Here is a 57,671-nt window from a genome sequence, read left to right on the forward strand (position 1 = left end):
GATTGGCGTCGTGGTGCTGATTTTCTCTCTTCAACATTCGCTGCTTCCGGCCTACGCATTGCTGATGCTTATCGGCGTGTCGGGTGGCTTCTTTGTGGTGCCGCTGAATGCGTTGCTGCAGGAACGGGGTAAGAAAAGCGTCGGCGCAGGTAATGCGATAGCGGTACAAAACCTGGGTGAAAACAGCGCGATGCTGTTGATGCTCGGTATTTACTCACTGGCGGTGCTGGTGGGGATCCCGGCTGTTGCGATTGGTATTGGATTTGGTGCGCTGTTTGCGCTGGCGATTGCGGCGCTGTGGATTTGGCAGCGCCGCCATTAGTCTGTTGTATGCTGTTGCCGTATCAGGCCTACAGGGAAGTTGTCTGTAGGCCTGATAAGCGTAGCGCCATCAGGCGCTAACTGTTACGGTGCAGGATAGGTATACACCTGATGCACCGCTTCAATCTCTGCCAGTACTTCTTCGCTCAACTCCAGATGCAGACTTTCAACGTTGGTTTTTAGCTGCTCCATCGTCGTGGCGCCCAGCAAAGTGCTGGCGACAAACGGCTGACGACGCACGAATGCCAGCGCCATTTGCGCTGGATCCAGATTATGGCGTTTCGCGATATCCACATAGGCCGCAACGGCTTTCTGCGTCTGCTCGCCGCTGTAGCGCGTAAAACGGCTAAACAACGTATTGCGTGCACCGGCAGGTTTCGCGCCGTTCAGGTATTTCCCGGTTAACGTACCGAAGCCCAGGCAAGAGTAAGCCAGCAGCTCAACGCCTTCATACTGGCTCACTTCAGCCAGTCCAACCTCAAAGCTGCGGTTCAGCAGGCTGTAGGGGTTCTGGATGGTGGCGATGCGTGGCAGATCGTGTTTGTCCGCTAGGTGCAGATAGCGCATCACGCCAAACGCGGTTTCATTAGAAACGCCGATGTAGCGAATTTTCCCGGCGCGCTGAAACTCGGCCAGCGCGTCCAGGGTATCGAGAAGGGAAACGACCGGCGCGGAGTCTGTCCAGCTGTAGCCTAACTTACCAAAACAGTTGGTCGGGCGCTGCGGCCAGTGAACCTGATATAGATCCAGATAATCGGTTTTCAGTCTTTTCAGGCTGTCGTGCAGCGCTTCACGGATATTTTTACGGTCCAGCGCCTGATTCGGTCGAATGCCGCTGTCGTTGTTACGTGATGGTCCGCTGACCTTAGAAGCAACGATCAGCTTTTCGCGGCTGCCGTGTTTGGCGAGCCAGTTACCTACGTAGGTTTCGGTGAGACCCTGGGTTTCAGGACGCGGCGGTACCGGATACATCTCGGCAACGTCGATCAAATTAATGCCCTGTGCTACGGCATAATCGAGCTGTGCATGTGCGTCGGCTTCGCTGTTTTGTTCACCAAACGTCATTGTGCCCAGCCCCAGTGTACTGACTTCCAGCGAGCTGTGGGGTATACGGTGATATTGCATAGCCGTTTCCTTTTTATAATCACGACATAAGGATTATAAAAATGGCTGAGGGAAGAGAAAAAGGGAAGTAAAATTGTTAAGGCCAGCGCGCTGCTGACCTCAACCATCAGCGTTCAATGATTTGAGACACATCATCGCGGTTAATCTGCATCGCATTGCCCTGCTGGTCGTGATAGCTCACCAGACCGGTATCATCGTCAATTTCTGGTTTTCCATCGGTCAGGATCATTCGACCATCTTTTGTCGCCATTACATAATCGCTGCTGCATCCGGAAACGGCAAAAGCCAGTCCTACGGCGGAAATCAAAACTGCCCATTTTTTCATCTGCTTATCCTCACATGGCCTGCGTCTGACAATAGTTTAGTAATAACGCGAAGTTGTGCAGGGTGAAAGCAGTAAAATCTTAAACTGTGAGAAGGGGTAGGTGTGGCTGGCATTCGCTCCCCTTGCGGGGAGCGATGGATTTCATCAGAGCGGATTTTTTTTATTACGCCACAGGTTCAGGGTCTCTACCGCGATAGAGAAGAACATGGCGAAATAGATATATCCTTTCGGAACGTGGACGTCGAAACTTTCCAGAATCAGCGTAAAACCGACCAGAATCAGAAACGAGAGCGCCAGCATTTTTACCGAAGGGTGGCGATCGACAAACTCACCAATCGGGCGAGCAGCAAACATCATGACGCCTACGGCAATCACCACCGCCGCCATCATGATAAACAGATGATCGGACAAGCCTACCGCAGTAATCACGGAATCCAGACTGAAGATAATGTCTAACAACATGATCTGTACAATCGCACCCAGAAAAGAGGATACGCGAGTTTTCAGACCTTCTTCCTCACCTTCAATGGATTCGTGGATCTCTTTACTGGCTTTCCAGATCAGGAACAATCCCCCCAGCAGAAGGATCAGGTCGCGTGCTGATATCGCCTCGCCAAACAGCTCGAATAACGGGTTTGTCAGCCGCGTTACCCAGGCGATAGAAGCCAGCAGTGCCAGACGCATGATCATCGCCGCCGCCAGCCCAATACGTCGGGCATGATTGCGTTGCGCTGTCGGGAGTTTGGCTACAACCAGAGAAAGGAAAATAATATTGTCGATCCCAAGAACGATCTCCAGCAGCGTCAGCGTACCGAGCGCAAGCCAGGCGTTAGGATCGGTTATCCATGCAAATAACATCGAACAAAGTCCTGCCAAAAAAAAGAAGCGGTAATTATAGGCCCGTAACGCGGCGGGTGAAAGGCCGGACGGTGCCTATTGCGCCTGGAACAAGAAATGTCGCTCAAGCAATGCGCGGGTGAAGTTCTTTTTCAGGTAAAAGCCGCGTGGCAGGGTCAGGATGGGTTCGCCGTTGGCGCCAATGGCCTCGGTAAGCGCGCGGGCGTTGGCGGCTTTAGGACGCAGTTGCAGTACTTCCCCATGGCGAGCGGTGATGCGTTCGACATGACCTAACACAATCATGTCCATTAACTCTTCCCAGTCCAGACGCAATTGCCGGTCTTCTTCTTCATTCGGGCTCCACAGCAGGGGAGAGCCGACGCGGCGCTCAGCCAGAGGAATGCTGCGTTCGCCTTCTACCGGGATCCACAGAACACGTTTGAGTTTGTGCCGTACATGGCTGGTTTCCCAGGTGACGCCGGTATTGCCGGTTAACGGCGCCACACACACAAAGGTGGTTTCCAGCGGTCTGCCAAGACTGTCCACAGGGATCGTTTTCAGCTCCACGCCCAGCGCCGCAAAATCCTGCTCTGGTTTACTGCCCGCGCTGGCACCGAGCCAGATTTCCAGCAGGACGCCAATCCAGCCTTTATCGCGCTTAAGATCCTTCGGCGTAATGATTCCCGCCATTGCCGCTAATTCTCCTAACGCGTAGCCCGAAAGCTGCCGTGCCTGGCTCAGCAACTGGGCTTCAGATTCAGGGGGAGAAAGCAACGGACGGAGTTCTGGCATCGGGTTAACCCTTAGGTGAAAAAATGAGCAGTGATTTTATACCGTATGGACAGAGTTTATCTTTTTCCACATGCTTTATTCAATTCTATGATTTATATTGGTTTTTAGATTCACGTTCGCAGAGTTGCGCAACAGCGAAGCGGGTTTTCCAATTCTGGTCACTGACAATGAACAGGATCTTACACCATGTTATCCACAGAAAGATGGGATAACTGTGAAAAACCCCCACTACTGTTTCAATTTACAGCCTTGACGTGCGACGAAAATCGAATTTTCACACAAATTGTGCCTAACTTATTGGCATAATCTGTGGATAAAACCAACGCTGGTCGATCTTTCATCAGCGTGAAGATCGTATGCGTGATGCACATCACATTTCTGTGTGTTTATCTGCGTGGATCGGTTTTAACTTTATGAATGTATAAGAGTATTTTTGATATGTGACGAATGTCTTATTCGGACTGTTCTGGGTTTTCCCATAGTAATTCCGTACTTCTTCACAACTATATCCACAGAAAAGGTGAATAAAATCGCCTTGCTTGCCCTTCTTCTGTTTATAACTCGGCCTTTAACTGTGAGTTATTCAATTGTTATTAGAATATCGCACCCTTAACAGAGTGGTTTACCGCCCCTCAGGAGTGTGAAACAATCGTTTGTATATAAGGTTTATGTTGAGGTAGTCCGGTGATTGATGACGATGGCTACCGCCCGAATGTAGGGATAGTAATTTGTAACCGCCAGGGGCAGGTCATGTGGGCCCGGCGATTTGGTCAGCACTCCTGGCAATTCCCACAAGGTGGGATCAATGCAGGAGAGACAGCAGAGCAGGCGATGTACCGGGAACTCTTTGAAGAAGTGGGTCTCAGTCGTAAAGATGTACGGATCCTTGCTTCTACTCGTAACTGGTTGCGTTACAAGTTACCGAAACGTTTGGTGCGTTGGGACACAAAGCCGGTTTGTATCGGCCAGAAACAAAAATGGTTTCTTCTGCAATTGGTCAGCAGCGATGCTGAAATCAATATGCAAACCAGCAGTACACCTGAGTTCGACGGCTGGCGCTGGGTGAGTTACTGGTATCCGGTTCGACAGGTGGTGTCATTTAAACGCGATGTCTATCGCAGGGTGATGAAAGAATTCGCAAGTGTTGTCATGGCGCTTCAGGAGAGCACTCCTAAACCGCAAAGCGCACCTGCGTACAGACGTAAAAGAGGTTAAGCTACGCAAATTATGCTCACCCGCCTGCGCGAAATAGTCGAAAAGGTGGCCAGTGCTCCGCGTCTGAACGAAGCGCTGAATATACTGGTTACCGACATCTGTCTTGCGATGGATACCGAGGTCTGCTCGGTCTATCTGGCCGATCACGATCGACGTTGTTATTACCTCATGGCGACCCGGGGACTAAAAAAACCACGTGGTCGCACTGTCGCACTCGCGTTTGATGAAGGTATCGTTGGCCTGGTTGGCAGGCTGGCGGAACCTATCAACCTCGCCGATGCGCAAAAACATCCCAGCTTTAAATACATTCCTTCGGTAAAAGAAGAGCGTTTTCGTGCATTCTTAGGCGTACCGATCATTCAGCGTCGCCAGCTTTTAGGTGTGCTGGTGGTGCAGCAGCGTGAGCTGCGTCAGTACGATGAAAGTGAAGAGTCTTTCCTCGTCACGCTCGCCACGCAAATGGCGGCCATACTTTCGCAGTCGCAGCTAAACGCGCTGTTCGGTCAATACCGTCAAACACGTATCCGTGCGCTGCCTGCCGCTCCCGGTGTGGCAATAGCCGAAGGTTGGCAGGATGCGACGCTGCCGTTGATGGAACAGGTCTACCAGGCTTCAACGCTGGATCCAGTGCTTGAACGCGAGCGACTGACTGGTGCGCTGGAAGAGGCGGCTAACGAATTCCGCCGCTACAGCAAGCGTTTTACCGCTGGGGCGCAGAAAGAAACGGCGGCGATCTTTGATCTTTACTCGCACTTGCTTTCCGATACCCGTCTGCGCCGCGAGCTGTTTGCGGAAGTGGATAACGGTTCGGTGGCCGAGTGGGCGGTTAAAACGATCATCGAAAAGTTTGCCGAACAGTTCGCCGCGCTGAGCGATAACTACCTCAAAGAGCGGGCCGGAGATTTACGCGCGCTGGGCCAGCGTCTGCTGTTCCACCTTGATGACTCTATCCAGGGGCCGAATGCCTGGCCGGAACGCTTTGTGCTGGTGGCGGATGAACTTTCAGCAACCACGCTGGCGGAGCTTCCTCAGGACCGGTTAGTTGGCGTGGTTGTCCGGGACGGCGCAGCCAACTCTCATGCGGCAATTATGGTGCGTGCGCTGGGTATCCCTACCGTTATGGGGGCCGATATCCAGCCGTCGGTGCTGCATCGCCGTACGCTGGTGGTGGACGGTTATCGCGGTGAACTGCTGGTCGATCCGGAACCGGTATTGATCCAGGAATACCAGCGTCTTATCAGTGAAGAAATTGAGCTGAGCCGCCTGGCGGAAGACGACGTCAACCAGCCAGCACAGCTGAAAAGCGGCGAGCGCGTGAAGGTGATGCTCAATGCGGGTCTCAGCCCGGAACATGAAGAAAAGCTGGGTAGCCGAATCGACGGCATTGGCCTCTATCGCACCGAAATCCCGTTCATGCTGCAAAGCGGATTTCCTTCGGAAGAAGAACAGGTTGCGCAGTATCAGGGGATGCTGCAAATGTTTAACGACAAGCCGGTGACCCTGCGTACGCTGGATGTCGGCGCCGATAAACAGCTGCCCTATATGCCGATCAGTGAAGAGAACCCGTGCCTTGGCTGGCGAGGGATCCGCATAACGCTCGATCAGCCGGAGATCTTTTTGATCCAGGTTCGCGCTATGCTGCGTGCGAATGCGGCAACCGGAAACCTGAGCATTTTGCTGCCGATGGTAACCAGCATCGATGAAGTGGACGAAGCGCGACGTTTGATTGAACGCGCCGGACGCGAAGTGGAGGAGATGATCGGTTACGAGATCCCGAAACCGCGCATTGGCATCATGTTGGAAGTTCCGTCGATGGTGTTCATGCTGCCGCATCTGACAAACCGGATAGACTTTATATCGGTCGGAACCAACGACCTTACCCAGTACATACTGGCCGTCGATCGTAACAACACACGGGTAGCCAGCATTTATGACAGTCTGCATCCGGGGATGTTGCGTGCGCTGGCGATGATTGCGCAGGAAGCCGAAAGAAGCGGTATCGATTTGCGCCTGTGTGGTGAAATGGCGGGCGACCCGATGTGCGTGGCTATTCTGATCGGTCTCGGTTTCCGTCATTTGTCGATGAACGGTCGTTCTGTCGCTCGCGTAAAATATCTGCTGCGTCATATCGATTTTGATGAGGCGCAAACGCTGGCGCAGCGCAGCCTGGAGGCACAGATGGCAACAGAAGTACGCCATCAGGTAGCGGCCTTCATGGAGCGTCGTGGCATGGGGGGCTTGATTCGCGGGGGATTGTAGGTCTGACAAGCGTAGCGCTATCAGGTATTACGGGGGATAGAGATTACCTATACAGATCTTTTACATCTTCCCGGCATCCGCTTCTAACCCCTTGTGCTATCATTCGCACCTTTGGAGCGCCTGCATCATGCAGGCGCGCTTATCAATTGCTGTCTGACTTCAGCGAAATAACAAGAACTTGTGGTGACAGATGACCAGTAGCTATCTGCATTTTCCGGATTTCGATCCGGTCATTTTCTCAATCGGACCCGTCGCACTTCACTGGTACGGCTTAATGTATTTGGTGGGGTTTATTTTCGCGATGTGGCTGGCGACGCGCCGCGCGAATCGTCCGGGTAGTGGCTGGACCAAAAATGAAGTAGAAAACTTACTGTATGCGGGTTTCCTCGGGGTTTTCCTCGGTGGGCGTATTGGTTACGTACTGTTCTATAACTTCCCATTATTCCTCGATAATCCCCTGTATCTGTTCCGCGTCTGGGACGGCGGTATGTCCTTCCACGGGGGACTTATCGGTGTGATCCTGGTGATGGTTATCTTCGCCAAACGCACCAAGCGTTCGTTCTTCCAGGTTTCTGATTTCATTGCCCCGCTGATTCCGTTTGGCCTGGGTGCAGGACGTCTGGGCAACTTTATCAACGGTGAGCTGTGGGGACGCGTTGACCCGAACTTCAAGTACGCCATGCTGTTCCCGGGCTCCCGTACCGAAGATATTTTACTGCTGCAAACTAACCCGCAATGGCAGTCTATTTTTGATACCTATGGCTCGCTGCCACGCCACGCCTCACAGCTTTATGAGATGGCGCTGGAAGGCGTTGTGCTGTTTATCATTCTGAACTTGTACATTCGCAAACCACGCCCGATGGGTTCGGTATCCGGTCTGTTCCTGATTGGTTATGGCGCGTTTCGTATTATTGTTGAATTCTTCCGCCAGCCGGATGCGCAGTTTACCGGCACCTGGGTACAGTACATCAGCATGGGGCAGATCCTCTCTATCCCGATGATTGTCGCAGGCATTATTATGATGGTTTGGGCGTACCGCCGTAGCCCACAGCAACACGTTTCCTGAGGAACCATGAAACAGTATTTAGAACTGATGCAAAAAGTGCTGGATGAAGGCACACAGAAAAACGACCGTACCGGAACCGGAACGCTTTCCATTTTTGGTCATCAGATGCGTTTTAATCTGCAGGAAGGGTTCCCGCTGGTTACGACTAAACGCTGCCATTTACGCTCGATCATTCATGAGTTGCTGTGGTTCTTGCAGGGCGATACTAACGTTGCCTACCTGCATGAAAACAACGTCTCAATCTGGGACGAATGGGCGGATGAAAATGGTAATTTAGGCCCGGTTTATGGCAAACAATGGCGCGCGTGGCCTACGCCAGATGGTCGCCATATCGACCAGATCACCACCGTGCTAAACCAGCTGAAAAATGATCCGGACTCTCGTCGCATCATCGTTTCCGCATGGAACGTCGGTGAGCTGGATAAAATGGCGCTGGCACCGTGCCATGCGTTCTTCCAGTTCTACGTGGCGGATGGCAAGCTCTCCTGCCAGCTGTATCAGCGTTCGTGCGATGTGTTCCTCGGCCTGCCGTTTAACATTGCCAGCTACGCTTTGCTGGTACACATGATGGCGCAGCAGTGCGATCTGGAAGTGGGTGATTTTGTCTGGACCGGCGGCGACACGCACCTGTACAGCAACCATATGGATCAAACGCATCTGCAGCTTAGCCGTGAACCTCGCGCGCTGCCGAAACTGGTTATCAAACGTAAGCCTGAATCAATCTTTGACTATCGCTTCGAAGACTTCGAAATTGAAGGCTACGATCCGCACCCGGGTATTAAAGCGCCGGTAGCTATCTAACCTGTTTCAGGCTGTCACAACCGACGCCCATGTGCGTCGGTTTTTTTTGTCTCAAATCGCGTTTTTCGGCGTGGATTCCTGAAATATTGCAACGGCCTGTAACGCGCTAAATATTCCCCATAGCTCGCCGTAGAAACCGAATTTCCCGCTCGTTATTCATTTTCCTCACGCCATACTGGCGACATGAAAAAACAACAAGGTTACACGCTTCTCGAAACTCTGATTGCGATGCTGATTGTCGCGGCGCTTGGTGCATCTGGGCTGTATGGTTGGCAGCGCTGGCAGCAACAGCAGCGGCTGTGGCAGACAGCCTGCCAGGTGCGGGACTACCTGCTGCAACTGCGTGAAGATGCTAACTGGCGTAACCGCGATCACGTGATAAGCGTGATTCGGGATGGCACATCATGGTGTTTTGTCAGCTCTGCGGCTTCGCAAACCACGTGTCGACCCGTTTCGTCTTTGGTTTTTACACCGCCCTGGGATGACGTCGAAATGGCAGAGATAACACCTTCACTGGCCTTTTTTGGACTGCGCAATACGGCATGGGCCGGACATATACGCCTGAAAAATGCGGCAGGGGAATGGCGCGTGGTGGTGTCTGGCTGGGGGCGAATCAGGCTTTGTGAGCGCGATGAGGCCAGCATATGTCAGTAAACGAACGGGGATTTTCACTGCTGGAGGTGCTCATTGCCATGGCGATTAGCAGCATTTTACTGCTTAGCTCAGCACGATTTTTACCGGCGCTACAACGAGAGATTCTGCGTAATACGCGCCAGTTAGTACTGGAAGATGAAATATGGCAGCGGGTCTACACCGTGGCGAAGCATCTTCAGCGAGCGGGGTATTGCCGGGGAAACTGTGTCGGAGAGGCTCTGGTGATATCGGCAAATGGGGGCTGTGTTATTGCCCGCTGGGATGCCAACAGCAACGGCGTTTGGGAAAGCAGTCCCGCGAAAGAGGCTGATACTATCGGGTTTCGTTCACAGGACAAGGTGTTGGAAACCCTGCGTGGAGCCACCGACTGCACTGGCAAAGGATGGGAGAAAATGACCGATCCGGCCACGATGAAGATTGAGGCATTCCAGGTTGAAAGGCTGAATTTCAGCGGATATTCCCCGCTTCTTACGCTGCGTTTGCGTGGAGTGAGCAATGACCAACCACAAAAAGTTGTTGAAGCGATCTACAGCGTTACGGGATTCAACCTATGAACCGTGAGAGAGGCGTATCCTCTCTGACAATGGTCCTGTTGCTGCTGGTGCTCGGTAGTCTGCTGCTGCAAGGCGTTAGCAGACAGGAGGCCAGTTTTGCTGCGCGTGTGGTCACACAAAGTCAGGCGCTGCAGCGTCAGGCGGTAGTGCAATCCGCGATGGAATGGGGGCGTACGCAGCCCTGGCGCTTACAACCCGCCGTACAGTGTCGGCGCGTTCCCACGCAGGATGCCGCGGTTTGCCTGCGTCTGCTTACCAATAATTTTGTGCTGCTTATTGCCCACTATGAAGAGATATCGTTATGGCGTCAGGGGGCGGTTATTGATGGCAACATAGAATTCTCGGCGCGTGGCTGGAGCGATTTTTGTCCGCTAAAGGAGCAGACGTTATGCCAGATCCCCTGAACAGACAGCGTGGCTTTAGTCTGCCGGAAGTGATGCTGGCAATGGTACTAATGGTAATGATTGTGACCGCGTTGTCAGGATATCAGCGGGTGCTAATGAACAGCTTTATCATCAGAAACCAGTATCAGCAACTCTGGCGCCACGCCTGGCAGCAAACCCAGCTGTACCCGTTTTCATCGCCTGTGAACTGGCAGGTTAACCGAATGCAGACAACGAGAGCGGGATGTGTCAGCATCAACGTTATAATTTCTTCACCCCTCGGCAGGCAGGGTCAGATGACGCGTCTGCATTGCCCGAATCGTCAGTAGTCAGGAGTCGCTATGTTAAGGGTCTACCACTCCAACCGTCTGGATGTGCTGGAAGCGTTAATGGAATTTATCGTTGAGCGCGAGCGGCTGGACGACCCCTTTGAACCTGAGATGATCCTGGTTCAAAGCACCGGTATGGCGCAGTGGCTACAAATGACTCTTGCACAGAAGTTTAGTATTGCCGCCAATATCGATTTTCCGCTGCCCGCGAGTTTTATCTGGGATATGTTTGTGCGCGTGCTGCCGGATATCCCGAAAGAGAGTGCGTTCAGCAAACAGAGCATGAGCTGGAAGTTGATGACGCTGTTGCCACAATTGCTGGATAGCGATGACTTCGCATTGCTACGCCACTATCTGACGGACGACACTGATAAACGTAAGCTTTTTCAGCTTTCCTCGCGCGCGGCTGACCTTTTCGACCAGTATTTAGTCTACCGCCCTGACTGGTTGACCCAGTGGGAAGCGGGGCGACAGGTTGAGGGACTTGGCGAGTCTCAGGCCTGGCAGGCACCGTTGTGGAAAGCGCTGGTGGAATACACCGCGGAATTGGGCCAGCCGCGCTGGCATCGTGCCAATTTATACCAACGATTTATTCAGACGTTGAAAAACGCGTCCGAGTGCCCGCAGGGACTGCCTTCTCGCGTCTTTATTTGCGGTATTTCGGCGCTGCCGCCGGTTTATTTGCAGGCATTGCAGGCACTGGGTAAGCACATTGATATTCATCTGCTGTTTACCAACCCTTGTCGCTACTACTGGGGGGATATTAAAGATCCTGCCTGGCTGGCGAAGCTGATGGCACGTCAGCGTCGGCACAGTTTTGAAGAACGCCATCTGCCTCTGTTTCGTGATAACCAGAAAGCCGAAGGATTATTTAACAGCGATGGCGAACAGGATGTGGGCAACCCGATGCTGGCCTCATGGGGCAAACTGGGGCGCGATTACATTTACCTGCTTTCAGAGCTAGAGAATAGTCAGGAGCTGGATGCGTTCGTCGATATTACGCCTGACAATCTTTTGCACAATATTCAATCGGATATTCTGGAGCTTGAAAGTCATGCTGTGGCGGGCGTTACGCTGGAAGAATATTCCCGGAGCGACAATAAACGCCGGCTTGAGCTGAACGATACCAGCGTGACTTTCCATGTCTGCCATAGCCCGCAGCGCGAGGTGGAAATTCTTCATGACCGCCTGTTGGCCATGCTGGAAGCGGACCCAACGCTGACGCCGCGCGATATTATCGTGATGGTGGCGGACATCGACAGCTACAGCCCATTCATTCAGTCGGTCTTTGGCAGTGCGCCAGCCGAGCGTTACTTACCTTATGCGATTTCCGACCGTCGTGCGCGCCAGTCTCATCCCGTCTTACAGGCTTTTATTAGTCTGCTGTCTCTACCGGATAGCCGTTTTGTCTCCGAGGATGTCCTGGCGTTACTGGATGTCCCCGTGCTGGCGGCGCGTTTCAACATTGATGAAGAAGGGCTGCGCTATCTTCGCTTATGGGTCAATGAATCCGGGATTCGTTGGGGAATTGACGACGATAACGTGCGTGAACTGGAACTTCCGCCGACAGGTCAGCATACCTGGCAATTTGGTTTAACGCGTATGCTGCTCGGCTACGCGATGGAAAGCGCGCAGGGCGAGTGGCAATCGGTGTTGCCTTACGATGAGTCCAGCGGTTTGATTGCCGAGCTGGTAGGGCATCTGGCCTCGTTGCTGATGCAGCTTAATCTTTGGCGTAGAGGGTTAGCGCAGGAACGTCCGCTGGAAGAGTGGCTACCCGTTTGTCGGGAAATGCTTAATGATTTCTTCTTGCCGGATGCGGACACCGAAGCGGCGATGACGCTGATTGAACAGCAGTGGCAGGCTATTATCACTGAAGGTTTAGGGGCTGAGTACGGCGATGCAATACCGCTCTCTCTGTTACGTGATGAGCTGGCACAGCGCCTTGATCAGGAACGCATCAGCCAGCGCTTCCTGGCGGGTCCTGTTAACATTTGTACGCTGATGCCGATGCGCTCCATTCCGTTCAAAGTGGTGTGCCTGCTGGGTATGAACGATGGGGTTTATCCGCGTCAGCTTGCGCCGTTGGGTTTTGATTTAATGAGCCAAAAACCGATGCGGGGCGATCGCAGCCGTCGCGATGATGACCGCTATCTGTTCCTCGAAGCATTGATTTCGGCACAGCAGACGCTCTACATCAGCTACATTGGCCGCTCCATTCAGGACAACAGCGAGCGCTTCCCGTCGGTTCTGGTGCAAGAACTGATGGACTACATTGGGCAAAGCCATTATCTGCCGGGTGACGAATTGTTGACCTGCGATCAAAGCGAGGCAAGGGTAAAAGCGCACATAACCCGTTTGCATACCCGTATGCCCTTTGATGCACAAAACTATTTGCCGGGCGAACAGCAAAGCTATGCCCGGGAATGGCTGCCTGCGGCGAGTCTGTCAGGAAAAGCGCACACGGATTTTGTGCAGCCTCTTCCCTTTGAAATGCCAGAAACGCTAACGCTGGAAACGCTGCAGCGGTTTTGGGCACATCCGGTACGCGCCTTTTTCCAGATGCGTTTAAGGGTCAACTTCCGCTCTGAAGAGAGTGAGATCCCGGATACGGAACCTTTCACTCTTGAAGGGTTGACCCGCTACCAGCTTAATCAGCAATTGCTTAATACGCTGGTTGAAGAGAACGATGCTGAACGACTGTTCCGCCGTTTTCGTGCGGCGGGCGCGCTACCCTATGGGCCGTTTGGCGAAATTCTGTGGGATACGCAGCGTCAGGAAATGCAGTCGCTGGCTGAACGCATTATCGCCTGTCGTCAGCCCTGTCAGAGCATGGAAATCGATCTTAACTGTCACGGCGTGCAAATCACCGGCTGGCTGCCGCAGGTGCAAGAGGATGGTTTGTTGCGCTGGCGCCCATCTTTGATAAGCATTGCGCAGGGTGTGCAACTTTGGCTGGAACATCTTGTCTATTGTGCCAGTGGCGGTAGGGGAGAGAGCCGATTGTTCCTGCGTAAAGACGGAGAATGGCGTTTTCCGCCGCTGGATGCAGAACAGGCGTTGCTGTACCTGTCGCAACTCATTGAGGGGTATCGGGAAGGCATGTCGTCACCGTTGCTGGTATTACCCGAAAGCGGTGGTGCATGGATAAAAACCTGTTATGACGCCGCAAATGATGCCATGTTAGATGACGATGCAACGTTGCAAAAAGCGCGCAGTAAGTTTCTGCAAGCCTATGAAGGCAACATGATGGTACGTGGCGAAGGTGATGATATCTGGTATCAGCGTCTTTGGCGTCAACTGGATGCTGATACTCAGGAGGCTATTGTTTTACAGTCTCAGCGCTACCTGTTACCGATTTTTCGCTTTAATCAGTCATGATGATTGTATAAAAATTGCGCAATTCGATGGCTTCCACTATGATGCGCATTCTGTCACGGACTGATTCTTACAAAGAGAAGATGCTGGCTCGTTCAGCACATAGTCTTGCCCTGTTCAGGTCATGTATTTATACGTGGTTTGTAGTGAACAGGTGAATTCGTTAATGATGAGGTTTGTGAATGCCCCGCAGCACCTGGTTCAGCGCATTACTGTTGTTCGTCGCCCTTTGGGTTCCCGTAAGTCAGGCAGATACCGGTTGGCAGCCTTTAGCTGAAACCATCCGTAAAAGCGATAAAGACACCCGTCAGTATCAGGCCGTGCGCCTTGATAACGGCATGGTTGTGCTGCTGGTATCCGATCCTCAGGCCGTGAAATCCCTTTCTGCACTGGTAGTCCCCGTGGGCTCGCTGGAAGATCCGGACGATCATCAGGGGCTGGCGCACTATCTCGAACACATGTGTCTGATGGGCTCGAAAAAATACCCACAGCCGGACAGCCTGGCTGAATTCCTGAAAATGCACGGCGGTAGCCACAATGCCAGTACTGCGCCTTATCGTACGGCCTTCTATCTTGAAGTCGAAAACGACGCGCTGGTGGGGGCGGTGGATCGCCTGGCGGATGCTATTGCCGATCCATTGCTGGATAAAAAATATGCCGACCGCGAGCGTAACGCGGTTAACTCCGAGCTGACGCTGGCGCGTACCCGAGACGGGATGCGTATGGCGCAGGTGAGCGCTGAGACGATCAACCCGGCGCACCCTGGCTCGCGTTTCTCTGGCGGGAATCTCGAGACATTAAGCGATAAACCGGGCAACCCGGTGCTGCAGGCATTACAAAAATTTCATGAAAAGTACTACTCTGCTAACCTGATGAAGGCGGTGATTTATAGCAATAAACCGCTGCCAGAGCTGGCGCGGATAGCGGCTGACACCTTTGGGCGCGTACCGAACACAAATATCGCAAAGCCTGAAATTACCGTACCGGTCGTCACTGATGCGCAAAAGGGCATCATCATCCACTATGTTCCGGCAATGCCGCGTAAAGTATTGCGCGTCGAGTTTCGTATCGATAACAACAGCGCGCAGTTCCGCAGTAAAACCGATGAACTGGTGACCTACCTGATTGGCAATCGTAGCCCGGGCACGTTGTCTGACTGGCTGCAAAAGCAGGGCCTGGTTGAGGGTATTCGCGCGGACTCCGATCCGGTGGTCAACGGGAACAGCGGCGTATTAGCCATTTCCGCGACGTTAACCGACAAGGGGCTGGCGAACCGCGATGAAGTTGTCGCGGCAATCTTTAGCTACCTCAATTTGTTACGCGAGAAAGGTGTCGATAAACGCTATTTTGACGAGCTGGCGCACGTGCTGGATCTCGATTTCCGTTATCCCTCCATCACCCGTGATATGGACTACGTGGAATGGCTGGCTGATACCATGATCCGCGTTCCCGTCGAGCATACGCTGGATGCGGTGAATATTGCTGACCAGTACGATGCGAAAGCCGTTGAGCAACGTCTGGCAATGATGACGCCGCAGAATGCGCGTATCTGGTATATCAGCGCGAAAGAGCCGCATAATAAAACCGCTTATTTTGTCGATGCGCCTTACCAGGTGGATAAAATCAGCGACAAAACCTTTGACGACTGGCAGCAAAAAGCGCAGGGCATTGCGCTGTCGTTACCGGAGTTGAACCCCTACATTCCGGATGATTTCACGCTGATTAAGACGGATAAAAAATACGCTCATCCTGAGCTGATCGTTGATGAGCCGGATTTACGTGTGGTGTATGCCCCGAGCCAGTATTTTGCCAGCGAGCCAAAGGCTGACGTCAGCGTGATCCTGCGTAACCCGAAAGCCATGGACAGCGCCCGCAACCAGGTCTTATTCGCACTTAACGATTACCTGGCAGGGATTGCGCTCGATCAGTTAAGTAACCAGGCATCGGTAGGTGGAATTGGTTTCTCTACCAACGCTAACAATGGGTTGATGCTTAACGCCAACGGCTACACCCAACGTTTGCCGCAGCTTTTTCAGGCGCTGCTGAGCGGCTATTTCAGCTACACCTCAACGGACGAACAGCTGGAACAGGCGAAATCCTGGTATGCCCAGATGATGGATTCCGCAGAAAAGGGTAAAGCTTACGATCAGGCTATTATGCCGGTGCAGATGCTTTCTCAGGTGCCGTACTTCTCCCGCGACGAGCGCCGTAAACTGCTGCCTTCCATCACCCTGAAAGAGGTGATGACCTACCGCGACGCCTTAAAAACCGGTGCGCGACCTGAATTCCTGGTCATTGGCAATATGAGCGAAGCTCAGACGACGAGCATGGCGCGGGATATCCAAAAACAGCTAGGTGCGAACGGGTCACAGTGGTGTCGCAACAAAGATGTGGTTGTGGACAAGAAGCAGTCCGTCATCTTTGAAAAAGCAGGCAGCAGCACGGATTCAGCGCTGGCCGCGGTATTTGTGCCAACCGGATACGACGAATACGCCAGTTCAGCCTACAGCGCTATGTTAGGTCAGATTGTTCAGCCGTGGTTCTACAATCAGCTGCGTACTGAAGAACAGTTAGGCTACGCCGTATTTGCTTTCCCGATGAGCGTTGGCCGTCAGTGGGGAATGGGGTTCCTGCTGCAAAGCAGTGATAAGCAGCCGTCTTACCTCTGGGAGCGTTATAAAGCATTCTTCCCGACGGCGGAAGCGAAGCTGCGGGCGATGAAACCTGAAGAGTTTGCGCAAATTCAGCAGGCGATTATTGCGCAAATGCTGCAGGCGCCGCAAACGCTGGGGGCAGAAGCCTCACAGTTAAGCAAAGATTTTGATCGCGGCAATATGCGCTTCGATTCACGTGATAAAATAGTGGCTCAGATTAAACTGCTGACGCCGCAAAAACTTGCCGACTTCTTCCATCAGGCGGTGGTTGAGCCGCAAGGCATGGCGATATTGTCACAGGTTTCCGGCAGTCAGAATGGGAAAGCAGAATATGTGCACCCGGAAGGCTGGAAAGTGTGGCAGACCGTCAGCGCGTTGCAGCAAACCTTACCCCTGATGAGTGATAAGAATGAATGATGCCGCTGAGTCCCTTGATCCACTGCGCTTGCCCCTGACGGGCGAGCGTCTGATTGAAGCCTCTGCGGGCACCGGTAAAACCTTTACCATCGCCGCCCTGTATTTACGTTTACTGCTTGGACTGGGCGGCTCTGCCGCCTTTCCTCGTCCTCTGACCGTCGAAGAACTGCTGGTGGTCACCTTCACCGAGGCGGCTACCGAAGAGTTGCGCGGTCGAATTCGTAGCAATATTCATGAACTGCGAATTGCCTGCCTGCGTGAAACCACCGACAACCCGCTATATGCCCGTTTGTTAGATGAAATTGCCGATAAAAAACAGGCCGCGCAGTGGCTGCTATTGGCTGAAAGACAGATGGATGAAGCGGCGGTGTTTACCATCCACGGCTTTTGTCAGCGTATGCTCAGTCTCAACGCCTTTGAGTCAGGCATGCTGTTCGAACAGCAGCTGATAGAAGATGAATCGCTGCTGCGCTATCAGGCTTGCGCGGACTTCTGGCGTCGGCACTGCTACCCGCTGCCCCGCGACATTGCGCAGGTGGTTTTTGAAACGTGGAAAGGCCCGCAAGCGCTGCTGAGAGATATCGATCGCTATCTGCAGGGGGAAGCGCCGGTTATCAAGGCGCCACCGTCTGATGACGAAACGCTGGCCTCCCGGCATGAACAAATTCTCGTACGCATTAACCAGATCAAGCAGCAATGGCGTGATTCTGTTGATGAGCTGGATGGCCTGATGGAAGCCTCCGGAATTGACCGGCGTAAATTTAATCGCGGTAATCAGGGCAAGTGGATCGAAAAGATCAGCGCGTGGGCGCAGGAAGAAACACAAAGTTACCAGCTTCCTGACGCGCTGGAGAAATTCTCACAGCGTTTTCTGGAAGAGCGCACCAAAGCGGGTGGGATAACCCCTCAGCACCCGCTGTTTGTCGCTATTGATGAACTGCTTAGCGAACCGTTAACTCTCCGCGATCTGGTGATCACTCGTGCGCTGGCGGAGATCCGCTCGGCAGTTGCCGAGGAAAAACGTCGCCGCGGCGAGCTGGGTTTTGACGATATGCTCAGCCGTCTGGATGCGGCGTTGCGTAGTGAAAGCGGAGATGCGCTGGCGACGGCTATTCGTACTCGTTTTCCGGTCGCCATGATCGATGAATTCCAGGATACCGATCCGCAGCAGTACCGTATTTTTCGTCGGATCTGGCAGCATCAGCCGGATACCGCACTGCTGCTAATTGGTGATCCGAAACAGGCAATTTACGCGTTTCGCGGCGCGGATATCTTCACCTATATGAAGGCGCGCAGCGAAGTCAGCGCACACTATACGCTTGATACCAACTGGCGTTCGGCCCCCGGCATGGTCAATAGCGTGAATACGCTTTTCAGCCAGATGGACGACGCCTTTATGTTCCGCGAAATCCCTTTCAGCCCGGTAAAATCCGCAGAAAAAAACCAGGCGTTACGGTTTGTTTTACACGGCGAAACGCAGCCAGCTATGAGTATGTGGCTGATGGAAGGAGAAAGTTGCGGCGTAGGCGATTATCAGAGCTACATGGCCCAGGTGTGCGCCACACAAATTCGCGACTGGCTTAAGGCTGGGCATTCTGGCGCTGCGCAACTGGTCAGTGGCAAAGCATCCAGCCCGGTACGCGCGTCGGACATCAGCGTACTGGTGCGTAGCCGCCAGGAAGCGGCGCTGGTCCGTGATGCATTGACGCAACTGGCCATTCCCTCTGTCTACCTCTCCAACCGTGACAGCGTATTTGAAACGCTGGAAGCGCAGGAGTTGCTATGGGTGCTGCAGGCGGTGATGACGCCGGAACGTGAGAACACGTTGCGTAGCGCGCTGGCGACCTCAATGATGGGTCTGAATGCGCAGGATATTGAAGCGTTAAATACCGACGAGAATGCCTGGGATGCGGTGGTCGAAGAATTCGACGGCTATCGTCAGATCTGGCATAAACGCGGCGTGATGCCGATGCTACGTGCGCTGATGACGGCTCGCCAGATTGCAGAGAACCTGCTGGCGACGGCGGGAGGCGAACGTCGACTGACCGACATTTTACATATCAGCGAACTGTTGCAGGAAGCGGGCTCGCAGCTGGAAAGCGAGCATGCGCTGGTGCGCTGGTTGTCCCAGCATATTCTTGAACCCGACAGCAACGCGTCCAGCCAGCAGCTCAGGCTGGAAAGCGACAAGCATCTGGTCAAAATCGTCACCATCCATAAATCGAAAGGGCTGGAATATCCGCTGGTCTGGCTGCCGTTTATCACCAATTTCCGCGTCCAGGATCAAGCTTTCTATCACGATCGCAGCTCTTTTGAAGCGGTGCTGGATCTCAGCGATGCCGAGGAGAGCGTTGAGCTAGCCGAAGCAGAGCGTCTGGCGGAAGACCTGCGTTTGCTGTATGTCGCGCTAACCCGTTCGGTATGGCACTGCAGCCTTGGTGTTGCGCCGTTGGTACGACGTCGGGGCGATAAAAAAGGGGATACCGATGTGCATCAGAGCGCCCTTGGTCGCCTGTTGCAAAAAGGTGAGCCGATGGATGCCGTGGGTCTGCGTAGCGCGATTGAAGCGCTTTGCAGCAACGATATTGCTTGCCAGACTCCCGCGCAGCCTGACGGTGAACCCTGGCAGGTTGCGCAGGCTGTTAGCAGCGAACTGAGTGCAAAAATACTGCAGCGTAAGCCCGGTGATAGCTGGCGCGTGACCAGTTATTCCGGTCTGCAACAGCGTGGACAGGGTATCGCGCAGGATCTGATCCCACGACTGGATATCGATGCCGCAGGCGTCGGTGAGGTTATTGAAGAATCAGGACTTACACCGCATCAGTTCCCGCGCGGCGCTTCGCCAGGTACGTTCTTGCATAGCCTGTTTGAAGATCTCGATTTTACGCAACCGGTGGATCCGCATTGGGTCGAGGAGCAACTGGCGTTGGGCGGTTATGACGCACACTGGACGCCGGTTTTGACCGAATGGCTGGACGCCATTTTGCAGGCGCCTCTCAACGAGACGGGCGTGAGTTTGAGCCAGCTATCCGCGCGTGAAAAACAGGTGGAGATGGAGTTTTATCTGCCGATTTCGCAGCCGTTAATGGCCAACCAGCTTGATGCGTTAATTCGCCAATACGATCCGCTCTCGGCGGGGTGCCCTGCGTTGGACTTTATGCAGGTTCGCGGCATGCTGAAAGGCTTTATTGACCTGGTATTCCGCCACCAGGGGCGTTATTACCTGCTCGATTACAAATCGAACTGGCTGGGCGAAGACAGCTCTGCCTATACGCAGCAGGCGATGGCCTCTGCCATGCAGGCGCATCGCTACGACCTTCAATACCAACTTTATACCCTCGCGCTGCATCGCTACTTACGCCATCGCATTGCTGATTACGATTATGAACGCCATTTTGGCGGCGTTATCTATCTCTTCCTGCGCGGCGTTGACAGTGAAAATCTGCAGCAGGGAATTTACGCGACCCGACCTGACGGAGAGTTGATTGCATTGATGGACGAGATGTTTGCCGGTGCGGTGCAGGAGACGATGTTATGACAATCCAGAAACGATTTCTGGAGGCTGTTGAGCAAAAACAGCTCCGGCCTCTGGATGCTCAGTTCGCGCTGGCGGTTGCCGGAAGTGACAACCCAGCTGTTGCGCTGGCTGCGGCGTTGCTCAGCCGTGAAGCGGGAGAAGGGCACGTCTGCTTACCGCTATCACGGTTATCTCTGAGCGAGGACGCGCATCCTCTGTTAAGCGCCTGGCTCGCTGAAACGGGCGAGCCTGAAGACTGGGCGGAATGTCTGCTGGCTTCCAGTGCGGTAAGCCGTGGCGAGCAACCTACGCCGCTGGTGCTGTACGGCGATCGCCTGTATCTGAACCGAATGTGGCATAACGAACGTACGGTAGCTCGCTTTTTCAGTGAAGTGAACCACGCCATTGAAGTGGATGAACAACGGTTGACCCACACGCTGGCGGCGCTGTTTCCGCCATCGGAGGGGGTTAACTGGCAAAAAGTAGCCGCTGCTGTTGCGCTCACCCGCCGGATATCAGTGATCTCCGGCGGACCGGGGACGGGAAAAACGACAACGGTTGCAAGGCTGCTGGCGGCGTTGATTCAAATGGCAGACGGTGAGCGCTGTCGTATTCGACTGGCGGCGCCAACGGGAAAAGCGGCTGCGCGCCTGACCTCCTCACTAGGAGCGGCGCTACGAGAACTACCGCTAACCGATGAGCAAAAGAAACGCATCCCCGATGACGCCAGTACGCTGCATCGATTATTAGGCGCTCAGCCTGGCAGTCAGCGCCTGCGTCATCATGCGGGAAACCCGCTGCATTTGGATGTGCTGGTGGTGGATGAAGCCTCGATGATCGATTTGCCTATGATGTCGCGCCTTATCGATGCGCTGCCGCCGCACGGACGGGTGATTTTTCTGGGCGATCGCGACCAGCTCGCTTCCGTCGAAGCGGGGGCGGTGCTGGGGGATATCTGTGCTTTCGTCGGTGACGGGTTTACCCCGGAACGCGCCCGCCAGCTCAGTCGCCTGACCGGAAGCGCTATTCCGGCAGGTACGGGAACTCAGGCTGCTGCTCTGCGCGACAGTCTGTGCCTGCTGCAAAAGAGCTACCGTTTCGGCAGCGATTCCGGAATCGGTCAGTTGGCTGCTGCGATTAATTGCGGCGATAAATCTGCGATAAAAACGATTTTCCAGCAGGGATTTAGCGACATCGAAAAACGCACGCTACACAGCAGCGAGGATTACGCCGCGATGCTGGATGAGGCGCTGGCGGGTTATGGGCATTACCTGGATTTGCTGCGCGAGGGCGCAGAGCCAGGAGCTGTCATTCAGGCCTTCAATGAGTATCAACTGCTATGCGCCCTGCGGGAAGGTCCGTTTGGCGTTAGTGGTTTGAATGAACGCATTGAGCAGGTTATGGCGCAAAAACGTAAAATTCATCGTTCGACGCATAGCCGCTGGTATGAGGGAAGGCCGGTGATGATCGCGCGCAATGACAGTTCGCTGGGATTATTTAACGGTGATATCGGCATTGCCCTCGACCGTGGACAGGGCCTGAGGGTGTGGTTTGCGTTGCCGGATGGTTCTATCAAATCGGTGCAGCCCAGCCGCTTGCCTGAACATGAAACCACCTGGGCGATGACGGTGCACAAATCGCAGGGATCTGAGTTTGACCACGCGGCGTTGATTTTACCCAGCCAGCATTCACCCGTGGTTACCCGCGAGCTGGTCTATACCGCCGTTACCCGCGCGCGTCGCCGCTTGTCGCTGTATGCCGATGAGCGGATATTGAGCCGCGCCATTGCCACCCGCACTGAACGTCGCAGCGGACTGTCAGCATTATTTAATGACGGCATGATGTAGATGTAGGCCGGATAAGCGTCAGCGCCATCCGGCCTAAAAAAATGTGCCAGCGATGTAGGCCGGATAAGGCTGTTATGCCGCATCCGGCAACCACTCCTATGCCAAATCCGCCATCAGCACTTTTGACCGCCGCTGATAGTTGTACATCTCTTTCTTGCTTTCCGGCAGCAGGTCGATATCCACCGGCGTGAAGCCGCGCTCCTGGAACCAGTGGATGCTGCGTGTGGTTAACACAAACAGCTTGCTCAACCCCATTTGCCGGGCCTGCGCGGCGATTCGTTCCAGCAACACTTCCCCGCGTGACGAGCTACGGTAGTCCGGATGCACTGCCACGCACGCCATTTCGCCAATTCTCTCTTCCGGGAAAGGGTACAGAGCGGCACAGGCGATGGTCAGGTTATCACGCTGAATAATCGTGAATTTGTCGATCTCCATTTCCAACTGCTCGCGCGAGCGGCGAACCAGAATACCTTGCTGCTCCAGCGGGCGGATAAGCTCCAGAATCCCGCCGATATCGTTAATGGTAGCGCGACGGATCTGCTCGGCGCTTTCCATCACGATCTGCGTACCGATCCCGTCGCGGGAGAACAGTTCCTGCAGCAATGCACCATCTTCCTGATAGCTGATCAGATGGCAGCGTCGTACGCCACTGCGACAGGCCTTCACTGCCCCACGCAGGAAGCGCACCGTGCCGGAGCTGTAATCGCCTTTCTCTTCCTGCAACTCAACGCGAGCCTGAGCTTCGTTAGGAAACAGCTCGGAAATAATATCGCCGTCATCGTTGGTGACACCCTGAGAGGAGCAAAAGCCGATCATTTTCTCGGCCTTCAGTTTGATAGCCAACTGCGTGGCGACCTCTTCTGACGTCAGGTTAAAGCTCTCACCGGTGACGGAAACGGCAACCGGGCCCATCAGCACAATTGCGCCGCTGTCTAACTGGCGGTGAATGGCATCTTCATCAATACGACGAATACGCCCGCTATGGCAGTAATCTACGCCGTCATCAACGCCCAGCGGCTGAGAGATAATAAAATTACCGCTGACCACATTGATGTGAGCACCCTGCAATGGCGTATTATTCAGGCTCATCGACAGGCGGGCGGTAATATCAAGCTGAAGTAAACCCGCAGCCTGTTTGACCAGCTCCAGCGTTTTAGCGTCGGTAACGCGCGTATTTTTGTGGTACACCGGCTCATGATGATGCGCCGCAAGATTGGCATCAATCTGCGGTCGTGCGCCATAGACCACGACCAGGCGGATGCCGAGGCTATGAAGAAGACCAATGTCATTGACGATACTGGAAAAATTTTCATGCTCGATGGCTTCGCCGCCCAGCATAATGACAAACGTTTTTCCCCGATGGGTATTGATATAGGGAACAGAATGGCGGAATCCCTGTACCAGTTCGGTTCTACGCTCCTTCACCACGGCACATCCTCGTTGCATGATTATTCGTAATTTGTGTATTTTTATTCTGTTTTTGCGCTGTGCGCAAGCGTAATTTTTACCCATGCCGAAGATTTTTCTCAGTAATGCCGTGAATATAAAAAGAATGTTTACCCTTTTATAGATGACAGATTATGCGTCATTCGCTAAAGTTTCCGGTCAATTCGGACGTTTTACGTATTACCTCTAAAAAAGATTTCTTTGCTCGGGAGAAGCATGTCGGGATCCAATTCAGCAATCAGTCGCCGCCGTTTATTGAAAGGTGCGGGTGCTATGTGGCTTTTGAGCGTCAGCCAGGTGGGTCTGGCGGCCGTGAGTCAGGTCGTTGCCGTCCGTATCTGGCCTGCGTCCAGCTACACTCGCGTCACGGTAGAATCTAACCGTCTGCTGAAATACAAACAGTTTGCCCTGAGTAATCCTGAGCGTGTGGTTGTGGATATTGAAGACGTTAATTTGAACTCGGTGCTCAAGGGCATTGGGACGCAGATTCGTCCTGACGATCCGTATATTAAGTCTGCGCGCGTTGGCCAGTTTGATCCAAAGACCGTGCGGATGGTGTTCGAGCTGAAACAGAATGTGAAGCCGCAACTTTTCGCGCTGGCTCCGGTGGCAGGCTTTAAAGAACGTCTGGTGATGGATCTCTATCCCGCGAATGCCCAGGACGTTCAGGACCCGCTGCTGGCATTGCTGGAAGATTACAACAAGGGCGATCTGGATAAACAGGTGCCACCTGCACAAAGTGGCCCACAGCCGGGTAAAGCGGGGCGCGATCGTCCCATTGTCATTATGCTGGATCCGGGCCACGGCGGAGAAGACTCCGGTGCGGTGGGGAAATACAAGACGCGTGAAAAGGATGTGGTGCTGCAGATTGCCCGCCGCCTGCGAGCCCTCATAGAGAAAGAGGGCAACATGAAGGTCTTTATGACACGAAATGAAGATATCTTCATTCCGCTTAAAGTCCGCGTGGCGAAAGCGCAGAAGCAGCGTGCTGACCTGTTTGTCTCTATTCACGCCGATGCCTTTACCAGTCGACAACCCAGCGGTTCGTCGGTGTTTGCGCTCTCGACCAAAGGCGCGACAAGTACCGCCGCGAAATATCTGGCGCAGACCCAGAACGCCTCGGATCTCATTGGTGGCGTCAGTAAGAGCGGTGACCGCTACGTCGACCACACCATGTTCGATATGGTGCAGTCGCTGACCATCGCCGACAGCCTGAAGTTTGGTAAAGCGGTATTGAACAAGCTTGGCAAAATCAACAATCTGCACAAGAATCAGGTTGAACAGGCCGGGTTTGCGGTACTAAAAGCGCCAGATATCCCGTCTATTCTGGTCGAAACGGCATTTATCAGTAACGTTGAGGAAGAGCGTAAACTCAAAACGGCGACCTTCCAGCAGGAAGTTGCAGAGTCGATTCTGGCAGGGATTAAAGCCTACTTTGCCGATGGGGCGACGCTGGCGAGAAGGGGATAACAAAAAAGCGCTGAAAAGCGCTTTTTTTATGGGCGACAGAAACAAAAAAACACCCGTTAAGGTGTTTAATGTGTTGGTTGCGGGGGCCGGATTTGAACCGACGACCTTCGGGTTATGAGCCCGACGAGCTACCAGGCTGCTCCACCCCGCGTCACCGTACTGCTTATATTTTATCAAATTTGATTGGTTGCGGGGGCCGGATTTGAACCGACGACCTTCGGGTTATGAGCCCGACGAGCTACCAGGCTGCTCCACCCCGCGTCCGTCTTTTTGCTTCGTATTTCAAACCACATCAGCGTTGGCTTTCCTCGTTCACCTCAGTCACTTACTGGAGTAAGCTCCTAAGGATTCACTGCGTCGCCGCCTTGCTGTGATTCGAACTACTTTGCAAAAATCTTACATCAAATTTTAATTGGTTGCGGGGGCCAGATTTGAACTGACGACCTTCGGGTTATGAGCCCGACGAGCTACCAGGCTGCTCCACCCCGCGTCCGTGGATGCGCACTATACTCTGCTCGCATTTTCATGCAACCCTTTTTTCACCTTGATCACGTTTTTAGGGTGAAAATGAACAAAAACAACGCATTCTGGATTATTTTTTGCTCAAAATTTGCGTTCGGGTATGTATACGCATTTCATTAGGTTCGGGGGTTTGTTATCTTCGTCTCGCATTCAGGCAACATAAGACGAGAACAATGAAAGGACGTTGGGCAAAATATCTTCTGGCGGGAGCTGTAGTCGCGATGCTCGCCGCGTGTTCCTCAAAACCCACCGATCGTGGGCAGCAGTATAAAGACGGGAAATTTACCCAGCCTTTCTCACTGGTGAACCAGCCTGATGCGGTTGGCGCACCAATCAATGCCGGTGATTTCGCCGAGCAGGTTAATCAGATTCGCAGCGCTTCGCCACGTTTGTACGGTAACCAGAGCAATGTCTACAACGCTATCCAGCAATGGTTACGTGCGGGCGGTGATACGCGCAGTATGCGCCAGTTTGGTATTGATGCCTGGCAAATGGAAGGGGCGGACAACTACGGTAACGTCCAGTTTACCGGTTACTACACACCGGTTATCCAGGCGCGCCATACGCGCCAGGGCGAGTTTCAGTATCCTATCTATCGCATGCCGCCAAAACGTGGGCGCTTACCATCTCGTGCCGAGATCTACGCGGGCGCGCTAAGCGACAATTATATTCTGGCATACAGCAACTCCCTGATGGATAACTTCATTATGGATGTTCAGGGCAGTGGCTACATCGATTTTGGCGATGGCAGCCCGCTCAACTTCTTTAGCTATGCCGGGAAAAATGGCCACGCCTATCGCAGTATCGGTAAAGTGCTTATCGACCGTGGCGAAGTGAAAAAAGAAGATATGTCGATGCAGGCTATTCGCCACTGGGGTGAGACGCACAGCGAAGCCGAAGTGCGTGAGCTGCTGGAACAGAACCCATCGTTTGTCTTCTTTAAACCGCAATCTTTTGCTCCGGTGAAAGGGGCCAGCGCGGTGCCGCTGATTGGCCGCGCGTCCGTAGCTTCTGACCGTAGTATCATTCCTGCGGGCACAACGTTACTGGCGGAAGTCCCGTTACTGGACAATAACGGCAAGTTTACCGGCCAGTACGAACTGCGCCTGATGGTGGCGTTAGATGTGGGTGGGGCTATTAAAGGGCAACACTTCGACATCTATCAGGGTATTGGCGCTGACGCCGGACACCGTGCCGGGTGGTATAATCACTACGGTCGCGTATGGGTACTAAAAACAGCGCCGGGTGCTGGTAACGTGTTCAGCGGTTAATTGCCGGATGGTGCTTCGCTTATCAAGCCTACATTATTGAGTAGGCCTGATAAGGCGTAGCCGACATCAGGTAGTCAGACTGCTCGGTATTAATGAATTTGAGGTTCTATGTCTGTGGTTATTAGCGATGCCTGGCGCCAACGTTTTGGTGGTACGGCACGTCTGTATGGCGAAAATGCGTTGCAGCTGTTTGCCCAATCGCACGTTTGCGTGGTTGGGATTGGCGGAGTAGGGTCATGGGCGGCGGAAGCGCTGGCGCGAACCGGTATTGGCGCTATCACACTCATTGATATGGATGATGTGTGCGTCACCAATACAAACCGCCAGATCCATGCGCTGCGTGATAACGTCGGTCTGGCAAAAGCTGAAGTGATGGCGGAGCGTATCCGACAAATTAACCCGGAGTGCCGGGTGAACGTGGTCGATGATTTTGTTACGCCAGATAACGTTGCTGAATATATGAATGCAGGATTTTCGTACGTCATCGATGCGATTGATAGCGTGCGCCCAAAAGCGGCACTGATCGCGTACTGTCGGCGTAACAAAATTCCGCTGGTGACCACCGGTGGTGCGGGCGGACAGATCGATCCTACGCAGATTCAGGTCGTTGATTTGGCAAAAACCATCCAGGATCCGCTGGCGGCCAAGCTGCGTGAGCGGCTGAAAAGCGATTTTGGCGTGGTGAAAAACAGCAAAGGCAAGCTGGGCGTGGACTGCGTGTTCTCGACCGAAGCGCTGGTTTACCCGCAGGCGGATGGCTCGGTATGTGCGATGAAAGCGACGGCGGAAGGGCCGAAGCGTATGGATTGCGCGTCCGGGTTTGGCGCGGCTACCATGGTGACAGCCACCTTTGGCTTTGTTGCTGTCTCCCATGCGCTGAAGAAGATGATGGCGAAGGCCGCGCGTCAGGCCTGATTGTGTCGGATGGCGCTATGCTTATCCGACCTACGGTTCGTGCAGTGTTGTAGGCCGGATAAGACGTATCTGCGTCGTCATCCGACTTTCTGGGCCGCCTCGAGAATCGCCTCGTTTAGAGCATGCAGCCCCTGGCTACGCGAGGCGCTGAGCTGCGCGCGTAAACCCAGTTCGTCAAATAACGCCATCGGCGAACGCGCCAGTAACTCGGCTGCGGTTTTACCTTCGACCGCCGTGAGTAATACCGCCAACAGCCCGCGTACTATTCGACCTTCGCTGTCGCCGAAGAAATGCAGAGTGCCATTCTCATGAAGAGTATGCCCCAGCCAGACGCGGTTTTCGCAGCCCGAAATTTCTTTGGCCTGCGCCTTTAGCGTATCCGGAAGCGCCGGCAACTGCTTACCCAGCAGAATCAGCTGGCGATATTTATCTTCCCACTGAGTAAGCGGGATAAAGGTATTGCGTAACGTCTCTTCGGTTACGGTTGTGCCAAACGGGTGTCCGGCGAACAGAGGGCTTGTCATTAATCCACCAATATTTCCAGCGCGCGGTCGACGGCTGCGACCAACGCATCCACATCGCTTTGGGTATTATAAGGGGCAAATGAGGCGCGTAGTGTTCCGGATACGCCAAGTTCCGCCAGCAGCGGCTGTGCACAGTGTTGCCCCGCGCGCAGCGCAATGCCATATTCGGCCAGCAGAGTGACCATATCGCTGTGATGAACACCCGCGAAATCAAAGGCTAACAGACTGGAGTCCTGGCAGCGGAAGGAACGAAAGCCAGGGCGTTTCGCCAGGGCATCTTCTGCCAGCGTCGCCAGACCCCGGCTCCAGTTTTCTGCCTGTGCAACGTCGACGTCCGCCAGCCATTCGAGCGCCGCGCTTAGCCCGATAACGCCAGCAACGTTAGGCGTACCGGCTTCCAGCTTCCATGGTGCGGGCTGGGTGGTGAAACCGTCAAAACTGACTTCGCTAATCATCTTACCGCCCCCAAGCCAGGGAGACATGGCTTCCAGCAGTTCCGGCTTACCGTACAGCACGCCAATACCGGTGGGGCCATATAGCTTGTGGCCTGAAAACGCATAGAAATCAATATCCAACTGCTGTACATCGGCAGGGTAATGCATAATCCCCTGGGCACCATCAACTATCACCACCATGCCAGCCGCATGGGCGAGCGTAATGGCGCGGGCCAGATCCGGGCAGCCACCGGTGACGTTCGACATTTGCCCGAGCGCCAGAATGCGGCTGCGCGGGGTAATGAGCTGCGTGAGGCGCTCAACGTCTGGCAATAAATGGGGGTTGAGTGGGAGTTTGACGACCTTAGCCCCCGTTTGCTCCGCGACCATCAGCCAGGGAACGAGGTTGGCGTGATGTTCCGCTGCGCTGACGATAATCTCATCACCCGGTTGAAGGCGTGGACGCGCATAGCTTTGGGCAACCATGTTGATCGCTTCCGTTGTGCCGCGGGTCCAGACGATGGTTTTGTCATCCGACGCATTAATCAGGTGTGCGACTTTTTCCCGCGCGGCTTCATAGCGTGCGGTCAGGCGCTGGGCTTCAGCAAACTGGCTGCGATGGACGTTCCCGGCACTCAGGCTATAAAACTGATGGGTTGCCTCAATGACCGCCTGCGGCTTCAGTGCCGTAGCAGCGCTGTCGAGATAAACGCCAGCATCGTTGAGTGCGGGAAATTGTGCGCGAAACTGCGCGGGGTTAAAAGCGTTCATGGTATTCCTCAGTTCAGTAAACCGATCGTGGCGCAAAAAGGGCATTGATACAAGGGTTGTGCTAACCATCGGAATACTCTGGATATCCTGGCAAAGCCCGTTCAGTGTCTTATGCTAAATAGCGTTAGGCGAACAATTTTGCCTGTTACGGAGTATGTTTTTAATAGCATAAATCGCTTTAAGGAGAAGAAGATGAAAAAGACTGCCGCCATAATTTCTGCCTGTATGCTGACTTTTGCCCTGAGCGCCTGTTCTGGTTCGAATTACGTGATGCACACCAATGATGGCCGATCAATCGTAGCTGATGGTAAACCACAGACCGATAATGAGACGGGGATGATTTCGTATAAAGACGCTAACGGCAACAAACAGCAGATTAACCGTACTGACGTGAAAGAGATGGTAGAACTGGAGCAATAATAGCAGGTCGGCCATCGACGAAACGTGGACAAAAAAAAGCACCGCAATTTGGCGGTGCTACATTAATCACTATGGACAGACAGGGTAAATGTACAGGAAGTGAAAAAGGGTAGCTTTGCTACCATGGTCTGAATCGCAGACCAATTGCAAACACAACAACACAACATCACAACCGTAAGCCAAAAGCCCACCAGAACACGCATTCCGATAAAACTTTTCGTTCCGGCTTCAGGAAGTGCCGCCACTATAGGTATTTGCTGGTAGAACCTCAACGGACAATTTATAATGGCTCAGATAAAAAAAACTAATAGGTTACAGCCTGTTAGCTAATTGTTAAATTCATTTAACATCAAAGCCTAAAAGTCATGTCAAAACGATTACCACCCTTAAATGCGTTACGTGTTTTTGATGCTGCAGCGCGTCATTTAAGCTTTACTCGCGCAGCAGAAGAGCTTTTTGTGACGCAGGCCGCAGTAAGTCACCAAATCAAGTCACTTGAGGATTTTTTGGGGCTAAAACTGTTTCGTCGACGCAATCGATCTTTGCTGTTAACGGAAGAAGGTCAAAGCTACTTTCTCGACATTAAAGAGATTTTTTCGCAATTAACCGACGCGACGCGTAAACTTCAGGCACGCAGTGCAAAAGGTGCGCTTACCGTGAGTTTATTGCCCAGTTTTGCGATCCAATGGCTGGTGCCCAGACTCTCTAGCTTTAACTCAGCTTATCCGGGAATCGATGTCAGGATCCAGGCGGTGGACCGTCAGGAAGACAAACTGGCTGATGATGTTGATGTGGCGATTTTCTACGGACGTGGCAACTGGCCGGGTCTGCGCGTGGAAAAATTGTACGCAGAATATTTATTGCCGGTCTGCTCTCCGCTGTTGCTTACCGGTGATAAACCGCTAAAGACACCGGACGACCTGGCAAAACACACTTTATTGCATGATGCGTCGCGACGAGACTGGCAAGCCTATACGCGCCAGCTTGGCCTGAATCATATCAACGTACAGCAAGGACCTATCTTCAGCCATAGCGCCATGGTGCTACAGGCTGCTATCCATGGACAGGGGATCGCGCTGGCTAACAACGTCATGGCGCAGTCCGAAATTGAAGCCGGACGTCTGGTCTGTCCGTTTAACGATGTTCTGGTCAGCAAAAACGCATTTTATCTGGTTTGTCATGACAGTCAGGCAGAACTGGGTAAAATAGCCGCCTTCCGTCAGTGGATTCTGGCGAAAGCGGCCACGGAACAAGAAAAATTCCGCTTTCGTTATGAACAATAATTTACGTAGGGTATTCAAATGACCAGCCGTTTTATGCTGATTTTTGCCGCCGTAAGTGGCTTTATCTTTGTGGCGTTGGGCGCCTTTGGGGCACATGTTCTGAGTAAAACCCTCGGTGTTGTTGAAATGGGGTGGATCCAGACCGGCCTTGAGTATCAGGCGTTTCATACGCTGGCTATCTTTGGCCTGGCCGTCGCCATGCAACGGCGCATTAGTATTTGGTTTTACTGGAGTAGCGTGTTTCTGGCATTAGGTACAGTGCTGTTTAGCGGCAGCCTGTATTGTCTCGCGCTCTCTCATTTACGCCTGTGGGCGTTTGTTACCCCTGTCGGCGGTTTCAGCTTCCTCGTAGGCTGGGCGCTGATGTTAGTGGGCGCTATTCGATTGAAACGTAAGGGCGTTAGCCATGAATAAGGTTGTATTGTTGTGTCGCCCAGGTTTTGAAAAAGAGTGCGCCGCAGAAATTACGGATAAAGCAGGACGCCGGGAAATCTTCGGTTTTGCCCGCGTGAAAGACAATGCGGGTTACGTCATCTTCGAATGCTATCAGCAGGACGATGCTGAAAAGTTAGTGAAAGAGCTGCCGTTTAGTTCGCTGATTTTTGCTCGTCAAATGTTTGTGGTGGGCGAGTTGCTGCAATACTTACCGCCGGAAGATCGCATTACGCCGATCGTTGGCATGTTGCAGGGCGTGGTGGAAAAGGGTGGCGATCTGCGAGTAGAAGTTGCCGACACCAATGAAAGCAAAGAGCTGGTTAAATTTTGCCGTAAATTTACCGTACCGTTGCGTGCAGCGCTGCGCGAGGCGGGCGTACTGGCAAAATATGAAACGCCAAAGCGTCCGGTGGTTCACGTCTTCTTTATCGCCCCTGGCTGTTGTTATACCGGCTATTCCTGGCCTGACAATAACTCACCGTTTTACATGGGGATTCCGCGTCTGAAGTTTCCAGCCGATGCGCCGAGCCGTTCAACGCTCAAGCTGGAAGAAGCGCTGCACGTGTTTATCCCTGCCGATGAATGGGATGAGCGTCTGGCGAACGGGATGTATGCGGTGGATTTAGGCGCCTGCCCGGGCGGATGGACCTATCAGCTGGTTAAACGCAACATGTGGGTTTACTCCGTGGATAACGGCCCGATGGCGCAAAGCCTGATGGATACCGGACAGGTCACCTGGCTGCGTGAAGACGGATTTAAGTACCGTCCGAATCGCAACAACATTTCGTGGATGGTCTGTGACATGGTGGAGAAGCCGGCGAAGGTTGCCGCGCTGATGGCACAATGGCTGGTCAACGGCTGGTGTCGTGAGACGATCTTCAACCTCAAACTGCCGATGAAAAAACGCTACGAAGAGGTGTCACAGAACCTGGCTTACATTCAGGCCCAGCTTGATGAACATGGTGTAAATGCCCAGATTCAGGCGCGTCAGTTGTATCATGACCGTGAAGAAGTAACCGTTCACGTACGTCGTCTGTGGGCTGCCGTCGGCGGTCGTCGCGACGAGCGATAAGGCTACAACCCAGGTCGGATGGCGGCGTAATCGCCCTATTCGGCCTGGATTGCTTCAATCAGCTGTGTATCTGAAACAATATGCGTCACATCATCCAGATGCCCAATTCTGGCCTCTCCCGAACGATTAAATTTACTTTTATCGATCAGTAATAAAGACTGCGATGCACGCTTAAGCAGAATGGATTTGAAGTCTGCGTTGGTTGCATTTGAGTCCCAGAGCGCACCGTCGCTGTCGATCCCTTCGCAGGAAAAAATAAACAGGTCAATCTCGAGTGGTTTTAGCTGCGAGATAAGCGAGGGATTAACGTAGCAACCGTATTTGCGCTCAAGACGACCGCCGGAGCTGATAAGCTGAATGTGTTCACGTTTAGCCAATTCCTGGCAGATGGGCTGGCTGTTGGTAAAAACGTGAATGTTGATGTCCGGTAACTGTCGCGCCAGATACCAGCAGGTAGAGCTGGCGTCTAAGGCAATTACCATACCTTCTTCGATCCATGCCAACGCTTCACGGGCGATATCCGCTTTGTGTGCATAGTGGCTTTTGAGTCGAATATGAAATGGGTCACCGCTGTCCTGATTTTCCCGGTGAATAACTTTGGCCCGACCGTGGTTGCGTAACACTTTTCCCTGGGTCTGTAACTCGCTGAGATCGCGGCGGATGGTCTCTTTGCTGACGTTAAGCTGCAAAGCCAGGGCTTCGGTTGTCAGGCTTTTGTGGTTAGTAAGCAGATCTACGATTGCCTGCTGGCGCGCCGCTTTCATGTTCTGATCCTCATCTAATGATGAATGCCCGTACCTGACGGGCATTCTGACCAGAGATTACGGCGTTACCCCTTTTTTTAAAAGAATATTCCCGTACTTTGCCCGCTCTCCTGTGATAACGATCGCAAACGCCTTTTGTGCTCGTTCGTAAAAGGCATAGCGGTCAATACGCGTGATGTCCGGGCAGGGGGTCTGTAATGAAAGTGCCTGACGATAGCGAGCCTCAACGTCAGGATCGAGAGTGTCACCTTCAACCGCAGCCATCATCACCAGCGGTGGGGCGTAGCAGTCCAGTTCAAATAGCGGAATAAGCGCCCGCAGCAGATCGCTGACCAGCAGACCGTCAGCGCGGATGACCTGCGGCCCCATGCTGTTGGCCGGGAAGTGGGCATCGGAAAAGATAATCTCATCGCCGTGTCCCATTTCGGCCAGCACTTTCAGTAAGTCGGGGGAAATTAAGGGAGATATCGTTTTAAGCATGTTACTCGACTCCTGTGAGTTCGGATTCGGTTTGCGGATAGAAGTAACGGTACTGATAGCGCACCTGTTCGCGCGCCTGCTCCGGGGAGGTAAATTCCCCGATGCCTGACCAGGCAAACATTGCGGCGCCTGCCACGGTGGTTTCGGCATCATCCAGCACTTTGACTGGGATCCCGAGTACGTTCGCTTTGATTTGGTTCCACAAGATGTTGCGGCTGCCCCCGCCAACTAATAGCAGTTCAGTGGCCTGGAAATGGCCGATTTTTTCCAGCGTTTGCAGATTCCGCTGCAGCTGTTCTGTCAGTCCTTCCAGCGCGGCGCGATAAAAGTGCCCACGGGTAGTATTGAGGGTAACCCCTTGCCAGCCCGCATTCTGACAGGCCAGCAGGTCGCAGTGCATCTTCACCCCTTCGGCACCAGCGGGAATATCCCGAGCTTCATCAATCAACGTTTGCCAGGGCGTGTCCGCGGTCCATAACAGCTTTCGAACCCATTCAAGCACGCCGGAGGCCAGCCACTGCATTCCTGGATTGTTAAGCCCAGCCTGACTATCCAGCTCACAGGTGGAGCCCGCATAATGGCTGAGCAGGGAGGTATTTACCTGAGCACTGCGCACCATTAGAATTTCCCATGTGCCGGAAGAGAGTACCGGTTCATCCTGTTGGGCTCCTGCGCCAAATAGCGCAAACTGTGTGTCGTGTCCGGCAGAAATGACTGGAATACCCTCTGGAAGTCCGAGCTGGCTGGCGGCCTCGCGTTGCAGTACCCCAATTTGTTCGCCTGCTTCAACCAGGCGCGGAAACAGGCGACGCGGTATGCCTGTTGCCTGCAAAATGTCCTGGCTGAAATCACGTTGCTGGATATCCAGCATCTGGCTGGTTCCCGCCATGGTGATGTCAGTTGTGAACTCGCCGGTTAAACGTTGGTTGATAAGCGACGAGATAAACAGCCAGGCGTGCGCCTGTTCCAGTAATTGCGGGTGGTTCTCTTTCAGCCACACCAGTTTGTACAGCGTATTGAAGCTAAACGCCCCAACGCCGGAGATTTCCTGCAGTTGCTGCATTGACATGTAGCGATGGATATTCTCCATTACCGCTGCGGTACGTGGGCATTTCCAGCTGATCACCGGGTACAGTTGTTTGCCGTTCTTATCCACCAGCGCGCCATCCACGCCGAAGGTGGTGACGGCGATCCCGCGAATTTGGCAGGCGGCCAATTGTGAGGAAAGCCGCTGACAGCAGTCGGCAAAGCGCTGCAGAATGGCCTCCAGCGACCATTGGTGCCAGGCACTGTTTTCTGCGGCGATGTCACTGGCGTTCGGGGTCGCTGCGCGGGCGACAATCTTTCCCTGTCGGTCAACGGCAATGGCCCGTACGTTGGTCGCGCCACAGTCGAGAACCAGAATAACCTCTTGTTTCATAATTGCTCCTGGGAGATTACCTATTGCCGGATGGCGGCTTCGCCTTATCCGGCCTACAAAACCGTGTGCTTCGTAGGCCGCGCCGCCATCAGGCAATCGCTCGATGTTTAACGCTTATACAGCGGACCGTAGTTCTGACAAGCGCGGTAATCCTGACCTTCCGTATCCATACCGTGGGCGGCCCAGGAGGAAGGACGATAAATTTTCTCGTCTTCCACGTTGTGCATGCACACCGGGATACGCAGCATGGCAGCCAGAGTGATAAAGTCCGCACCTACGTGACCAATCGTCAGCACCCCGTGGTTAGCACCCCAGTTAGCCATGACGGAATAGACGTCGCTGAACGGGCCCTTGCCGGTTAAGCGCGGAGCAAACCAGGTGGTTGGCCATGTGGAGTTGGTACGCGCATCAAGCTGGTCGTGCATATCTTTCGGCAGCTCCACGCTCCAGCCTTCCGCGATTTGCAGCACCGGCCCCAACCCTTTGATGATGTTGATACGGCTCATGGTGAACGGCACACCGCCTTCAGTCAGGAAGCGAGATGAGTAACCGCCCCCGCGGAAGTATTCGTGTATAGCCGGGCACCATTCGGTTGCCGCCAGGCATTCATCCGCCTCTTTCTGCGAGATTTCCCAGTGTGGTTTCATGGTCGGTTTACCTTCGCTGTCGCGCTGTTTGCAGGAACCGTCCAGTGCCGCAGAACCGGAGTTAATCAAGTGAATAATGCCGTGCTCAGCAAGACCGGTCAGTGGTTTACCCGTGACGCGTTCAACCGCCTCTGGCGACCAGTAGGTGCGCACATCGGCAAAGACCTGGGCCGTGCCGGTGAGTTGATGGCCGAACAGCATCGCCACGCCGTTCAGGCTGTCGTTTTCTGTCGCGACAACGAACGGTTCACGAACGCCATTCCAGTCAAAGGAGCTGTTGAGCAACGCTTCGGCGGTATCGCCATTTGGGTATTGATCGGTCCAGTGACGCTGGCCCTGGAAGCCTGCGGCGATCGCGTTATAGCCCAGGGATTCTTCGACCAGACCTTTGTCTGCCAGCTTTTTGTTACCCTGCATCATGTCGCGAATGCACATAGCCATCAGCAGACTTTCTTTCAGCACCGCGCGGCTTTGTTCTGCGTTACGCTTATATTGTTGTGCGTTCTGATCTTCGCCGTAGCGGAAGTTTTTGTCCGCCCACGCCAGCGCCATTTCCAGCTCGGTTTCATCATAGATTTTCTGGTCAATGCGACGACGCAGCTCGGTCATATCAACCGCCTGCACCTTCATACCCAGCCAGGATTCAAAGAAGTTATGGTCGACGATAGAACCGGCGATGCCCATTGATACTCCACCGACAGACAGGTAGCTTTTCCCTTTCATACTGGCAACCGCTAAACCGGCACGGGCAAAGCGCAGCAGTTTTTCTTCAACATCGGCAGGGATAGATGTGTCGTCTGCATCCTGTACGTCATGACCATAGATGGAGAAGGCAGGAAGGCCTTTTTGGCTGTGAGCTGCCAGTGCGGCGGCCAGGTAAACCGCCCCCGGACGTTCCGTGCCGTTGAAGCCCCAGATCGCTTTCGGGCGCATCGGATCCATGTCGATGGTTTCACTGCCGTAGCACCAACATGGGGTAACTGTAATCGTCACGCCAACATTCTGGCTGCTGAATTTTTCTTCACAGGCCGCGGATTCTGCCATGCCGGCGATACAGGTATCGGCAATCACACATTCAATTTGTGCGCCGCAGGCATGACGAAGTTTTTCAGTGATAAGCGCTGCGGTAGCTTTAGCCATATTCATGGTTTGCTCTTCGAGCGACTCACGTACACCCATACGACGTCCGTCAATAACCGGGCGAATACCAATTTTTGGTAAGCTGATTTTTTTCATCACAGATTCCTCACGTTATTCGGATAAATATTCAGTTGGCTGCCGTTTGTGAACGGAAGCGGGCAAAAATAAAGATGATGGCGAAGCAAAGCGCCGGGACCAGTTCAGCGGTCGGGATATTGCCAGCGGCATCGCTGACAAAGCCCATCACCGGGGTCACAATGCCGCCGCCAATGATGGTCATGACGATAAAAGACGAGCCATATTTGGTGTCTTGTCCCAGATTTTTGATCCCCAGAGAAAAAATGGTTGGGTACTGAATCGACATAAATGCGCTGCACAACGTCAGGGCCAGCAGGCCGATCTGGCCACCGGTGAAGGCGGAAATCAGGCACAGGATCATGGCAAGCAGGGCATATGCGGCCAGTACTTTATGCGGCGCAAAGCGACTGATAAGCCAGGTGCCGGAGAAACGACCGATAAAGAAGCACACCATGGTGCCGGTCAGGTAGTTGGCGGCGAAACCTGGCGTCATGCCTGGGATCTCTTCGATTGCGTAGCGAATCAGGTAGCTCCAGCAGGCAGTTTGTGCACCGACGTAGCAGAACTGCGCCAGTACCGCCCAACGCCAGTGGCGAATGCGCACCAGGCGGGAAAGGGACGCGGAGAATGAACTCTGAGCGTTGTCACTGTGATCGTCACTTTGCAGGGTCGGAAACTTGGTAAACATGATCAGCAGGGCGACCAGCAAAACGACCGCGACGATGATCATATAAGGGGTTTGAACCGATAACACCAGGCTGTGCTTGTAGGCGCTTAGCTGTTCTGGCGCCATCTTATCGAGTACGTCTTGAGATTGATGTGGCACATTAGACAAAATAAGACTTTGCCCAAAAACAACCGCAATAATGGCACCAAATGAGTTAAAAGTTTGCGCGAGATTTAATCGGAAGTGACCACCGCTTTCCGGGCCCAGTACGGTTACAAAAGGGTTGGCAGCCGTTTCCAGACAACCTAAGCCCGCCGCAATAATAAATAGGCCAATCAGGAATAAGGTGTAATTCATTACCTCAGCCGCTGGCCAGAATAATGCTGCACCGATGGCATATAAGAATAATCCGGTAATAATTCCTGCTTTATAACTTAGTTTTTTCATCAGGATCCCGGCTGGGATTGGAATGACGAAATAACCAAAATAAAAAGCAGATTGAATCAGACCAGCCTGAAAGTTTGTTAATGTAAATGCTTGCTGAAATTGTGGTAATAAAATGTCATTAAGATTATTGGCAACCGCCCAAAGAAAAAACAGTGAACAGAGTAACGCGAAGGGAATGACATAATTTTTTGTCTGCCCCCGCTCTACCGCATGAAAACTTTGTGTTTGTATTGATGTGTTTCCCATAGCATCCTCATCAGTTCATAAGCATGTTCAACAGCTTAAGAGTACGATTGGTGATTTTTACCAACCTGCTAATCCAGGTGAGTTCCGGTAACCTGCCAGATAAAATTGGCCTTCATGAATGAACTCATGAATTCATTTTCAAATAAAAACCGGCCATTAATATGATGGTGGTCACATTTATGCTCAGGGTGTGGGTTTATGTGATTATCATCACTTTAATTTCTTTAAAACAATGACCGTTTGAGGAAAATAAATTAAAAAGCCACAGGGATAATGCCCGAATTAATTAGTTAAGTGGAAAACGGGCAATGGTAACAATTTATTCGCAAATGACCGTTTTACAATGGTTTTATTAAGAACGGACATTTTGCAATTGTAATATTATGCTTGCATGTTTTTATTCATCGTTATTAGTTGATGAACATCACAAAATCCAGTGCTAAAAATTCCCTTCTCTTTATTCAGCATGATGATAGTTAGCAAATACCCGCTTAAATCAACAGAGCGTCGAGGTATTAGCAATGTTCTGTTGTCGCATTTTGACTCACTGAGAGAGGTAAGTAATGGAACGAAATACGCTGGCACGGCAGATTATCAATACCTGCCTGGAAATGACCCGTCTGGGGCTGAATCAGGGGACTGCGGGTAATGTAAGTGTGCGTTACCAGGACGGGATGTTAATTACCCCGACGGGTATTCCCTATGACAAACTCACCGAATCCCACATAGTGTACATCAATGCTGAGGGGCAGCACGAAGAAGGGAAATTACCTTCCAGCGAGTGGCGGTTCCATATGGCCGCTTATCAGACGCGTCCCGATGCTCAGGCGGTGGTCCATAATCATGCCGTGCATTGTACTGCTGTTTCTATTCTCAACCGGCCAATCCCGGCAATCCATTACATGATTGCGGCGGCTGGCGGTAACTCAATTCCCTGTGCGCCATATGCGACGTTTGGCACGCGTGAGCTTTCCGAGCACGTTGCGGTAGCGCTGAAAAACCGAAAAGCAACGCTGTTGCAGCATCATGGGCTGATCGCCTGCGAAGAAAATCTGGAAAAAGCCCTGTGGTTAGCGCATGAAGTGGAAGTGCTGGCGCAGCTTTATCTCAGCACGCTGGCGATTACCGATCCGGTTCCGGTACTGGGTGATGAGGCTATCGCTATTGTGCTGGAAAAATTCAAAACATACGGATTGCGTATTGAGGAATAGGAGATAAAACGATGGCGAACAGAATGATTCTGAACGAAACGGCATGGTTTGGCCGGGGCGCTGTTGGCGTATTAACCGATGAAGTTATTCGTCGTGGTTATCGCAAAGCGTTGATTGTTACTGATAAAAATCTGGTGCAGTGCGGCGTTGTTGAGAAGGTGACTTCCCGAATGGATGCTGCAGGTCTGGCATGGGAAATCTATTCAGGCGTTATTCCTAATCCAACCATTGCGGTAGTGCAGGAAGGATTGAGTGTCTTTCAGCAAAGCGGCGCAGACTATCTGGTCGCCATTGGTGGAGGCTCCCCGCAGGATACCTGTAAAGCGATTGGCATTATTAACAATAACCCAGAGTTTGCGGATGTACGCAGCCTTGAAGGGTTATCGCCGACACGCTTCCCGAGCGTGCCAGTTATGGCTATCCCAACCACTGCGGGAACGGCGGCGGAAGTGACCATTAACTACGTGATCACTGACGAAGAGAATCGGCGTAAGTTTGTTTGTGTCGATCCACATGACATCCCGCAGGTGGCGTTCATTGATGCTGACATGATGGACGGCATGCCTGCTGCATTAAAAGCGGCTACTGGCGTAGATGCACTGACTCATGCCATTGAAGGCTACATCACGCGGGCTGCGTGGGCGCTTACCGATGCGCTGCACATTAAAGCCATCGAAATTATTGCCGGGTCATTACGCGGTTCCGTTGCGGGCGACAGCCAGGCGGGGGAAGCGATGGCTCTGGGCCAGTACGTTGCCGGGATGGGTTTCTCCAACGTAGGTCTGGGATTAGTGCATGGTATGGCACACCCGTTAGGCGCGTTCTACAACACGCCGCACGGCGTCGCGAATGCCATTTTGCTGCCGCACGTGATGCACTATAACGCCGAATTCACCGGGGAAAAATTCCGCGATATCGCCCGGGCAATGGGGGTTAAGGTTGAAGGACTGACGCTGGCAGATGCACGCAAAGCGGCGGTGGATGCCGTCTTCGCCCTTAATCGCGATGTAGGTATCCCACTGCATCTACGCGATGTTGGCGTCCGTAAAGAGGATATTCCTGCGCTGGCGCAAGCCGCATTTGACGATGTTTGTACCGGGGGAAATCCGCGTGAAGCGAGCCTTGGGGATATCGTTGAGCTGTACCATACTGCCTGGTAATCACCTGGCGCTTATCCGGCCTACAGGGTTGTACGATAAGTAGGCCGGATAAGCGCAGCGCCATCCGGAAATAAGACTACCGCGCCAGCCGTAGCTGCTGTAGGTTTCCGTCGATATGCAAGTCCGTTTGCAGCCGCGCGATATCGCGGCACAAAAACGCCATCTCCCGATGTTCTTCGAGTTTCTTGCGCCATTTCTCCGGTACGTCATCCAGATGTTCATACAGCGCCTCCAGCGTTGGAAACTGTGCCAGCAGTTGTGTGGCGCTTTTAGGACCAATACCGGCAACCCCCGGTATTTTAGAACTGCTGATCCCGGCCAGTCCCCAATAATCTGGCAGTTGTTGCGGCAGTACGCCGAACTCTTTCTCGATAAACGGCGCATCCAGCCAGCGTTTCTGGAAATAATCGCGAATCCGCAGCGTTGGGGAGAGTAGCTGACAGTAGCCTTTATCGGTTGAGACGATAGTCGCCTGGTGTCCCGCCTGGCTAACTTTCACCGCCAGAGTGGCGGCTAAATCATCGGCTTCATTCCCGCTGGATACCCAGCAGCAGACGCCGCGCTGTTCAAAAGCGGCGCGTAAGGCGGACATTTCCTGGTGTAAATCGTCAGGCATCGGCGGGCGACCGGCTTTGTAGTCAGGTAACCGTTGGTGACGCCAGCCGCTGTTACGCGCTTCGTCATCAAATACCGCCACGGCGTGCGTGGGTTGACTGTGCACAATCAGCTGATCGAGCGCGTGCTGGCATGTCTCCACGCAGGGGGAGCCCTGTACGGCGTGAATACGGCGGATGAGATTCAGTGCATCAACAATGAGCAGGTGGACGGCCACGGTGTTCTCCCTAACAAATTAGTCTGTAGGGTAACATTCACGACGAGTGGAGACGAGCATTGCGAAAGAGCGCTATCCGAAAGCCTGATAAGCGAAGCGCCAGCAGGCAATAAAAGCCGGATACGGCGAGCGCCTTATCCGGCCTACAGATACGAAAATGTGCTGAGAATTAATCGCAGGTGACAATCTTCATCGCCAGACCACCACGAGAGGTTTCGCGGTATTTGGCATTCATGTCTTTACCGGTTTCGTACATGGTCTCGATAACTTTATCGAGGCACACGCGTGGTTCACTGGTACGGCGCAGCGCCATACGTGCAGCGTTCACCGCTTTAACCGAAGCAATGGCATTACGCTCAATGCACGGTACCTGAACCTGGCCGGCAACCGGGTCGCAGGTCAGACCCAGGTTGTGTTCCATACCGATTTCTGCCGCGATGCATACCTGCATTGGGCTACCGCCCAGCAGTTCAGCCAGACCAGCCGCTGCCATGGAGCAGGCGACGCCAACTTCACCCTGACAGCCGACTTCGGCACCAGAGATAGAGGCGTTCATCTTGTACAGTGAACCAATGGCGCTCGCGACCAGCATGTAGCGTGCCAGCGAGTTAGCGTTCACTTCACGGATAAACTTGTCGTAATACGCCAGTACGGCAGGAACAATCCCGCATGCACCGTTGGTTGGTGCCGTCACCACGCGTCCACCGGCTGCGTTTTCTTCGTTCACGGCCAGCGCGAACATGTTGATCCAGTCAACAACCGCCATCGGGTCGGTGGTGGTTTTGTCGCTGCTGACCAGCATGCGACGCAGCGCAGCAGCACGACGCGGAACGCGCAGTTTGCCCGGCAATACACCTTCGGTGGTGATGCCGCGTTCAATCCCGCTACGCATCACTTCCCAGACGTTAGCAAAGTGCTGTTCCAGCTCTTCTTTGCTGTGCAGCGCCAGTTCGTTTTGCATCATCAGACCGGAAAGCGACAGGCCGGTTTCCTGGCAATGACGTTGCAAATCAGCTGCGGATTTATACGGATATGGCACGTTTACCGGAGAGTTGTTCGGTAAACCAAAATGTTCTTCATCAACGATGAACCCACCGCAATGGAATAGTAAGTCTGGCTGTAAATGGCCTTTTCGCCCGCCAGTGCGGTAATGCGCATCCCGTTTTCGTGCAGGGACAGATTGTCCGCATGGAAATTCATGCACTTATCGACCGGGAACTCGACCTCATGTTGACCGTCTGCCAGCAGCAAACGCCCATGAGTATTCACATCCTGGATAAAGGACGGAATGGCATCAATGTCTACGGTATCCGGCAGATTACCCGCCAGGCCCATAATAATCGCGATGTCGGTATGGTGACCTTTCCCCGTCAGAGATAAAGAGCCATAGACATCAACCACTACGCGGGTTACGTCAGTGAGAATTCCGCGTGCAATCAGGTCATCCGTGAATTGTTTGCCTGCTTTCATCGGGCCAACAGTGTGGGAGCTGGAAGGGCCAATGCCGATTTTGAAAATATCGAATACGCTAATCATGAGGCGTCCATTGTGTATCGAGGTGCGCCGCCCCGAGGAGCGGCGCAGGGGAATTAACTGAACAGAGAGTAGAAAATAGCGGAGATAGCGATCAGGCCCATAATCACAACGAAGACGTTGCTGATATGGCCGCTGTACTTACGCATTGCCGGTACTTTCTGAATGGCATACATCGGCATCAGGAACAGAATCATCGCGATGATTGGGCCACCCAGGGTCTCAATCATGCCGAGGATGCTTGGGTTCAGCGTCGCCACAATCCAGGTGGTTACCAGCATGAACAGCGCAGTGATTTTGTTCAGTTTGTTGATTTCGATGGATTTGCCTTTGCCGCGCAGAGACTTAATCACCATACCATTGAAGCCTTCACGTGCGCCCAGGTAGTGGCCCAGGAAGGATTTGGTGATAGCGATAATCGCGATGATCGGTGCCATCCAGGCAATAATCGGCGCGTTAAAGTGGTTCGCCAGGTAAGACAGAATCGAGATGTTCTGCTCTTTCGCTGCTGCCAGGTCTGCCGGAGTCAGGCTGAATACGCAGCTGAAGACGAAGAACATAACGGTCAGTACCATCATGATGTGAGCGAATGCCAGAATCTTGGAGCATTTTTTCTCTGCTTCATCACCGTACTCTTCACGCTTCGCCACGGCGAAGGAGGAGATGATCGGGGAGTGGTTGAAGGAGAACACCATTACCGGAATTGCCAGCCACAGGGTCAACAGCAGGCCGTTGCCGGTGGTTGCCGCAGAGTCAAAAGACATGGTTTCCAGAATCGCACCGCTCCACTGAGGGATCAGGTACAGCGCCAGCAGCATCAGCGCCGCAACGAACGGGAATACCAGGATGCTCATCGCCTTAACGATCATCTGCTCACCGAAGCGCACGATGGTCATCATACCGACAATCAGGATCAGTGACAGGATTGCGCGCGGCGGCGGCGTAATCGCCAGCTGGTGGGTCAGGAAGCTTTCAACCGTGTTGGTGATGGCTACGCTGTAAACCAACAGAATCGGGTAGATAGCGAAGAAGTAGAGCAGGGTAATCAGTTTACCTGCACCAACACCAAAGTGTTCTTCTACAACTTCGGTGATGTCTTCACCCGGATTTTTACCGGACAGCACAAAGCGAGTCAGGCCACGGTGTGCAAAGAAGGTCATTGGGAAGGCAAGGATCGCCATGATGATCAGCGGGATCATACCGCCTACGCCTGCGTTAATCGGCAGGAACAATACACCCGCCCCAATCGCCGTGCCGTAAAGGCCCAGCATCCACATGGTGTCTGTTTTGCGCCATGCGCTGCGGGTCTGGCCCGTAACGATAGTGCTGGTTTGAGTGTTTTCCATCTATTTCTCCTGGAGGAAGCTTAAAAAGTCGGGTTTGGGGTCAATCCAATGAGAAAGTACCCGACTGTAAATCGAAATTCGTTGAGCGATTTTTATATAATTTTTCGCCGTAATAATTTTCGGGCGGAAAGATACATTTTAGTAATGAATGTATCAGTGATCGGGATCCCAAATGCAATAATCCACCTTTTATGTGGATAAATTTGGGCCATTAATCTGTTAAAAAATAGTCAAAGCGAATTTACGGGCGCGAAGGCTAACATTAACGACATATCTCATGAAAGCGAAGGCGCGAAGATAGGCGTGTTCAGCTGTAAAAACTGTTGTTTTTAGATGATTTCGGCGACTAATAATAATTTTCTAAGATAAATCACGGTTGGTTTTTCAAGGTAATCGTTTGCGTAGCTCGCTGTTTTTTATGAATCATCACTGGCATTTATATGATTGTCGGAGCTATGTGACTGGTATCACTAAAAAAAGCCGGGAGGCAAGTGCGCCAAACCCGGCTTTGATATGGACAAAACTGTCACCGCTATAGCGCTGCTAGCGGGTGTTGAAGGTTAGGCGCAGATCTCGTAACAAGGGATATACGCAGTGCCCGGTAACTTCATACGATGTTGTGCAACAAAGCCCTGCAGGAGATCGTCCATGCGGCGCATCATTTCGCGGTCACCGTGGATTTTGTACGGGCCAAACTCTTCAATAGCGCGGATCCCGACTTCCTTCACGTTACCTGCCACAATACCGGAGAATGCACGCCGTAAATCGGCGGCCAATACTTCAACGGGTTGATCCGGGTACAGCTTCAGGTTGGCCATGTTTTCATGGGACGGCTCGAACGGCATCTGCAGATCGGGCGCGATACGAATCGACCAGTTAAAGCTGTAAGCATCTCCTGTGTCGCGACGGTTTTCTTTCACCAGCGGCATCGCTTTTTTCATCAGACGCGCCACTTCTGCCGCATCGTCAATGATGATGCGATAGTGGCGACGCGCATCTTCCCCCAGCGTGTGCACGATAAATTCGTCCAGCACGCGGAAGTAATCCGCACTCTCTTTTGGTCCGGTCAGGATCAGCGGTAGAACCTGATCTTTGTTGGCAGGATTCATCAGGATCCCCAGCAGATACAGCAGCTCTTCTGCTGTCCCTACGCCACCCGGGAAGATGATAATACCGTGGGCGATACGCACGAACGCTTCCAGACGTTTTTCAATGTCCGGCATGATGATCAGTTCGTTTACCAGCGGGTTAGGCGGTTCAGCGGCGATGATTGACGGTTCGGTCATGCCAATAAAGCGGCTGTCTTTGTATCGCTGCTGGGCGTGGCCGACCGCAGCGCCTTTCATTGGCGCTTCCATCGCCCCTGGACCGCAGCCGGTACAGATGTTTAGTTCGCGCAGGCCCAGTTGGGTGCCGACGCGACGGGCGTACAGGTATTCATTCTCGTTGATTGAGTGACCGCCCCAGCAGACGACCATGTTCGGCGCTTCACCAACGTGCAGCGCCCGTGCATTACGCAGGATCGAGAATACGAGGTTGGTAATATGCACCGAGCTTTCGAGATCCAGATGCTGAAAACGACCAGCGTTATGGATCTGACCATTGACGAACAGAATGTCACGCAGCACGGCAAACAGGTTTGCCTGTAGCGCACGAATAATGCGTCCGTCAACAAACGCATCTTCAGGTGGGTTGATCAGTTCCAGCTTCACGCCCCGTTCGCGGCGCAGTACGTTAATATCGAAACTTTCAAAGCGTGACAGCAGTTCTTTGCTGTTGTCGGTCAAACTGCCGGAGTTCAGAACGGCAAGCGAACAGTTACGAAACAGTTGATACAGGTCGCTGCTGGCCGTGCGTTTAAGCATATCGACTTCCAGCTGCGACAACATGTCCATTGAGCCAAGCGGGCTAATATGTGTAATCAAGTAAACTCCTTATGGGACGCAACACGTCATTCCCTATTGATTACAATAGCCCTGGCTTATGACCTTTCACAACCTTGCGCGCGGAATCCGACACGCAAAATTGAGAAAAAAGATTACTGACGTACCAGACGACCGGTTGCCGGAGTGAAATCGGTGTTGGTGCGCCATGGGTTAATGTCCAGGCCGCCACGTCGCGTGTAGCGTGCGTAGACGCTCAGTTTCTCTGGCTGGCAGAAGCGCAGAATGTCATTGAAAATACGTTCCACGCACTGCTCATGAAATTCATTATGGTGGCGGAAGGAGACCAGATAACGCAGCAGCTTCTCTCTGTCGATTTTCCGTCCACGATACTGAATTTGTATGGAGCCCCAGTCGGGTTGATGGGTAATCAGACAGTTGGATTTCAGCAGGTGGCTGACCAGCGTCTCTTCCACTGCTTTTTCACCGCTCACGGCATTTTCCAGATACGCAGTGCTGAACTGGTAGTTGTCGATGACGATATCCTGATTGTCGATACAGGTCCCATTAAAGTGGGCTATCGGCTGCCCTTCCAGTTCGTCAAGGCGGTACAGCGCCACGCTGACATCACCTTGAGCGCAGGCGCGAAGATCGTTTTCCAGTGTCTGGCGTACCGCGTCCCAGGAATCAAAACGCGTCTGGTTAAAACTGTTCAGGTAAAGCTTAAAGCTTTTCGACTCAATCAGATTTACGCTGGTGTAATCCAGTTCCACGTGACCGACCGCGACTTGCGGTAAGCCGTTGGCATTCAGCCACGACAGTTCATATAGCGTCCAGATATCCGCACCGTGAAAAGGCAAGTTATCGGCCTTTAAATCCAGCGGGTCGCGATTCAGGCTGCGCGGAACGCCCTGCAACAGACTTGCATCGTAATTGTCTCGGTAATCCGTTGATTTACCAAGAGTCAGGCCGTTAAGCGCCTGATGATTTTCATAAGAGGACATGTTTCACCGTCATAAACCAGATACACTATGCGACAAGTGTATCCTGGCTTTTGTGAAGAGAGAAATCAGTGGACGAATTGACAGCGCAGGCGTTGATAGCCTTTACGACGCGTTATTGCGACGCATGGCATGAAAAAAACAACAGTTGGCCGCTCAGCGAAGAGCTGTATGGCGTACCTTCTCCGTGTATCATTTCTTCCACAGACGATGCCGTATTTTGGCGGCCTCAACCTTTTGTCGGCGAAAATAACCTCAATGCGGTTGAACGGGCCTTTGATATTGTGGTACAACCTGCCGTTCACGCTTTTTACACCACCCAGTTTGCCGGGGATATGCACGCGCAGTTTGCGGATGAAAAGCTGACGCTGCTGCAAACCTGGAGTGAAGATGACTTCAGGCGCGTTCAGGAAAACCTGATTGGTCATCTGGTTACGCAAAAGCGACTTAAGCTTTCGCCTACGCTTTTTATTGCCACACAAGATAATGAGCTTGACGTCATTTCGGTGTGCAATCTGTCCGGTGAAGTGTGCAAAGAAACGCTGGGCACCCGTAAACGAACGGTGCTGGCGGCCTCACTTGCGGAATTCCTCATTCAACTTAAGCCAGTTCTGTAATCCAGTTTGCCCTGAATCTTGTGAGAGATCTCTTACAAGCCCTGTAGGACATTGCCAGGTGATAAGTAAAGACTTAATGAATTGATAAAATAATAATTTATTATTATTCAACTGGTTAGTGTTTTATTGTCAACTTTCATACGAAAATAATCGTAAGAGTAAGCCTGTAAGCATCTTGTAAGACAAAGCGAAACAGGCGATTCTATATCTGTCGACAAGGAGTCGCACAACGAAGAGAACATCAGGATGATGGCTCTTCGCCAGGACACACCAGGACGGTGTTGCAAGGACAGGCTTCAGGACGAAGCAAAGAGGAAGACGCTGGATGCGTTAAAGGACACCTCCAGGATGGAGAATGAGAGCCGGTCAGGATGTTCGGCGGGTCTGGATGGCCAGGATACTTCAGGATGAAGTTTTCACATCGGGGTGATGTGAGCAGGATGCAAAAGTTCAGGATGAACACGGTCGCAAGACCACAGGAAAAGTTGTCACGGATGAGCAGGGAGCACTAAAAGTAGCTGGAATGCTGCGAAACGAACCGGGAGCACTGTTTTTACAGTGCTCCCTTTTTTTATTTCCCTCCACTAGTGCTATTCTTCGCGCCAGATTTTTTCATCATTGAGGTTAATTTCATGACGACTCATGACCGTGTGCGCCAGCAGTTGCACGCACTTGAAGCGCTACTGCGTGAACATCATCACTGGCGGATGGATGAGCCAGCAGAGCATCTGTTTACCAGTACGCAGCCTTTTTGTATGGATACCATGGAGCCGGTCGAGTGGCTGCAGTGGGTGTTGATTCCCCGCATGCATACGTTGATTGATAACGCGCAGCCGCTTCCGCAGGCTTTTGCCGTCGCACCGTATTACGAAATGGCGCTGGCAGCCGATCACCCGCAACGCGACATTCTCCTGGCTGCATTGCAGGAGTTGGATGCGCTGTTTACAAGTGATAACGCCTGATGCTGGAAATTCTTTATCAGGACGAATGGCTGGTCGCCGTCAATAAACCTTCGGGCTGGTTGGTTCACCGCAGTTGGCTCGACCGGGATGAGAAAGTGGTGGTGATGCAAACGGTGCGCGACCAAATTGGTCAGCACGTATTTACCGCCCATCGACTCGACAGACCAACCTCCGGCGTGCTGCTGATGGGACTGTCCAGCGAAGCCGGGCGTTTACTGTCCCAGCAGTTTGAACATCATCAAATTCAGAAACGCTATCATGCGATTGTGCGTGGCTGGCTGATGGATGATGCCGTGCTGGATTACCCGCTGGTCGAAGAGCTGGATAAGATTGCCGATAAGTTTGCCCGCGATGATAAAGGCCCGCAGCCTGCTGTCACCCATTATCGTGGCCTGGCAACGGTAGAAATGCCGGTAGCGACCGGGCGTTATCCGACTACCCGTTACGGGCTGGTGGAGCTGGACCCTAAAACCGGTCGCAAGCACCAGCTCAGACGCCATCTGGCGCACTTGCGCCATCCGATTATCGGCGACAGCAAGCATGGTGATTTGCGGCAAAACCGCAGCGCCGCGGAGCATTTCGGTTGCCAGAGATTGATGCTGCATGCCAGCCAGCTTGCGCTGACCCATCCTTTCACCGGCGAACCGCTGGTTATTCGCGCCGGACTGGATGACGTCTGGATGCAGGCGTTATCACAGTTTGGCTGGCGTGGACTTCTCCCTGAGAATGAAAGGGTTGAGTTCAGCGGGCTGTCAGGTCAGGATGAGCAGATAGATTCTTAAGTCCCAGGAGATTACGGTTATGGCGGAAATTGGAATTTTTGTCGGCACGATGTACGGAAACGCGCTGCTGGTTGCCGAAGAGGCCGAAGCTATTTTGACGGCGCAGGGTCATAAAGCTACGGTGTTCGAAGATCCGGAGCTTAGCGACTGGCAGGCATATCAGGATAAATATGTACTGGTGGTGACTTCCACGACCGGGCAGGGCGATCTGCCGGATAGCATCGTGCCGCTGTTTCAAGGGATCAAAGATAATCTCGGTTTCCAGCCAAATCTGCATTACGGGGTAATTGGGCTGGGCGACAGTAGCTACGTTAATTTCTGCAATGGCGGCAAACAGTTCGATGCCTTGTTGCAGGAACAAAGCGCCCACCGTGTAGGAGAAATGCTGCTGATTGATGCCAGCGAGCATCCTGAACCGGAAAGCGAATCCAATCCCTGGGTAGAAAACTGGGGAACCTTGCTTAAATAACTCCCTCGCTCGTACGGGCTGCAACCCCCATTTGAACCGCAAGCCGGGCCAGGCGAAGCCGCCACCCGGCAATAAAACCCCAATTACGTGAACTAACTTCCACTACTTTGGGCTTATGCCCCAAACAACTTCTCACTGCCTCCCTAATGTTGTGTTCATGCACGGTGAGGGCAAGTGGCACTCCTTCATATACTTTTCCCGTCAGTTCCCGGAATGGCAGCGAGTCAGAATAAAACGGCCCTGAGCTGTACCAACACTGCCACACACTAACCTCTCATTCTGATCACCCTACAGGTGCTGTACAGAATGAACTGGCGAAAGCCAGGATTCAGGAGTGCAACAATGAGTTCATTAAGTCAGGCGGCGAGCAGCGCGGAAAAACGCACTAACGCTCGCTACTGGATAGTGGTGATGCTGTTTATCGTCACATCCTTCAACTACGGCGATCGCGCCACCTTATCCATTGCCGGTTCGGAGATGGCCAAAGACATTGGTCTGGATGCGGTAGGGATGGGGTATGTATTCTCCGCTTTCTCATGGGCCTATGTTATCGGCCAGATTCCTGGCGGCTGGTTGCTCGACCGCTTTGGTTCAAAACGCGTTTATTTCTGGTCCATCTTTATTTGGTCCATGTTTACCCTGTTGCAGGGTTTTGTCGATATCTTCAGTGGTTTCGGCATTATCGTTGCGCTGTTTACTCTGCGTTTCCTCGTCGGTTTAGCTGAAGCGCCCTCCTTCCCCGGCAACAGTCGTATTGTGGCGGCGTGGTTCCCGGCACAGGAAAGGGGCACGGCGGTCGCTATCTTTAACTCTGCGCAATACTTTGCCACCGTTATCTTCGCGCCAATCATGGGTTGGCTGACCCATGAAGTGGGCTGGTCGCATGTGTTCTTTTTTATGGGCGGCCTCGGGATCATTATCAGCTTCGTCTGGCTGAAGGTGATTCATGAACCGAACCAGCACCCGGGCGTAAACCAAAAAGAGCTGGAGTACATTGCCGAAGGTGGGGCGCTGATCAACATGGATCAGGCGGCAGCCAAAACTAAAGTGCCGTTTAGCGTGAAGTGGGGGCAAATCAAACAGCTACTGGGTTCACGGATGATGATCGGGATTTACATCGGCCAGTACTGCATTAACGCGCTGACCTACTTCTTTATCACCTGGTTCCCGGTTTATCTGGTGCAGGCTCGCGGTATGTCGATTTTGAAAGCTGGCTTTGTTGCTTCGGTTCCGGCCATTTGCGGATTCGCCGGCGGCGTGCTCGGCGGCATTATTTCCGACTGGTTGATGCGCCGTACCGGTTCGCTGAATATCGCCCGTAAAACGCCAATCGTACTCGGTATGCTGCTGTCGATGGTGATGGTGTTCTGTAACTACGTCAATGTGGAGTGGATGATCATCGGCTTTATGGCGCTGGCCTTCTTCGGCAAAGGTATCGGTGCGCTGGGATGGGCGGTGATGGCTGATACTGCACCTAAAGAGATCAGCGGTCTGAGCGGCGGTTTGTTCAACATGTTTGGCAACATCTCCGGCATCGTCACGCCAATTGCTATCGGCTACATCGTAGGGACCACCGGCTCGTTTAACGGCGCGTTGATTTACGTCGGGGTACATGCGCTGATTGCGGTGGTGAGCTACCTAGTGCTGGTGGGCGATATTAAACGTATCGAATTGAAACCTGTCGCAGGACAATGATGATGACAACACAATCGAGTCCCGTTATTACCGATATGAAGGTCATCCCGGTGGCCGGTCATGACAGCATGCTGCTCAATATTGGCGGCGCGCATAACGCATACTTTACTCGTAATATCGTGGTGCTCACCGATAATGCCGGAAACACCGGTGTCGGTGAAGCGCCAGGTGGCGAAGTGATTTATCAGACGCTGGTGGATGCGATTCCGCAGGTGTTGGGCCAGGAAGTCGCGCGCCTGAATAAGGTGGTGCAGCAGGTGCATAAAGGCAACCAGGCCGCTGATTTTGACACCTTTGGCAAAGGCGCCTGGACCTTTGAACTACGGGTCAATGCGGTAGCGGCGCTGGAAGCCGCATTGCTCGACCTGCTGGGTAAGGCGCTGAACGTGCCGGTTTGTGAACTGTTAGGGCCGGGCAAGCAGCGCGATGCGGTCACCGTACTCGGCTATCTGTTCTACGTGGGCGATCGCACAAAGACCGATTTACCGTATCTGGAAAGCACGCCGGGAAACCATGAGTGGTATCACCTGCGTCATCAGCAAGCGATGAATAGTGAGGCGGTGGTACGTCTGGCTCAGGCTTCGCAGGATCGCTACGGCTTTAAAGATTTCAAACTCAAGGGCGGTGTACTGCCTGGCGAACAGGAAATCGACACCGCTCGCGCGCTGAAAAAATGCTTCCCGGATGCACGTATTACGGTTGATCCCAACGGTGCCTGGCTGCTGGATGAAGCCATCTCCCTGTGTAAAGGGCTGAACGATGTTCTGACCTACGCCGAAGATCCATGCGGCGCTGAACAGGGTTTTTCTGGCCGCGAAGTGATGGCCGAGTTCCGCCGTGCAACCGGTCTGCCGGTAGCAACGAACATGATAGCCACCAACTGGCGTGAAATGGGCCATGCGGTGATGCTGAACTCAGTAGATATTCCGCTGGCCGATCCGCACTTCTGGACCCTTTCTGGCGCGGTACGCGTGGCACAGTTATGCGATGACTGGGGCCTGACCTGGGGCTGCCATTCTAACAATCATTTTGATATTTCCCTGGCAATGTTTACCCACGTCGGCGCTGCTGCACCGGGTAATCCAACGGCTATCGATACCCACTGGATCTGGCAGGAGGGTGATTGCCGCCTGACCAAAAAACCGCTGGAGATTAAAAACGGAAAAATTGCGGTACCCGATGCGCCCGGTCTGGGCGTGGAACTGGACTGGGATCAGGTACAGAAAGCGCATGAAGCCTATAAGGCGCTGCCCGGTGGCGCGCGTAATGACGCAGGCCCAATGCAGTATCTGATCCCCGGATGGACTTTTGACCGTAAACGTCCCGTTTTCGGCCGCCACTAATTTTGAATAAGGACTTAATTATGAGCGCACAATTTTCTACCCCATTGGTTACCTCTATGCAGGTTATTCCGGTTGCGGGTCATGACAGCATGCTGATGAACCTGAGCGGCGCACATGCTCCGTTCTTCACGCGCAATATTGTGATTATTAAAGATAACTCCGGTCATACCGGCGTGGGTGAAATTCCCGGCGGCGAAAAAATCCGCAAAACGCTGGAAGATGCGATCCCGTTGGTGGTAGGTAAAACGTTAGGTGAATACAAAAACGTGCTGAATGCGGTACGCAATACTTTTGCCGATCGTGATGCGGGCGGTCGCGGTTTGCAGACCTTCGATTTACGTACCACTATTCATGTGGTTACTGGGATCGAAGCGGCCATGTTGGATCTGTTAGGTCAGCATTTGGGCGTAAACGTCGCCTCTTTGCTGGGGGATGGCCAGCAGCGTAGCGAAGTTGAAATGTTGGGTTACCTGTTCTTTGTGGGTAACCGTAAGGCAACGCCGCTGCCGTACCAGAGTCAGCCGGATGAGAAATGCGACTGGTATCGTCTGCGTCATGAAGAAGCGATGACCCCGGATGCGGTAGTGCGCCTGGCGGAAGCCGCATATGAGAAGTATGGTTTTAATGATTTTAAACTGAAAGGCGGCGTGCTGGCCGGGGAAGAGGAAGCAGAATCTATCGTTGCGCTGGCGAAGCGCTTCCCGCAGGCCCGCGTCACGCTGGATCCGAACGGCGCGTGGTCGCTAAATGAAGCGATTAAGATCGGCAAATATCTGAAGGGTTCTCTGGCCTATGCGGAAGATCCGTGCGGTGCCGAGCAGGGCTTCTCAGGTCGTGAAGTGATGGCGGAATTCCGTCGCGCCACCGGTCTGCCGACCGCCACCAACATGATCGCCACCGACTGGCGTCAGATGGGGCATACGCTGTCGTTGCAGTCTGTTGATATCCCACTGGCGGACCCGCACTTCTGGACCATGCAGGGTTCTGTCCGTGTGGCGCAGATGTGCCATGAGTTCGGGCTGACCTGGGGATCGCACTCTAACAACCACTTTGATATTTCGCTGGCGATGTTTACGCATGTTGCGGCGGCGGCTCCGGGTAAAATAACCGCTATCGATACCCACTGGATCTGGCAGGAAGGCAATCAGCGCTTGACCAAAGAGCCGTTTGAAATCAAAGGCGGCATGGTGCAGGTTCCGGCAAAACCGGGTCTGGGCGTGGAGCTGGATATGGATCAGGTCATGAAAGCGCATGAACTGTACCAGCAACATGGACTGGGTGCGCGTGATGATGCGATGGGTATGCAGTATCTTATCCAGAACTGGACGTTTGATAATAAGCGTCCGTGCATGGTTCGCTAAGTGATCCAGGACCGCTCCTATAGAGTGAGCGGTTTTGCTCCTGGTGTATGCTTAACATAGTCAACATGCGTAAGGATGCTTTATGAAAATAGTAATCGCACCAGATTCCTATAAGGAAAGTTTGAGTGCGCTTGAGGTGGCAACGGCTATAGAGCAGGGGTTTCGTGAGATCTGGCCCGATGCGGATTACGTGAAGATTCCGGTTGCAGATGGCGGTGAAGGAACGGTCGAAGCGATGGTTGCCGCAACGCAAGGTCACCTTGTGCATGTTGATGTTACCGGCCCTTTGGGCAACACAATTCAGGCATTTTATGGTTTATCTGGTGATGAGCGCTCGGCGTTTATCGAAATGGCGGCCGCCAGCGGACTGGAACAGGTTCCTGTGGGGTTACGCGATCCGCTGAAAACGACATCCTGGGGAACCGGGGAGTTAATCCGTCATGCGCTGGACGCTGGCGTTGAACATATCATCATTGGGATTGGCGGTAGCGCCACCAATGATGGCGGTGCCGGGATGGTGCAAGCGCTGGGAGCAAAACTGCTGGATGCGCAAAATAACGAAATTGCGCAAGGCGGAATCGGTCTGGAATCTCTGTCCCGGATTGATATTTCTCAGTTAGACAGCCGTCTTGCCGGGTGCCGTATTGAAGTTGCTTGCGATGTGACCAACCCGTTGACTGGAAAAAAGGGCGCATCTGCGGTTTTTGGTCCGCAAAAAGGGGCGACGCCGGAGATGATTACCCGCCTGGATCGGGCGCTCACGCACTATGCGCAACTCATTGCCCGCGATCTGGACGTCAACGTGCTGGATCTGGCCGGTGGTGGTGCGGCTGGTGGTATGGGGGCGGCGCTGTATGCGTTTTGCGGCGCACAGTTACGCTGCGGTATTGAGATAGTGACCGATGCGTTACACCTTGATGCCTGCGTTGCGGATGCGGATTTAGTGGTCACGGGTGAAGGGCGCATTGATAGTCAGACTATTCACGGTAAGGTTCCGGTTGGCGTAGCGAAGGTCGCAAAGCGTTACAACAAGCCGGTTATCGGTATCGCAGGTAGCCTGACGGCCGATGTCGGTGTGGTCCATGAGCATGGGCTGGATGCGGTTTTCAGCGTCATCTATACCATTTGTACCCTGGATGAGGCGCTAAAGAACGCGAGCGACAACGTACGAATGACGGCGCGAAACGTGGCTGCAACGCTTAAAGCAGGGCAGCAATTGCGCTGAGTTGTTAGCCGCATGCGGCGATGTGCCCGATGCGCGACGCTTATCGGGCCTACGGTAAACAGCGAAACCTGTAGGCCGGAGAAGGCGTTTACTGACCGATGCACGACGCTTATCGGCTCTACGGTAAACAGTGAAACCTGTAGGCCGGATAAGGCGTTTACGCCGCATCCGGCGAATATTACCCTAACAACTTCTTCGCTTCGCGTGCAACGTTGTCCATCTCATCCAGAAGCTCTAAAAACTCAGGTTCCAGCTCTTCTTCTTTGGTTCCACTGCGTAGCTGTTGTTCAATGAGCTGACACAGGTTTTTCATGCGTGGGACACCACTATAACCGCAACTGCCGTGCAGCTTGTGAATCATATCCACTAGCCCTTCGGGGTTCTCTCCGACCAGTTGCTCTTCGATTTTGTTACGCACCTCAGGCAGAAAATCGATCAGCATTTGCAGCATATCCCGCGCCAAATCGTTCTTACCCGCGGCTTGCCTTAATGCCAGTTGCCAGTCGAGTGTCGTGTTCGGATTGACGACTGGCTCAAGAGGTTCTGCGGTGAGTGCCCGCAGCGATGTGCTTGCACCCGGTTTGTAACGTAACAGCAAATTATGTAGCTTATCTTCCTCGATAGGCTTCGCCAGGTAATCGTTCATCCCGGCGCTGAGCAGCTTCTCTTTCTGCCCGGCCATGGCGTGTGCGGTGACCGCAATGACAGGTGTCTGCTGTTGATGAGGAAGCTGGTGGATAAGTTCACAAGCGCGAATGCCGTCCATATCAGGCATCTGAATATCCATCAGGATCAGATCAAATTGCATTTGTCTGGCGCGATCCACCGCCTGATGCCCGCTGTCGCAGAGCACGACGTGCTGTACCTTATCTTCCAGCAATGCGCCAATCAGCTTGAGGTTCGCCGGGTTGTCGTCTACCGCCATGACGGTCATCGCGATTTTGCTCTCGTCTAACAGCAGCGGATCCGCGCTGTGGTTCAGCTGACAATACTCTGTCAGCGCAGGCAGTAAGCGGGTTGAGGTGAGAGGTTTCAACAGACACGCCGCCGCGCCGCCCTGTTTTAACTTCTCGGCGTTAATCTGCGCATGGCAAGGGAGGGCCAGTAACAAAAAGTCGGTCATCGCCGCTGCGCTTGCCAGCCGCTCATGCTGCATGGTGAGCGGTTCGCGTAAAGTGACCGGAATGCCGAGCAGCAGAATATCGTAGTGATCCTTCGGCAGCCCGGAGAATGAAGGGCTGTAAATCACCTCCAGCGGTGTTTCACTCAATATATCTAACGTGCATTGTGCGGCGGTGGCGTTAGGTTCGACGTAGGCCAGTCGT

At 53.1% G+C, this 57,671-nt stretch carries 47 protein-coding genes, 3 tRNA genes and 1 pseudogene (2 of these 51 only partly in view); 30 read left to right on the forward strand and 21 right to left on the reverse strand.

Going from position 1 to position 57,671, the window contains the following annotated elements; genetic code table 11:
* Positions 1 to 322: the final stretch of a lysophospholipid transporter LplT gene (gene lplT / locus IB222_RS04460; protein WP_008785713.1), read on the forward strand. Its footprint begins 872 nt before the window's first position; the window shows 322 of its 1,194 coding nt (coding positions 873-1,194); its start codon lies beyond the left edge, outside the window; the stop codon is at positions 320 to 322.
* Between the two features lie 83 nt (positions 323 to 405).
* Here lplT and IB222_RS04465 read toward each other — a convergent pair whose 3' ends face one another.
* From IB222_RS04465 to mutH, 4 genes are all read right to left on the reverse strand, one after another.
* A complete protein-coding gene (locus IB222_RS04465) occupies positions 406 to 1,446 on the reverse strand; it encodes an NADP(H)-dependent aldo-keto reductase (RefSeq protein WP_003825597.1) in 1,041 nt (346 codons plus the stop codon).
* A gap of 106 nt (positions 1,447 to 1,552) precedes the next feature.
* Positions 1,553 to 1,771 (reverse strand): lipoprotein YgdR, encoded by a 219-nt coding sequence (ygdR, locus tag IB222_RS04470; protein ID WP_000758660.1) that lies wholly within the window; start codon positions 1,769 to 1,771, stop codon positions 1,553 to 1,555.
* Between the two features lie 144 nt (positions 1,772 to 1,915).
* Positions 1,916 to 2,629, reverse strand: coding sequence for a TerC family protein (locus IB222_RS04475; protein ID WP_003033961.1), 714 nt, complete (start codon positions 2,627 to 2,629; stop codon positions 1,916 to 1,918).
* Positions 2,630 to 2,704: 75 nt separating this feature from the next.
* Positions 2,705 to 3,400: a DNA mismatch repair endonuclease MutH gene (mutH, locus tag IB222_RS04480; RefSeq protein ID WP_003825600.1), complete on the reverse strand. Its 696-nt coding sequence runs from the start codon at positions 3,398 to 3,400 to the stop codon at positions 2,705 to 2,707.
* Between the two features lie 684 nt (positions 3,401 to 4,084).
* On the opposite strand from mutH, the gene rppH reads away from it, so the two are divergent.
* From rppH to recD, 12 genes are all read left to right on the forward strand, one after another.
* Positions 4,085 to 4,615, forward strand: coding sequence for an RNA pyrophosphohydrolase (gene rppH / locus IB222_RS04485; protein WP_003825602.1), 531 nt, complete (start codon positions 4,085 to 4,087; stop codon positions 4,613 to 4,615).
* Between the two features lie 12 nt (positions 4,616 to 4,627).
* Positions 4,628 to 6,874, forward strand: coding sequence for a phosphoenolpyruvate--protein phosphotransferase (gene ptsP / locus IB222_RS04490; RefSeq protein WP_003825604.1), 2,247 nt, complete (start codon positions 4,628 to 4,630; stop codon positions 6,872 to 6,874).
* Positions 6,875 to 7,064: 190 nt separating this feature from the next.
* A complete protein-coding gene (gene lgt / locus IB222_RS04495) occupies positions 7,065 to 7,940 on the forward strand; it encodes a prolipoprotein diacylglyceryl transferase (RefSeq protein ID WP_111465050.1) in 876 nt (291 codons plus the stop codon).
* Between the two features lie 6 nt (positions 7,941 to 7,946).
* Entirely contained in the window at positions 7,947 to 8,741 is a 795-nt protein-coding gene (gene thyA / locus IB222_RS04500) for a thymidylate synthase (protein ID WP_003033990.1), read from the forward strand.
* 183 nt (positions 8,742 to 8,924) lie between these two features.
* The gene (locus IB222_RS04505; protein WP_148361513.1) at positions 8,925 to 9,395 is read left to right on the forward strand and encodes a prepilin peptidase-dependent protein; all 471 of its coding nucleotides are present in this window, start codon (positions 8,925 to 8,927) and stop codon (positions 9,393 to 9,395) included.
* Entirely contained in the window at positions 9,386 to 9,949 is a 564-nt protein-coding gene (locus IB222_RS04510; RefSeq protein ID WP_148361514.1) for a prepilin peptidase-dependent protein, read from the forward strand. The genes IB222_RS04505 and IB222_RS04510 overlap by 10 nt, the downstream gene beginning before the upstream one ends.
* Complete coding sequence (locus IB222_RS04515; protein WP_003825615.1) at positions 9,946 to 10,353, forward strand: DUF2509 family protein; 408 nt, start codon at positions 9,946 to 9,948, stop codon at positions 10,351 to 10,353. Before IB222_RS04510 ends, IB222_RS04515 begins: the two co-directional genes overlap by 4 nt.
* Positions 10,338 to 10,661 (forward strand): prepilin-type N-terminal cleavage/methylation domain-containing protein, encoded by a 324-nt coding sequence (locus IB222_RS04520; protein ID WP_003825617.1) that lies wholly within the window; start codon positions 10,338 to 10,340, stop codon positions 10,659 to 10,661. The genes IB222_RS04515 and IB222_RS04520 overlap by 16 nt, the downstream gene beginning before the upstream one ends.
* A gap of 12 nt (positions 10,662 to 10,673) precedes the next feature.
* On the forward strand, positions 10,674 to 14,042 hold the full coding sequence (gene recC / locus IB222_RS04525; RefSeq protein ID WP_148361515.1) for an exodeoxyribonuclease V subunit gamma: 3,369 nt from the start codon (positions 10,674 to 10,676) through the stop codon (positions 14,040 to 14,042).
* A gap of 179 nt (positions 14,043 to 14,221) precedes the next feature.
* Complete coding sequence (ptrA, locus tag IB222_RS04530) at positions 14,222 to 17,110, forward strand: pitrilysin (RefSeq protein WP_149385074.1); 2,889 nt, start codon at positions 14,222 to 14,224, stop codon at positions 17,108 to 17,110.
* Positions 17,103 to 20,648 carry an exodeoxyribonuclease V subunit beta gene (recB, locus tag IB222_RS04535; RefSeq protein ID WP_149385073.1) on the forward strand — a complete coding sequence of 1,182 codons (3,546 nt, stop codon included), beginning with the start codon at positions 17,103 to 17,105 and terminating at the stop codon, positions 20,646 to 20,648. Before ptrA ends, recB begins: the two co-directional genes overlap by 8 nt.
* Positions 20,645 to 22,474: an exodeoxyribonuclease V subunit alpha gene (recD, locus tag IB222_RS04540; protein WP_063940938.1), complete on the forward strand. Its 1,830-nt coding sequence runs from the start codon at positions 20,645 to 20,647 to the stop codon at positions 22,472 to 22,474. Before recB ends, recD begins: the two co-directional genes overlap by 4 nt.
* Positions 22,475 to 22,570: 96 nt before the next feature.
* Here the strand turns inward: recD and argA are convergent, their stop codons facing one another.
* Positions 22,571 to 23,902 (reverse strand): amino-acid N-acetyltransferase, encoded by a 1,332-nt coding sequence (gene argA, locus IB222_RS04545; protein ID WP_003034012.1) that lies wholly within the window; start codon positions 23,900 to 23,902, stop codon positions 22,571 to 22,573.
* A gap of 234 nt (positions 23,903 to 24,136) precedes the next feature.
* Between argA and amiC the strand changes: the two genes are divergently transcribed.
* Positions 24,137 to 25,390 (forward strand): N-acetylmuramoyl-L-alanine amidase AmiC, encoded by a 1,254-nt coding sequence (gene amiC, locus IB222_RS04550; protein WP_003034016.1) that lies wholly within the window; start codon positions 24,137 to 24,139, stop codon positions 25,388 to 25,390.
* Positions 25,391 to 25,464: 74 nt separating this feature from the next.
* Here the strand turns inward: amiC and IB222_RS04555 are convergent.
* The 3 genes from IB222_RS04555 to IB222_RS04565 form a co-directional block, all read right to left on the reverse strand.
* A tRNA-Met gene (locus IB222_RS04555) sits at positions 25,465 to 25,541 on the reverse strand.
* A gap of 33 nt (positions 25,542 to 25,574) precedes the next feature.
* Positions 25,575 to 25,651: transfer RNA gene (locus IB222_RS04560), tRNA-Met, on the reverse strand.
* Between the two features lie 152 nt (positions 25,652 to 25,803).
* Positions 25,804 to 25,880, reverse strand: a tRNA-Met gene (locus IB222_RS04565).
* A 205-nt stretch (positions 25,881 to 26,085) separates the two neighbouring features.
* Here IB222_RS04565 and mltA point away from each other — a divergent pair.
* Together mltA and tcdA are read left to right on the forward strand one after the other, a co-directional pair.
* The gene (gene mltA, locus IB222_RS04570) at positions 26,086 to 27,183 is read left to right on the forward strand and encodes a murein transglycosylase A (RefSeq protein WP_115454812.1); all 1,098 of its coding nucleotides are present in this window, start codon (positions 26,086 to 26,088) and stop codon (positions 27,181 to 27,183) included.
* A gap of 108 nt (positions 27,184 to 27,291) precedes the next feature.
* Positions 27,292 to 28,098 carry a tRNA cyclic N6-threonylcarbamoyladenosine(37) synthase TcdA gene (tcdA, locus tag IB222_RS04575; RefSeq protein WP_003825630.1) on the forward strand — a complete coding sequence of 269 codons (807 nt, stop codon included), beginning with the start codon at positions 27,292 to 27,294 and terminating at the stop codon, positions 28,096 to 28,098.
* A gap of 77 nt (positions 28,099 to 28,175) precedes the next feature.
* Here tcdA and csdE read toward each other — a convergent pair whose 3' ends face one another.
* Together csdE and csdA are read right to left on the reverse strand one after the other, a co-directional pair.
* Complete coding sequence (csdE, locus tag IB222_RS04580) at positions 28,176 to 28,622, reverse strand: cysteine desulfurase sulfur acceptor subunit CsdE (protein ID WP_126956651.1); 447 nt, start codon at positions 28,620 to 28,622, stop codon at positions 28,176 to 28,178.
* The gene (csdA, locus tag IB222_RS04585) at positions 28,622 to 29,827 is read right to left on the reverse strand and encodes a cysteine desulfurase CsdA (protein ID WP_149384706.1); all 1,206 of its coding nucleotides are present in this window, start codon (positions 29,825 to 29,827) and stop codon (positions 28,622 to 28,624) included. Before csdA ends, csdE begins: the two co-directional genes overlap by 1 nt.
* 192 nt (positions 29,828 to 30,019) lie before the next feature.
* Between csdA and IB222_RS04590 the strand changes: the two genes are divergently transcribed.
* The 4 genes from IB222_RS04590 (at position 30,020) to rlmM (ending at position 33,037) form a co-directional block, all read left to right on the forward strand.
* Entirely contained in the window at positions 30,020 to 30,247 is a 228-nt protein-coding gene (locus IB222_RS04590; protein WP_003825635.1) for a YgdI/YgdR family lipoprotein, read from the forward strand.
* Between the two features lie 365 nt (positions 30,248 to 30,612).
* The gene (gene gcvA, locus IB222_RS04595) at positions 30,613 to 31,530 is read left to right on the forward strand and encodes a glycine cleavage system transcriptional regulator GcvA (protein ID WP_003034035.1); all 918 of its coding nucleotides are present in this window, start codon (positions 30,613 to 30,615) and stop codon (positions 31,528 to 31,530) included.
* A gap of 18 nt (positions 31,531 to 31,548) precedes the next feature.
* Positions 31,549 to 31,944: a DUF423 domain-containing protein gene (locus tag IB222_RS04600; protein WP_003034037.1), complete on the forward strand. Its 396-nt coding sequence runs from the start codon at positions 31,549 to 31,551 to the stop codon at positions 31,942 to 31,944.
* Positions 31,937 to 33,037, forward strand: coding sequence for a 23S rRNA (cytidine(2498)-2'-O)-methyltransferase RlmM (gene rlmM / locus IB222_RS04605; RefSeq protein ID WP_003034040.1), 1,101 nt, complete (start codon positions 31,937 to 31,939; stop codon positions 33,035 to 33,037). The genes IB222_RS04600 and rlmM overlap by 8 nt, the downstream gene beginning before the upstream one ends.
* Positions 33,038 to 33,072: 35 nt before the next feature.
* Here rlmM and fucR read toward each other — a convergent pair whose 3' ends face one another.
* The 5 genes from fucR to fucP form a co-directional block, all read right to left on the reverse strand.
* Complete coding sequence (gene fucR, locus IB222_RS04610; protein ID WP_003825642.1) at positions 33,073 to 33,801, reverse strand: L-fucose operon activator; 729 nt, start codon at positions 33,799 to 33,801, stop codon at positions 33,073 to 33,075.
* A 57-nt stretch (positions 33,802 to 33,858) separates the two neighbouring features.
* A complete protein-coding gene (gene fucU, locus IB222_RS04615) occupies positions 33,859 to 34,281 on the reverse strand; it encodes an L-fucose mutarotase (RefSeq protein WP_126317467.1) in 423 nt (140 codons plus the stop codon).
* 1 nt (position 34,282) lies between these two features.
* On the reverse strand, positions 34,283 to 35,701 hold the full coding sequence (fucK, locus tag IB222_RS04620; protein ID WP_148361519.1) for an L-fuculokinase: 1,419 nt from the start codon (positions 35,699 to 35,701) through the stop codon (positions 34,283 to 34,285).
* A 107-nt stretch (positions 35,702 to 35,808) separates the two neighbouring features.
* Positions 35,809 to 37,584, reverse strand: coding sequence for an L-fucose isomerase (gene fucI / locus IB222_RS04625; RefSeq protein WP_003825648.1), 1,776 nt, complete (start codon positions 37,582 to 37,584; stop codon positions 35,809 to 35,811).
* Positions 37,585 to 37,615: 31 nt separating this feature from the next.
* On the reverse strand, positions 37,616 to 38,926 hold the full coding sequence (fucP, locus tag IB222_RS04630; RefSeq protein WP_008785696.1) for an L-fucose:H+ symporter permease: 1,311 nt from the start codon (positions 38,924 to 38,926) through the stop codon (positions 37,616 to 37,618).
* A gap of 563 nt (positions 38,927 to 39,489) precedes the next feature.
* On the opposite strand from fucP, the gene fucA reads away from it, so the two are divergent.
* Both fucA and fucO read left to right on the forward strand, forming a co-directional pair.
* A complete protein-coding gene (gene fucA, locus IB222_RS04635) occupies positions 39,490 to 40,137 on the forward strand; it encodes an L-fuculose-phosphate aldolase (RefSeq protein WP_149384705.1) in 648 nt (215 codons plus the stop codon).
* Between the two features lie 11 nt (positions 40,138 to 40,148).
* Positions 40,149 to 41,297, forward strand: coding sequence for a lactaldehyde reductase (fucO, locus tag IB222_RS04640; RefSeq protein ID WP_149384704.1), 1,149 nt, complete (start codon positions 40,149 to 40,151; stop codon positions 41,295 to 41,297).
* Positions 41,298 to 41,373: 76 nt separating this feature from the next.
* Here the strand turns inward: fucO and xni are convergent, their stop codons facing one another.
* From xni to queF, 5 genes and pseudogenes are all read right to left on the reverse strand, one after another.
* Entirely contained in the window at positions 41,374 to 42,129 is a 756-nt protein-coding gene (xni, locus tag IB222_RS04645) for a flap endonuclease Xni (protein ID WP_063940943.1), read from the reverse strand.
* 169 nt (positions 42,130 to 42,298) lie between these two features.
* Positions 42,299 to 43,665: pseudogene (locus IB222_RS04650) on the reverse strand (L-serine ammonia-lyase).
* Positions 43,666 to 43,718: 53 nt separating this feature from the next.
* Positions 43,719 to 45,008, reverse strand: coding sequence for an HAAAP family serine/threonine permease (locus IB222_RS04655; protein WP_003034073.1), 1,290 nt, complete (start codon positions 45,006 to 45,008; stop codon positions 43,719 to 43,721).
* A gap of 560 nt (positions 45,009 to 45,568) precedes the next feature.
* Positions 45,569 to 46,933 carry a nucleotide 5'-monophosphate nucleosidase PpnN gene (ppnN, locus tag IB222_RS04660; protein ID WP_003034076.1) on the reverse strand — a complete coding sequence of 455 codons (1,365 nt, stop codon included), beginning with the start codon at positions 46,931 to 46,933 and terminating at the stop codon, positions 45,569 to 45,571.
* Positions 46,934 to 47,046: 113 nt separating this feature from the next.
* Complete coding sequence (gene queF, locus IB222_RS04665) at positions 47,047 to 47,895, reverse strand: NADPH-dependent 7-cyano-7-deazaguanine reductase QueF (protein ID WP_003825665.1); 849 nt, start codon at positions 47,893 to 47,895, stop codon at positions 47,047 to 47,049.
* A 68-nt stretch (positions 47,896 to 47,963) separates the two neighbouring features.
* Between queF and syd the strand changes: the two genes are divergently transcribed.
* The 8 genes from syd (at position 47,964) to IB222_RS04705 (ending at position 56,346) form a co-directional block, all read left to right on the forward strand.
* Positions 47,964 to 48,509 (forward strand): SecY-interacting protein, encoded by a 546-nt coding sequence (gene syd / locus IB222_RS04670; RefSeq protein WP_149384703.1) that lies wholly within the window; start codon positions 47,964 to 47,966, stop codon positions 48,507 to 48,509.
* A 632-nt stretch (positions 48,510 to 49,141) separates the two neighbouring features.
* Positions 49,142 to 49,471, forward strand: a complete 330-nt coding sequence (locus IB222_RS04675) for a YqcC family protein (RefSeq protein ID WP_003825670.1) — start codon at positions 49,142 to 49,144, stop codon at positions 49,469 to 49,471.
* Positions 49,471 to 50,253 carry a tRNA pseudouridine(65) synthase TruC gene (gene truC, locus IB222_RS04680; protein WP_003825671.1) on the forward strand — a complete coding sequence of 261 codons (783 nt, stop codon included), beginning with the start codon at positions 49,471 to 49,473 and terminating at the stop codon, positions 50,251 to 50,253. Before IB222_RS04675 ends, truC begins: the two co-directional genes overlap by 1 nt.
* A 19-nt stretch (positions 50,254 to 50,272) precedes the next feature.
* The gene (locus IB222_RS04685) at positions 50,273 to 50,722 is read left to right on the forward strand and encodes a flavodoxin (RefSeq protein WP_003825676.1); all 450 of its coding nucleotides are present in this window, start codon (positions 50,273 to 50,275) and stop codon (positions 50,720 to 50,722) included.
* 342 nt (positions 50,723 to 51,064) lie between these two features.
* The gene (gene gudP / locus IB222_RS04690) at positions 51,065 to 52,417 is read left to right on the forward strand and encodes a galactarate/glucarate/glycerate transporter GudP (RefSeq protein WP_003825678.1); all 1,353 of its coding nucleotides are present in this window, start codon (positions 51,065 to 51,067) and stop codon (positions 52,415 to 52,417) included.
* 2 nt (positions 52,418 to 52,419) lie between these two features.
* A complete protein-coding gene (locus tag IB222_RS04695; RefSeq protein WP_126317473.1) occupies positions 52,420 to 53,760 on the forward strand; it encodes an enolase C-terminal domain-like protein in 1,341 nt (446 codons plus the stop codon).
* Positions 53,761 to 53,780: 20 nt separating this feature from the next.
* Positions 53,781 to 55,121: a glucarate dehydratase gene (gene gudD / locus IB222_RS04700; RefSeq protein WP_149384702.1), complete on the forward strand. Its 1,341-nt coding sequence runs from the start codon at positions 53,781 to 53,783 to the stop codon at positions 55,119 to 55,121.
* Positions 55,122 to 55,203: 82 nt separating this feature from the next.
* Complete coding sequence (locus IB222_RS04705) at positions 55,204 to 56,346, forward strand: glycerate kinase (RefSeq protein WP_149384701.1); 1,143 nt, start codon at positions 55,204 to 55,206, stop codon at positions 56,344 to 56,346.
* 178 nt (positions 56,347 to 56,524) lie between these two features.
* On the opposite strand, the gene barA is transcribed toward IB222_RS04705, so the two are convergent.
* A protein-coding gene (gene barA, locus IB222_RS04710) for a two-component sensor histidine kinase BarA (RefSeq protein ID WP_126317476.1) crosses the window boundary here: on the reverse strand, positions 56,525 to 57,671 show its 3' portion. 1,610 nt of this gene lie beyond the right edge of the window; the window shows 1,147 of its 2,757 coding nt (coding positions 1,611-2,757); its start codon lies beyond the right edge, outside the window; it ends in the stop codon at positions 56,525 to 56,527.

This window comes from Citrobacter sp. C13 (genome assembly GCF_014596815.2).
Classification (GTDB): domain Bacteria; phylum Pseudomonadota; class Gammaproteobacteria; order Enterobacterales; family Enterobacteriaceae; genus Citrobacter; species Citrobacter portucalensis.

Coding starts and splice junctions, on each gene's coding strand:
- IB222_RS04465 (WP_003825597.1), bottom strand. CDS start 1,446: ATGCAATATCACCGTATACCCCACAGCTCGCTGGAAGTCAGTACACTG.
- ygdR (WP_000758660.1), bottom strand. CDS start 1,771: ATGAAAAAATGGGCAGTTTTGATTTCCGCCGTAGGACTGGCTTTTGCC.
- IB222_RS04475 (WP_003033961.1), bottom strand. CDS start 2,629: ATGTTATTTGCATGGATAACCGATCCTAACGCCTGGCTTGCGCTCGGT.
- mutH (WP_003825600.1), bottom strand. CDS start 3,400: ATGCCAGAACTCCGTCCGTTGCTTTCTCCCCCTGAATCTGAAGCCCAG.
- ptsP (WP_003825604.1), top strand. CDS start 4,628: ATGCTCACCCGCCTGCGCGAAATAGTCGAAAAGGTGGCCAGTGCTCCG.
- lgt (WP_111465050.1), top strand. CDS start 7,065: ATGACCAGTAGCTATCTGCATTTTCCGGATTTCGATCCGGTCATTTTC.
- thyA (WP_003033990.1), top strand. CDS start 7,947: ATGAAACAGTATTTAGAACTGATGCAAAAAGTGCTGGATGAAGGCACA.
- IB222_RS04505 (WP_148361513.1), top strand. CDS start 8,925: ATGAAAAAACAACAAGGTTACACGCTTCTCGAAACTCTGATTGCGATG.
- IB222_RS04510 (WP_148361514.1), top strand. CDS start 9,386: ATGTCAGTAAACGAACGGGGATTTTCACTGCTGGAGGTGCTCATTGCC.
- IB222_RS04515 (WP_003825615.1), top strand. CDS start 9,946: ATGAACCGTGAGAGAGGCGTATCCTCTCTGACAATGGTCCTGTTGCTG.
- IB222_RS04520 (WP_003825617.1), top strand. CDS start 10,338: ATGCCAGATCCCCTGAACAGACAGCGTGGCTTTAGTCTGCCGGAAGTG.
- recC (WP_148361515.1), top strand. CDS start 10,674: ATGTTAAGGGTCTACCACTCCAACCGTCTGGATGTGCTGGAAGCGTTA.
- ptrA (WP_149385074.1), top strand. CDS start 14,222: ATGCCCCGCAGCACCTGGTTCAGCGCATTACTGTTGTTCGTCGCCCTT.
- recB (WP_149385073.1), top strand. CDS start 17,103: ATGAATGATGCCGCTGAGTCCCTTGATCCACTGCGCTTGCCCCTGACG.
- recD (WP_063940938.1), top strand. CDS start 20,645: ATGACAATCCAGAAACGATTTCTGGAGGCTGTTGAGCAAAAACAGCTC.
- amiC (WP_003034016.1), top strand. CDS start 24,137: ATGTCGGGATCCAATTCAGCAATCAGTCGCCGCCGTTTATTGAAAGGT.
- mltA (WP_115454812.1), top strand. CDS start 26,086: ATGAAAGGACGTTGGGCAAAATATCTTCTGGCGGGAGCTGTAGTCGCG.
- tcdA (WP_003825630.1), top strand. CDS start 27,292: ATGTCTGTGGTTATTAGCGATGCCTGGCGCCAACGTTTTGGTGGTACG.
- csdE (WP_126956651.1), bottom strand. CDS start 28,622: ATGACAAGCCCTCTGTTCGCCGGACACCCGTTTGGCACAACCGTAACC.
- csdA (WP_149384706.1), bottom strand. CDS start 29,827: ATGAACGCTTTTAACCCCGCGCAGTTTCGCGCACAATTTCCCGCACTC.
- IB222_RS04590 (WP_003825635.1), top strand. CDS start 30,020: ATGAAAAAGACTGCCGCCATAATTTCTGCCTGTATGCTGACTTTTGCC.
- gcvA (WP_003034035.1), top strand. CDS start 30,613: ATGTCAAAACGATTACCACCCTTAAATGCGTTACGTGTTTTTGATGCT.
- IB222_RS04600 (WP_003034037.1), top strand. CDS start 31,549: ATGACCAGCCGTTTTATGCTGATTTTTGCCGCCGTAAGTGGCTTTATC.
- rlmM (WP_003034040.1), top strand. CDS start 31,937: ATGAATAAGGTTGTATTGTTGTGTCGCCCAGGTTTTGAAAAAGAGTGC.
- fucR (WP_003825642.1), bottom strand. CDS start 33,801: ATGAAAGCGGCGCGCCAGCAGGCAATCGTAGATCTGCTTACTAACCAC.
- fucU (WP_126317467.1), bottom strand. CDS start 34,281: ATGCTTAAAACGATATCTCCCTTAATTTCCCCCGACTTACTGAAAGTG.
- fucK (WP_148361519.1), bottom strand. CDS start 35,701: ATGAAACAAGAGGTTATTCTGGTTCTCGACTGTGGCGCGACCAACGTA.
- fucI (WP_003825648.1), bottom strand. CDS start 37,584: ATGAAAAAAATCAGCTTACCAAAAATTGGTATTCGCCCGGTTATTGAC.
- fucP (WP_008785696.1), bottom strand. CDS start 38,926: ATGGGAAACACATCAATACAAACACAAAGTTTTCATGCGGTAGAGCGG.
- fucA (WP_149384705.1), top strand. CDS start 39,490: ATGGAACGAAATACGCTGGCACGGCAGATTATCAATACCTGCCTGGAA.
- fucO (WP_149384704.1), top strand. CDS start 40,149: ATGGCGAACAGAATGATTCTGAACGAAACGGCATGGTTTGGCCGGGGC.
- IB222_RS04655 (WP_003034073.1), bottom strand. CDS start 45,008: ATGGAAAACACTCAAACCAGCACTATCGTTACGGGCCAGACCCGCAGC.
- queF (WP_003825665.1), bottom strand. CDS start 47,895: ATGTCCTCTTATGAAAATCATCAGGCGCTTAACGGCCTGACTCTTGGT.
- IB222_RS04675 (WP_003825670.1), top strand. CDS start 49,142: ATGACGACTCATGACCGTGTGCGCCAGCAGTTGCACGCACTTGAAGCG.
- truC (WP_003825671.1), top strand. CDS start 49,471: ATGCTGGAAATTCTTTATCAGGACGAATGGCTGGTCGCCGTCAATAAA.
- IB222_RS04685 (WP_003825676.1), top strand. CDS start 50,273: ATGGCGGAAATTGGAATTTTTGTCGGCACGATGTACGGAAACGCGCTG.
- gudP (WP_003825678.1), top strand. CDS start 51,065: ATGAGTTCATTAAGTCAGGCGGCGAGCAGCGCGGAAAAACGCACTAAC.
- IB222_RS04695 (WP_126317473.1), top strand. CDS start 52,420: ATGACAACACAATCGAGTCCCGTTATTACCGATATGAAGGTCATCCCG.
- gudD (WP_149384702.1), top strand. CDS start 53,781: ATGAGCGCACAATTTTCTACCCCATTGGTTACCTCTATGCAGGTTATT.
- IB222_RS04705 (WP_149384701.1), top strand. CDS start 55,204: ATGAAAATAGTAATCGCACCAGATTCCTATAAGGAAAGTTTGAGTGCG.